Raw genomic sequence first — 57,671 nt, 5'->3', positions numbered from 1 at the left:
CGATTTTATGTGAGCGGACAATATGCCGATGCAATGTTAGACCTGGATGGCAAGGGAATCGCGGTGAAGACCTTGGGCGGTGACATTGGGCGGGCCTCGGGAATCAAGATGTGTTATGCCGCACTGACCAAAGGAACCAGTACCCTTCAGGTGGCACTGCTTACGGTCGCTGAGTCGCTGGGCTTGAGCGCTGAGTTACGTGCGGAATTGGCCTATAGCCAGAAAGCCGTGTTAGAAAACATGGAGTCAGGAATCCCGAGATTGCCGCCGAACGCCCATCGTTGGGTGGGTGAGATGGAAGAGATTGCAACGACATTTGCCGCCGAGGGTGTCACACCACATTTTCATCTGGGTGCAGCTTCTATCTACCGGTTGTTGGAACAGACGCCCTATGCGGCAGAAAGCCCTGAAGATATCGATCCCAATCGAACTATGGCCCAGACAATTACCGTTACTGCGGCGCAGTTGTCTAAGGGGAGGGCGGAAGATACCGACTCCGAACCGGAGTCGAAAGGCCCTGATTGACGTTTTGGTGGAACGGCCTCCGACTCGGTGGCGGGTGCTTGCGGAACTGTTGTCGCAGGCCAACCTTGTCTCCGTCGGCAGTACAGACAGCCGGCCGCTTTGGGTTCTGTTTTGCTGACCGACACGGTGCATCGTTATGACGCTACACAGATTTAGAAGGGGAGGATGAAACATGCAAATTGAAGCAAATGGTATTTCGATTCACTATTCGATTGCCGGGCCGGAGAATGGGCCCGTTGTGGTCTTGAGTCACTCTTTGGCTGCAAACCTTGCCATGTGGGACTGGCAGATGCCAGTGCTGGGTGATTATCGGGTTATACGCTATGACACCAGGGGTCATGGTGGGACGGACGCACCTGCTGGTGAATATACATTGGAGACGCTGGCAGACGATCTGCTTGCTCTGTTTGACGCTTTAAACCTGGATGCGGTTCACTATATCGGTTTGTCCTTGGGCGGTATGATTGGTCAGACCGCCGCGCTCAAAAACCAGGGTCGCTTTCTGTCTCTCAGCTTGTGCGATACCTCCAGTGTGATCCCGCTGGCGGGTAAAGACGCCTGGGCAGAGCGTATCGGTGTGGCGAGAACCGACGGTATGGAAGCGATAATGCCTTCAACCATCGATCGGTGGTTTTCTCCGGAGTACCGACAGGATGAAAGCGCTGAAGTCGACAAGGTACGCGAAATGATCCGATCCACACCGGTAGATGGGTTCTGCGGGTGTTGCCATGCCATCATGGGCCTGAACCTGACGGATAGATTGCATGCAATTTCGGTACCCACCCTTTTGGTGGTTGGAGAAGATGATCCCGGCACACCTGTGGCAGCGCACGAAGTGATCCAACAGAAAATCGCCGGATCGAAGCTCGTGGTGATACCGGGTGCCCGGCATTTCTCTAATGTGGAGCAGCACGGTGCATTCAATGTAGCGATCACGGCATTTTTGGCGGAACAGGTGTGAAGAATTTCGTAGGAGACAGGGTATGAATAATTTCGACCTCTCTGGACGGGTGGCTGTCGTAACTGGAGGTAATGGCGGAATTGGTTTGGCTATGGCTGAGGGTTTGGCTGATGCTGGTGCTGACATTGTGGTGGCCGCGCGCAATACAGAAAAAGGAGCCACAGCGGTAACCAAAATACAAGCATCCGGTGTGCGCTCAACATTCATTCAGGTCGATGTCAGGGACCCCGAGTCCATCAGCCATCTGGTTGAATCTGTAGTGGAACAATTTGGTGGGTTGGATATTCTCGTTAACAATGCGGGAACTAATGAGCGCAAGCAGCCGGAAGAATATTCGCTCGACGAGTGGCAGAGAATCATTGACACCAACCTGACCAGTGCGTTCATTGCCAGCCAGAAGGCCTACCCCCACATGAGTCGTGTAGGCGGCGGCAAGATCATCAATATTGGGTCGATGATGTCGATTTTCGGTGCTTCATTCACGGTGCCTTATGCGTCGAGTAAAGGGGGCATCGTGCAGATGACCAAGGGAATGGCATGTGCATGGGCAAAGGACAACGTGCAGGTAAATGCTGTTCTGCCCGGCTGGATCGACACGACGCTGACTCGTGAAGCAAGGCAGCAGGTTGAGGGTTTGCATGATCGCGTGGAAGCGAGAACGCCTGCTGGTCGATGGGGTCTTCCGCAGGATCTTTCCGGAATCGCGGTGTTCCTCGCATCTTCGGCATCCGATTTTGTTACCGGCACGGCAATCCCGGTAGACGGCGGATACTCCGTACAGGGTTAATAGATTATGGTAAACGTAAGCATTCAGTTCACGCGGTTTTCTGCATTTTATTCGCCGCTGATCGCGACAGTATCAGGCGGTTTTCTCGAACAAGAAGGCCTTGCCGGTGATCTGACCGTGGCTGAGTACGGTGTATCTGCGCTTCAGGCTCTACTCCGTGGTGAGGTAGATCTGGTCCAGTCTGCACCCAGCCAGGCCTTTGCAGCAGCCCAGAAAGGTGATATGCCCTCGGCGCTTCATTTTGCACAGATTAACAATACTGATGGTTTCTTTCTTGTGGGGCGCACGCCCGAACCTGATTTCGAAATCAACAAACTCAGGGGTCATCGTGTACTTGTTGACCACGGCGGACAACCATTGCACATGTTTAATTATGCTTGTCACAAGGCTGGATTGCAGTTGGTAAATTTCGAGGCAATCGATGCTGGTTCTGCCGACGAAATGGCGGCTGCGTTTAAGCGCGGTGAAGGAGACTATGTCCACCTGCAGGGCCCAGCACCTCAGCAGCTTGAAGCTGAGGGGAGCGGTGTAGTTGTCGGTCGACTGGGAGACTGGGTGGGTCGTTGTGCATTTTCAAGTCTCGCGTCGCGATCTGATTGGCTCGAGTCGGATACGGCGCGGGGGTTTATGCGCGCGTTCAGGCGAGCCCGGCAGTGGGTAAATGAAGTACCGGCAGCGGAGGTTGCTGCTTCGGAGAAATCCTACTTCCCAGATGTATCAGTGGAGGTTCTCGCCGAGACAATCGGTGCCTACCAGGCACTCGGTTGCTGGTCGGGGCAGGTCGAGATTACTCCGGAACAGATCGCTGTCAGTGTGGATGTTTTTCGCCTGGCCGGTGTGGTTACAGGCGATATCGACCCAGCCCTCGTCGCTGTATCCCCACCCGGATAGACCTGGCACAAGTTTTGGCTGCACTTGATCCATTCGATCTGGCCCGGCAAGACTTTGCCCCCAATGCGGCGGCGCCACTCGACGGGGTTCGTATACTCGACTTATCCCGTCTGGTTGCCGGCAATGCGCTCACCCATATACTGGCCGATTTCGGCGCTGAAGTCGTCAAGGTTGAGCGGCCAGGTCAGGGAGATGACCTGCGCAACTGGCGTGTGGAAGGAGTCAGCATTCACTGGAAGGTTTACGCTCGGAACAAGAAAAGTATAACCGTCAATATGCGTTCTGACCGAGGACGCGCTATCTTGTTGGATCTGGTCAAGACAGCCCAAATGCTGGTTGAAAATTTCCTGCCTGGTACTCTGGAACAGTGGGAACTGGGCCCCGAAGTGCTTCATGCGGTAAATCCCAAGCTGGTTATTGTCCGTATATCCGGTTGGGGGCAGAGTGGCCCGGATCGGTCGGTGCCGGGCTTTGGCAGCCTGGTTGAAGCCCGTTCCGGGTTTGCAGCGATGAACGGTTTTGCCGACCGGCCGCCAGTACTGCCACCGCTTGCGCTCGCGGACATGGTGGCTGGACTCTACGGTGCAGTCGCTGCACTGGTGGCGCTGCGGCACTGTGAAGTTGATCAGGGAAAAGGACAGGTTGTGGATCTGCCGTTATTTGATCCCCTGTTGTCAATTCTGGGCCCACAGGCCGCGCTTTATGAATTAACCGGTCAACTGCCGGAGCGGCAGGGAAGCCGCTCAAATCTAACCGCACCTCGAAATACCTATCGCTGTGGTGATGGACAGTTTGTGGCGCTGTCAGCTTCCATGCAATCAATGTATGAGCGGCTGATGCGCACTATCGGTCGACCCGAGTTGATAGAAGACAAGCGGTTTCTGACCAATTCGGATCGGGTACAGAACAACGACCAGTTGGACCGGGTTATTGCCCAGTTCATTGAAAACCATGATCAGTGCGATGTTTTGCAGATTTTTCGCGATGGCGGTGTCACGGTAGGGCCGGTGCACGATACGTTGGGTATGCTGAGTGATCCGCTGGTAAAGGAAAACAAGGTGATGGTTCGACTTCCGGATGAGGATATCGACAGTGTCGTGATGCACAACGTTGCCGCTCGACTGTCTGAAACACCTGGCATGATTCGCTCTCCCGCACCCACGCTGGGTGAACACAACATCGAGATACTGGGCGATATCGGTATCGATGAAACTGAACTGTCTACCCTAGTGGAGCAAGGAGTCATCTGATGGATACTGAACTGCCGTACTGGCGGTCACTGTTATTTGTGCCGGCCAATCGGGATCGATTTATCGATGGTGCTGTCAAACGAGGTGCTGATGCCTATGTACTGGATCTGGAAGACAGTGTGCCGGCAGCTGAGAAATCTTCAACCCGGGATGGTCTACAGGATGCTGTCCGGCGCCTCAGCGGCTCCGGTGTCGATGTGCTGGTGCGAATCAACCGGCCCTGGCGACTGGCGATCCGTGACATTGAAGCGTCGGTTGCTCATGGTGTTACCGCATTGGCGCTGCCTAAGGTGCCGGATCCGGGGTACGTGTGCGCAGTTGCTGAAATACTGGAAGAATTGGAGGCCGAACGAGGGCTTGAGTCGGGCCACACCCGGCTGATCGTGATGATTGAGACACCGCAGGCGTACTTTCAGGCCAGAGAGATTGCATCGGCACATGCGCGCGTGGTGGCCATGACGCTGGGTCAGGAAGACTTCGCACTGGAAACGGGTATGTTGCCAGAGTCGGAAGGACTTTTTGCACCTACACTGCAGACCATGCTGGCGGCGCGCGCTGCCGGAATACTGCCCTTGGGGTTTGTCGGGTCCATTGCGGAGTATCGTGATGAAGAAAAGTTTCGGGCGACGATTCGACAGGCGAGACGTTTGGGGTTTGTCGGCTCTTTCTGTATTCACCCGATTCAAGTCAGGGTGTTGAACGAGGAAATGACGCCAACAGCCGAAGAACTCACCCGGGCACGTGCCATTGTCGCCGCTTACGATGAGGCCAGAGCCAAGGGGCAGGGATCTGTAGAGTTTGAGGGTAAGATGCTGGATGAGCCCATCGTGAGGCGTTCAGCACAACTGCTCATGCTCGCCGAACGCTTACACCGTGTCTGACGTGTAGCTATCTGTTGGCCTTAATTTTCGTCGGTCAGGCTGTCGCGCCAGGCAATGGCTGCACGCAACCCTTGATCTCGTACAATCTGTAGAAATCGGGCTTTAGTCGGCATGCCTTTACCTTCAATTTGGATGTCGATCTCGAGGGCCGCTTCGAGTGCCTGTTCCATGCCCATGATGGCATAAGCTTGGTTAATGGCTTGCTTGGTCTGAGCCATCAGTGGTTGGTCGATCCTTGAGAGTCTGCTGGCGATCGACAATGCCGTTTCAAGATCTTTGCCTTTCGGTACCACTCGGTTGACCAACCCGATCTGTGCAGCCTCTTGAGCGGAGATATTGTCCAGACCGAGAAGGATGATCTCTTTTGCACGCTTGGGTCCGACCATCCAGGGCAACAACATGACGACGATACCGGCGCCAAAGCGCAGCTCCGGCTCGCCAAAAACGGCGGTCTCGTCCGCGACAGTGATGTCACAGGCCATGGCCAGTTCACAGGCACCAGCGAGCGCCGGGCCGTGGACCGCTGCTACGGTTGGCTTTGCAAGATGCCAAAACGTCATACAGGCATCAAAGTTTCGCCTCAGAATCGGTCGCCATTCGTCGATACCCCGAGGGGTATGTTCAGCCTGAGCTTTAAGGTCAAAGCCGCTGGAGAATGCATTGCCGGATCCGGTCAGAACCACTGCACGGATGTGGTCATCTTGTTCTGCACGTTGGGCAGCCTGGTTCAACGCCTCCAACATCGACTGATCCATCGCATTCAAGCGCTCAGGACGGTTAAGTGTAATTACCGCGACGGTGTCGTTGCGTTCATAAAGTACGAGTTCAGACATAGGTTCAGTCTGGCGGCAATGTAACGCCGTTTTGCTGAGTGATGAGGGTATAGTGCTCGATACGACGATGCCGGCCGAAATCAAAAGTGGTTTGTTTGCCAAATATCGTTGCATCGAGATCGCAGTCTGCGAACACCAGTTCGTCGTCTAGAGTCAAACACTGAGCAACCAGTTCACCGCTGGGCGCAATGATTGCGCTCCCACCCATCAGTTCATGCCCATCTTCATTGCCGGCTTTCGCAACTCCAACCACCCAGGTACTGTTCTGATAAGCACCAGCCTGCATGGACAACAAATTGTGGAAAGCACGGACGTGGGGTGCTTCATTAGACTGGGAATTTGTAGTCGGTGTGTTATAGCCGAGAATGACCATTTCTACTCCTTGAAGACCCATTACGCGATAGGTTTCGGGCCAGCGACGGTCGTTGCAGATGCACATCCCAAAGATTCCACCCAGAAAGCGCCAGACTGGAAATCCTAGATCGCCAACTTCAAAGTAACGTTTCTCAAGATGTTGAAAATCCCTGTCCGGATCGAATTCATCATGACCAGGCAGGTGAATTTTTCGGTACTTGGAAGAAATTTCGCCTTTTTTGTTAACCAGGATAGCAGTGTTGTACCGGTGGGTATGATCGGATTCTACCGACAACTCGGCATAACCCAGGTGAAAGGCCATATTCGCCTGTCGCGCCATGTCGAACAACGGTTGAGTGTCCGGGCCCGGCATTTCAGATTCGAACCACTGATCAATCTCTCTCTGATCAGTCATATACCATCGAGGGAAAAAAGTAGTGAGGGCAAGCTCCGGAAACACCACCAGGTCACACCCTTTCTGTTTGGCAGCGTTCATCAAAGATTCCATGCGCTTGACGACACTCGCTCTGTTTTCGGATTTTTGAATTGGGCCCAACTGTGCTGCGCCTACTGTTAACACTCTAGCCATGGCGATACTCCACGGAATTTAGTTACTGTAAAATTTTAAGAGACGTTATATCAGACACTCACTTTTTCGGCTATACGTAGATTTCAAGGTCCTACAGTTGTACGGATTTTAGGACTACTTGATGACTAGACGGCGATATAATTGTCGTTGGGATATTGACTTGATGTATGTGTGGATAACATTTGTCCGGCAAAGGAGAGTAGTCGTTCATGGGAAAATCGAAGCCCACTGGGCGAATCACTATTATCAATCCAAATTCATCTGAAGCGGTCACCAAGAGTATAGATGAAGCGGTCGATCCATTGCGGTGGTCTGAGGGCCCGGTGATTGACTGCCTGACGCTAAAAGAAGGACCGCCCGGCATTGAGACGCAATGTCATGTTGATGGGGTAGTGGCACCGTTGTCTGATCTGATACGAAAAGAGGATGCCACTACTGATGCATTCGTTATCGCCTGTTTTAGTGATCCAGGACTCCACTCTGCTCGAGAAATCACATCCAGTTCGGTGTTTGGGATCGCGGAAAGTGCTTATTCAATGGCTTTGAATTTGGGGGAGAAGTTTGGAGTGATTGCGATTCTTCGAGCATCAGTGATCCGACAACAAAGATACGTTCGCCAACTGGGATTATCGGAGCGTTATGCCGCCAGTCTGCCGTTGGATACGGGCGTCAGTGGTCTTGAAAGTGACACGGCGGGTGAACACTTACTTGCGGTTGGGCAGGAACTCATCGACAGTCATGGAGCCGACGTGCTGATTCTAGGATGTGCCGGTATGGCTCGATTTCGGCGGCGTATCGCCGCTGATCTGAATGTGCCAGTTATTGATCCCTGTCAGGCGGCAACAATACAAGCGGTCGCTTCAGTCCGTCTGGCGACGGCGGCTTAACGACGCTGGCCTAGGATTGACCGGATCTTTCGCGGCGATTGTGCACTTGGTCGAGTGACTGACGGTGAGTTCTCCTAGACATGCTGCTTATCAGCTGGAACGGGTTTATTACAGGGTCTTGTTGTATTCAGGATAGCAGATGCCGGCGGAATAGCTGTTTTCGCTCGACGGCGTCGAAGTTGCGCCCATAAGTTCGCGGAGGGTCGTCGTTCACCCGCAACAGCACAAACCGCGGTGCACCGTCCTCGCGCAGCAGAGCGGTCGCGGCCGCATACTGCGCCTCGGAATGCACTGTCAGCGTGCTGGCGATGCCGCAACCCTGGGCGATTATTTCAAGGTCGGCGTTGCGTGCAGTGTGCGTCAGCTGATTACCGGTCTCGCCGTAGGTACCGTTGTCTACGCACAGCATTGAGAGGTTCTTCGGTTGCATGAAGCCCACCGTCGACAGGCTGCCGACGTTCATCAGACACTCGCCGTCACCGAACACCGCCAGCACGGCCCGTTCAGGTTGAGCCAGGGCCAGACCCAGCGCCATTGTTATGGCACCGCCCATACCTCCGCCCATCAGGAAGGCGTTGGGGGCCTCGCCGGTCAATTTGCCAACATCCTTGGCTGACCAGGAGAGTCCTGCGATGATCAGAAAATAACTGGGGTCACCGACCACTGCCGGTACGGCCTCGCCCCGGTCCAGGGTGAAACTGGTCTGTGCACTTACTGCCTGTTGGGATGCTGCCATGACCTGTGTGTATCCTTGGGTTGGGGTGGGTTCGTTTCCAGTTTTGCGTATTTAGAATGGCTTGGCGCCGATCAGTCTTTGCGAAAGCAACAGGGCAACGGACTGATCCGAGCGGTAGGCCATGTTGACCGCTGCTTCGATTGTCGGCACTACATCGTCTGGAGTTTCGACCCGCAGGCAAATTGTACCCATGGCCTCCAGGCACGGTTGGGTGCCCTGGCCCATCGGAAACTGCCAAGGATTCTGTTCGCCGTAATCACCGCGCATGCTGACGATGGACAGCAGCGGAAACCGTCCGATATTGGTCAGAGACAGCATGTTGATGCAGTTACCCACGCCGCTGCTCTGCAACAACAGCACGCCACGACTGCCGCCCAGGTGCGCGCCGGCAAGAAGCGACACGCCTTCTTCCTCAGTGGCGAGTGGCACCGAGGTCACATCGGGATCCGCCAGTGCACGGTTGATCATGGCGCTGTGACCGGCGTCGGGTACATAGGTAAACAGGCTGATGTCCATCGAGCGTAGCTTGTCGTAGAGATTGTCGGCCCAGTTGTCCTGGCTGCTAAAGCTTTTGTTCACGGAGGCTTCCTCGGGATATCAATGTCGGTAGGAATCGTCAATCCGATCGATCTTTCGCAGTAGAGCGGCGAATTCGAGCTCGCCGTAGTCGCTGGCCGATTCCATAAATCGGTTGACGTCGCGGCCAGACTTTCGTGCCACGCTCTCGTCCAGCAGTTGGAGTTCACCAGCCGCCGCCGCATCAAGTTGTGTTTGGCAGGCACGTTCGAGTCGGTAAAGCCGCAGGAACGCCTCGGCAACGGTTGCTCCGACCGTGACCAGGCCGTGGTTTTTGAGGATGAGGGCCTTCTTGTCGCCCAATGAGGCTTGCAACCGCTCGCGCTCGTCCAGGTACAGGCTGGGACCTTCGTATTCGTGGTAGGCCAGGTCTTCGAAGAAGATGGTTGCACCCATGCTGATTGGCAGCAGTCCGGCCTTCAAGGCGGCGACCGCCGTCCCGGATCGGCTGTGCGTGTGCATCACCACGCGGTTCTGGGTCTTCGGCTGCATGTGGATCGCTGAATGAATGATGAAGCCCGCTTCATTGACCCGGTGGTCAGTCGGTTCCACCACCTTGCCCTCCAGGTCGATTTTCACTAGGTTCGACGCGGTGACTTCGTCATAGTTCAGCCCGTATGGGTTGATCAGAAAGTGCGGCTCGGGTCCGGGCACGTGGGCTGTCAGGTGACCATAAATTAGCTCGCACCAGCCAAAGTAGTCGACCAGCCGGTAAGCGCCGGCGAGTTCTATACGCAGCACCTGTTCGGCTTTGACAAGTTGGTCAGGTGACAACTCAGTGCTGTCCAGTGCTTTGTTCATGCTCGGTCTCCTTGGGTTCTGCCGACCAATTTTATCCCGGGTTTGGAGTTGATACACAGATTGGAGTCGACAGGCTTACAGCATCTGGCCACCGTCTACAGCAATGGTCTGACCTGTCACCCAGCAACCACGCTCCGAGGCCAGAAACACGGCTACGGCAGCGACTTCCTCGGGCGTACCGTAACGTCCGCTGGGAATGCTTGCAAGAATATTCGCATAGAGTTCCGGGTTGGCGGTTTGAGCTTGATCCCACAGGCCACCGTCGAAATAAATCGATCCCGGGGCGATCGCGTTGACTCGAATTGATCTTGGTGCGAGTTCCAGGGCTTGTGTCTTCGTGTACTGATTGAGGGCGGCTTTTACTGCGCCGTAAGGGGGAGTCCGTTGACTTTGGGTCAATCCCGATATCGATGAAATATGAATGATTGCACCACCGCCAGATTTTTCGATCAAAGGGACTGCAGACCAGCAGCCCCGTACCGAGGCCATCAGGTCGATGTCGATTGATATTTTCCAACCCGCTTCATCGTCGGTACGTCCGAACCCAGAAGGGTTATTGACCAGCACGTTCAGACCGCCGAGTGCGTGATGCGCCGCCTGGATGTAGTCATGGAGTGCCGCCGGATCTGATACGTCGCAGGATAATGAATGGACCGTGGTTCCATAGGCGTCAAGGGAGGCTTTCGCGCTCGACAGAGGGCTTTCTGATCTTGCGCAGATAGAAACGTTGGCGCCTTCTTGAGCGAATGCTTTCGCTATGGCAAGACCAATGCCACGGCTGCCCCCGGTGATAATTGCGCTTTTGCCCGTAAGTCCAAGGTCCATCGTGTCTGGCTCTCTTAACTCGTCGGCTGGATTATGTAGCCGGCATGGGGATACTGCCAGCGGGTTTTGGGACCTGATAGCCTGACTGTACAGCTGGGCGCTCGGCGATGGTTGTATACCATCGAACAATATTGGGGTAGTCGTTCATGTTAATGGTCTGCCATTCAAAACGGCTGATCCAGGGCCAGACCGCGATATCTACCATTGAATAGTCATCCACAATAAATTGGCGGTCTTGCAAATGCCGGTCGAGTACACCATAGAGCCTCTGTCCCTCCTTTAGGTAGCGCGCCTGGGCATATGGACTCTTATCCGGGTTGTACTTGGTGAAGTGATGTACTTGACCAAGCATGGGTCCCGGACCGGCCATTTGCCACATCAGCCACTGCATGGCTTGCCAGTAACGCGACTTGTCTGTTGGCATCAACTGTCCTGTCTTTTCGCTGAGATACAGCAGGATCGCGCCAGATTCCATCATTGAGTACTGATTGTCATGATCCACAATGGCCGGGATCTTCGCATTGGGTGAAACAGTCAGAAAATCAGGTTTGTGCTGTTCCCCTTGGGTGATATCGATCGGATGGGCGGTGTACTCCAGTCCAAGTTCTTCCAGGGCAATGGATACCTTGCGGCCATTCGGTGTCGTCCAAGTGTAGAGATCAATCATCTTCTTGTTTCCAGCTGTGTGTAATTGGTTATCACGGTAGCATAGAGTGAACCGTATCTGATTGGCGACGGGCCGCGTCAGAGAGAAAAGAAATATCGTTGCCGGCCAGAATCAGTCGAGCACCCAGACTGATATAAGTCTGCATCAGATCAGGATTGTAGACACCGCCCATGCCGGGATACTTGTTGTGTTTTGCACAGGCAGCAACAACACGCTCGTACGCGGCTACGATCTTTTTGTGGCCGAGTTCGCCAGGTATGCCCATTTCCAGGGTCAGGTCGTTGGTGCCGATTAGCAGGGCGTCGATGCCCGGTACTGCGGCGATTTCCTCGGTATTGTCAATTGCAGTCGGTGTTTCCAGCATCACCACAATCAATGTTTCTCGGTTTATGGCTTCTGTTGCCTCCTTTAAGGGATAGCTTTGGAAGCTGAGTTGTGGCAGTGCCCCGGTAATGGAGCGATGCCCGATCGGTGGATAGCGACAGTTCGAGGCTATCTGGGCAGCTGTTTCGGCATCGTCAACGTGAGGAACAACGATGCCCTGGGCACCCCCGTCAAGAGCACGTGTGGCATGGTAGTGTTCATAACCTGGAACCCGGACAATCGGTGTAATCCCAGTTTCCTGTGCCGCGACGCTGATTTGCACGGCTATGTCCATGTCCATGGAGTTGTGTTCCATATCGATGAAGAGCCAGTCAAAGCCTGCGGTATACATGATCTTGGCCACGTCGACCGTTCTGGCCTGACGCAGACCGACACCGATAGATAGCTCACCGGCTCTAAGTTTATCCAGGGCAGCGTTCTTAAGTTCAATCATGACAGCATCTCCGATAGTGTTGGGTCTGTTACGGGCGCAGTATGAGTTGCGCGGCTTTTTTGACCAGCATCAGTCGCAGTATTGGGGTTGGCCGAAACCAGGGTCGGTATCACGGAAGTGTCGACAGTACAGATCGCAGGGGCTCCTTTTAGTCTGACTTGCGGTCGACTACAACCACACTATCTGTGCCGGTCCTGCAGGTCCAGGCAGGATGGTAGACCGTACTGCCGCTGTTAGCCTTATAGGTTAACAGATCGCTGACCTGCTGGTAGTCGATGCCAGTGCAGCCGGTCGATCAAAGGCACAGTTTATTTCGCAAGGCTCGTGGGTGCGTGGGATTCACGGTACAGCACATATAGCCCGGCCACAATGATCACAATACTGCCCAACAAGGTATTTACCGTGGGCGTGTCGTCAAACAGCAAATAACCCAGGATGCTCACCCAGAGAAGCTTGGTGTAGTTGAATGGTGCAATCAGTGAAGCTTCGGCCAGGCGGAAGGCATTCACCAGGCACAGATGGGCGGCGGCACCCAAAACACCTGTGCCGAAGAAAACACCCCAGTGAGTCAGTTGCGGTGTTCGCCAGAAGAATATAACGGCGATTGAACTCCAGACGGCACCGGTAAGTGCCGTGTAAAACAAAATTGAATGCGTCTTTTCGGTCGCGGTCAGCATCCGTGTTGTGATCTGGTAAAGGGCAAAGCAGACAGCACCGATCAGCGGCATCGCGGAGGCCCACTGCCAGAGACCGCTGCCAGGTCGAACAATAATACATACACCGATCAACCCCGCAATTACAGCCAGCCAGCGATGCGCGCTTATCCGTTCGCCTAATAGTGGTATCGATAGTCCAGTGATAAACAATGGCGCCATGAAACCAATCGCAGTCGCTTCTGTCAGCGGCAGAAACGTCAGTCCGACAAACAAACACATGATCGAGCCTGCCAGATAGGCACCTCGCATCCATTGGAGGATAGGACGGTTTGTCCGGACAAGACTCAACCAAGATTCCCGCCGGACAATGAAATATAAAGACAGAGTTACGAGAATCCCAATAAAGTAACCCCACACCAGTTGGACGGCATGCAGTTCATCGGTAAATGATTTGCACGTTGCGTCCACGATCGAGATGAAAGCAATGGAGATTATCATCAGCGTGATTGCGGCGCGAGGACGCGAATTGGTTGTGTTGTACACGTCAGGTTCGGGACAGAGCGGTTAGTGTTGGTGGAAGGTGGGTAGCCAATGTAACCACCTCCCCCTATCTACACCGCTTGCGTCAATCTGGCGCGGCGTTCATTCCCAGAATCGAGCCACCAGGATCTGTTGCAGTCTGACGCACGGGCCAGCGTCCGGATTTGACCTGAATCAAAAACTGGTCGACTGTGTTATTGAAGGCATCGGGCTCCTCGAGATTGATGGTGTGACCGGAATTTGCCAGCACCACCAGTGCCGAACTCCGGATTAACCGTTTCATGAATATCCCGGGAACGAGACAAGGTTCGTCTTCATCGCCTGTCAGAATCAGCGTGGGCACCTGCAGTTCACTCAGATTTTTTTCAAGGTCGAACAAAGAAGGCCGCTGAGCTTGTACACCCCGCATCGTCAACACAGACCCCTGGGCTGAATGCTCCGCCAACTGAGATCGGAATTCAGCCCAGCCGCGGGGATCTTTGCTCATGAATTGAACTCGGGTTGGGCCTTCAGAGTACCGTTTAGCAAACTCGTCACTGGAGCTTGATTCTATGAATGCGGCGCTTGCTTCGGCTTCTACTCGGAACTGACCTTGTTTGTCTTTCTCTGCACCGTAACCGCAGCCTGCCACAACCAGGGACAGTGCACGATCACAGTGCTGCAGGCCAAAATGCAGGGTCGCAAATCCACCCATGGAAAGACCGCAGATGTGTGCTTTGTCGACACCGCAGTGGTCAATAACCGACAGAATGTCGAGGCGCGCACGATCCTGGGAATAAAGGGCGGCATCATCCGGCACATCAGACGGGGGATAACCCCGGGCATTAAATACAATGCAATGGTATCGGCGACTGAAAAATCTAATCTGTGGCTCCCAACTGCGATAATCCCCCGCGAATTCGTGGACAAAAACAAGAGTGTCGCCTTCCCCTGACTGTTCGTAGTACAGCTTGATCCCATCATTCGTCGTCGCGTAGGGCATAATTTGCTTCCTTTGTGGTGTCACCCACAATCAAGTAGTAGTTAAATGGTTTACAGGTTATTTAGAACGCCGTTCAAGCGCTTCGTAGTCGATTTCGGGCCCGTGTAATACCTGGATCGCCTGGGCATTACGAGCCTTGATCAGAAGGGTCAGTGCCTCATTAAAAGGTGTGCTGACACCCAGTGCGCCACCTTCGCGGACGACAGCGCCATTTAGCGCGTCGATCTCGGTGGGCAAGCCAGCATCCATATGTTGGAGCATGGATGGCCGGTTGAAGAGGCGGTCAGTAAAACCTTCAACGGTTGCCCGAGGATCCTGGCCGATAAGTGAAACACCCCGGGCGTCCACAACCCGCAGTACTTCGTCGAGAATCCGCTGCTGAAATTCCCGCGCGGCGGGTAGAGCGCCAATCTCTCCAGTCCGAAGTCCAGTGATTGCACTGATCGGGTTAACGGCGCAGTTGAGTACGAATTTGCTCCAGATCACGCCAACGATGTCGTCGGCGATCTGGACATCAAAATCTGCATTCCCCAGCGTTTTGTGTAGCCCATTTATTCGGTCACTCGGGGACTTACTGATCTCGCCTATCCAGGTCTTACCGGCGTTGGTATGAAACGCGTGCCCTGGAGAGGGCGATGCCGCGCTGTGGTAGCTGATACCCCCGGCCACTCGGTCTGCTCCTAATTCTTCCTGCAGTTTCTCAACGTTGCCGATGCCATTTTGGAAGGTGATACACCATCCACCGCTGGCATCGAGCACGTTTTTGGCATGAACAGCCGCTGCCGAGGTATTGTTGGTATCGGTATGAACGAAAACAATATCTGCCGGTGCAAAGTCGCTGGATTGTGTCGAGGCGACCGCCGGGATCCAGTGTTCGCCATCCACGCCCGTTAAATGTAGGCCTTGGTTATTGATATTATCGACCACGGACTGGTGACTATCTACAAAAACGACTTCTTCACCGGCCATGATGAGACGAGCGCCATACAGTCCCCCCATAGCACCCGAACCCACAATGCAGATTTTCATGAGTCAGAGTTTCTCCTGCTTTTTTTTACCTGTGTATCTAAATATGCCTGTTGCATCGTCATTCGGGGACGATGTGACGAAATTGTCCCACAGTTGGACGACAGTGCGGCTGATCTCACCCGTTATTCCGGCTTCATCACAGCCGTCAAGGTAAAGAGAGATATCCTTGAGCAGTAGTGAATTGCTAAATCCGGCATTAAACCGATTGGTAACGACCTGATGAGGTATTTTGTCCAGTGTTGCGGTATTCATGCCGGTAGAGACGTTGACAACATCACACATTTTCTGCAGGTCCAGGCCCTGCGTCTGTCCAAAGTGCAGCGCTTCACAGGATGCTGCAAGGGCGGTCGCGGACAGAAAGTTGTTCAGGACCTTGAGTGTCTGGGCCTGACCGGGTTCGGGGCCGATCAGGAATTGGTTGGCACTGAAGCACTCGAGAATGGGCAATACCTCGTTGTAAAGGTTCTTCGGTCCAGCGCACATGACAGCCAGCGTGCCGGCAACGGCACCTCGAACACCACCGGAAACCGGGCTATCTAGATATTTGAGGGTAGAACAACGAAGCAATTTTTCGACAGCCTGGCTGGCTTTGGCACCAATGGTCGACGTATCCACGACGGTGAATGAATGGTTTGCAGAGGCGTTTAGCAGTTGTTCGAAGATGCCCTGGACAGCATGACCGTCCGGCAGGCTGAGCAGTAGCACGGAGGTTTGTTGGATCAAAGCCTCCAGACTATTGACGTATAGCAAATGGTCTGTAGGCTGCCACCGAGCCTGATCGATCTCATACCCCACGATATCGTAATCCGCCTTTATCAGGTTCTGTGCTATCGGATAGCCCATATTACCCAGTCCGACAATGCCAATGGTTTTGCGTGGATTCATCAATCAACTGCCCTGTTGGACATTACGGTATCTCAAGGGTTTTCCATGGGTGGGTAAGCTTTATTTCCCCGGCAGTATTCCTGGTGTATAGAGTCACTGTAAACTCATGCTTTAGATGCCCGCGTCCAGACAATGGGGTTTCGGTTAGACCGACAACAATAGCTCATCCTGGAGAAAATATCATGGCTGATCCCGAGTCTTATGAAGTATTTGCATTGTGTTATGCAGTGCGCACTAACCGAAAACACCATGAGAACTTTATCGGCAGTGCCTGGACCGACCCCATGCACGACCAGGAAGAACCGATTGCCTATTACGTGTGGGTTCTTAAAAACGCCAACAGGACTGTGGTCGTAGATACCGGCTTTGATAAAGCCGAGTGGAGTCGACGGACTGACAGCTCCGGCGGCATCTGGCAGTGTGAGTACGATCAGTCACCTGCGGAAGGGCTGGCTGGTATGGGCATTGATGCGCGACTGGTCCAGGACGTCATCGTGACACATTTGCATTATGACCATGCGGGCTCACTCAATGATTTTCCGGCCGCGCGATTTCACCTGCAGGAACTTGAGATGCAATATGCGACCGGCCCACATATGGGACATGACTATTTTGCCGGTGCCTACACGGTGGATCATGTGCTCGATATGGTGCGGAACGTGTACAAAGGGCGGGTGGTTTTTCACGCAGGAGACAGCGAGATAGTGCCCGGTATCAGCGTTCATCATGTGGGTGGACATACCATGGGCATGCAGTGTGTACGGGTGATGACAGCGCGAGGTTGGGTGGTACTGGCCAGCGATGCCAGTCATTTTTATGCCAATTTCGAAGACAAAGCGCCGTTTCCGATCGTTTATAACGTCGCGGACATGCTAAATGGATTCGACACGCTTCGGAACCTTGCCAGCACGGTCGATCACATCGTGCCGGGCCATGATCCTTTGGTAATGGTGCGCTATCCGGGCGCTAAAAATCCTGGCATAGGTCAGATCGTGCGGCTGGATCAAAGCCCCACGAATCTTTGAAGTTTTGGGTAGGACTAATTTCTATAACGTTGAGTGCTAGCTATGAATGAGGAAAATTTTCCGGAAATCTCGCAATGGTCGAGCGATTTCCAGAGCGGGAAGGTGACACCCCGTGATGCGCTTGAACTTTGTCTCACTCGAATCGATCGGTTTGACGCCAAATTGGGTGCCTTCGAGGTTGTCTATGAACACGAGGCGCGCCAGGCGGCCGACGCCGCCACAAACGCTTTTGACAGCGGTCATCGGATCGGTCCTTTCCATGGTATCCCTTTTGCGCTCAAAGACATCATTGACCTGGAAGGGCGAATCACGACTGGCGGCTCTAAAGTGTTTGAAGATCGAGTCTCGCCGGCCACGGCGACGGTCGCAAAACGTCTGATTGCAGCTGGAGGCATCCTCGTTGGTAAAACGAAAACGGTCGAGGTTGCCATGGGCGGCTGGGGCACTAATCAGCAGATGGGCACGCCTTGGAATCCCTGGGATCTCAAAACCCACCGCACACCCGGCGGCTCCTCAAGTGGTTCCGCCGTGGCGGTGGCGTCAGGAATGGTGAGCTGTGCAGTCGGAACGGATACCGGTGGTTCAGTGCGTGGACCTTCGGCCTGGTGTGGCATCGTGGGTCTTAAGACAACCGAAGGGCAGATTCCAACTGATGGAATCATACCGCTGTCGCATACTTTGGATACGGCGGGACCGATGGCACGCAGTGTGTCAGATACGGCATTGATGTACGCGGTGATGCTCGGACAGCATCCTGTGGATATTGATCGAGACAGGTCCCAGGGTCAGGGTCTATATAGCGAGATGTCACAGGGAGTCGCGGGCCTTCGTTTGGGAGTGTTGAACGATCTCGAACGAACACGGGTCGCCAGCGATATTTTGGATCTTTACGATGCAGCCTGCGATGCGCTCGCGCAGCTGGGGGTAGAACTCGTGACCTTCAACGGCCCAATGGGCTTTGATGACATGAAAGAAGCTACCGGGGTGATCATCTTTTCTGAAGGGTATTTTCACCACGGTGACATGTACGAGCGGCAAGGTGCACAGATCGATACCGACGTACGACCTAGGATCTTGTCTGGACGTACCTTTTCGGCTCGAGACTATGTTGCTGCACTGCAGCAGAGGCAGCAAGACCAGCAAAAATTCTTGCGCAGCCTGACTGGCTTATCGGCATTGTTGACCCCAACAATTGCAACACCACCTATACCGTTGGACGAGGTCGACCAAGCGTCAACACCAGCGTACTTCACCCGTGCCGGTAACTACCTCGGGTTATGCGGATTGTCGGTGCCCATGGGTCTCACTGGCGATGGCTTGCCGGGCGGACTACAGATCCTGGGGCGGGGAAGTGAAGAGGGAATGACGTTACGGATTGGTGCGGCGTTCGAGCAGAAGACGGGACCCTTCCCTCACCCGTGGCTGGACAGCTAAGTGGTTGACATTGGCTCGTTTGGTGCGGTCGCACCCTTAACTTGTGGCGAGTGCATTAATCCGATCCTGAGACACACCGACTGATAACCCTGACTGCACGAACAGCCGCCAACTTTCTTCATCTATTGGTATGCCCGACTGACGTCTCGCTTCATTGCTCGCGCGTTCCGGATCACCGGGGATCAGCACAGGTTCTTCGTCTACTAAAGGCGGTGACGCCTTGATGTGGGCGATTGTTGCGTCGGTTTCCGTGTGAATAAACTCTCTGTCGACAAGGCGCTCAGGGTCGATGATTACCGAGAACATATTGTTGAGGATCGTGTCGCTACCGTGTTCCGTTTCGGGTCGGCATGTTCCCCCACCGCTGAATACTCCAGCAAGCAACTCGTTGATCAGTGCAAGCCCATAGCCCTTGTAGGTACCGAAGGTTTGAATGGCGCCCGGTGGGGAATCGAACATGGCCTGTGGGTTGTTTGTGGGCTGCCCTTTACCGTCGAGTAAAACACCATCTGGCAGCAACTCCCCTTTATTTTTAGCAACTCGGACTTTGCCATGGGCAATTACACTGGTGGCCATATCGAGAACGACCGATGGGCTGGTTGCGGTGGCCGGAAGCGTGCAGCAGTAGGGGTTGGTGGCGAACCGTGCATCCGACCCACGATAAGGCGCAACCAACCCGGGATGGCCGACGACATTGACATGATGCATTGACAGCAGTCCTGAAGCTGCACAGCGCTCTCCCCAGGCGCCTATGCGGCCCAAGTGAAAGGACCGCCGTATGGTCATCACGCATACCCCATGCTTGCGGGCTCGATCGATGGCAATGTCCATGGACTCTGTGCCGATCACCTGCCCATAGCCGGCGCCGCCATCAATGGTAACCATCGCACCATGATCAACGACGATTGTCGCATGTTGATTAGGAATGAGTTCACCGGTTTGCACAGAGGCGACATAACGAGGGAGCATGCCAATACCGTGACTGTCGTGGCCTGCGAGATTTGCCTCGACTAGGTTGTCCGACACCAACTGAGGCTCATCTCCTATGCTGCCTGCGGCGGTCACTATTTCTTTGGTGAGTGTTCGTAAGTTCTTATGGCTGATGATCATGAACGAGGTATCCTGTGTTTCGTCATAAGATAATGAGTGGTATCGAAGCCCTACATCTACTTGGACACAAAGCCGCCATCTACTGGTAGGGCGACGCCAGTAATATAGGATGCCTCATCCGACAGCAGAAATAATGCTGCATTGGCAATTTCTTCCGGCTGGGCTTCGCGGCCCAATGGTGTCAGGGTCCTCATCATCGCAAGGTTCGCCTCTCGATCTGTTTCCTGGTCAGGGCGGGCCATAAAGACCTTCAGCATCGGTGTGTCGACCATACCGGGGCAGACACTGTTTACACGGATATTATCTGCTGCCAGTCTGCCTGCGAGCGAAGCCATCAGGCCATTTACGCCCCATTTGGCGGCAGAATAGACGGGACTGAAAGGGGATCCGATCAGACCGGCAATCGATGCAGTGAACAGTATGCTGCCCCCACCGCGCTGGCGCAGATGTGGTATCGCTCGCCCGGTGGTCATGAACACCGACCGCACGTTCAAATCCATTGCGATTTCGTAGTCATCCGGGTCAATCTCTTCGACCGCCGATGGGCCGGGATGCCCAACATGGTTCCACAACAAATCCAACCCACCAAAGGCATCAATTGTGTCATCGACAATACGATGGCATTCATCATCTTTGGTCAAGTCTGCGTTGATACCCACGGCGTCGCCGCCGGCATCAGTGACTTCTTTAACCACCGCATCCAATGCTGCCTGGTCGATATCTACCACGGCTACCTGGGCTCCTTCTGCTGCAAAACGGACCACGCCAGCGCGTCCCATACCGGACGCTGCAGCTGTTACCAGCGCAATCTTGTTTTCCAATCGCATAACAGTTTCTCCTTCAATAAGAATCGGATTATAGGGTTGCCAGAAACTTTCTTGCTTTGAGCGTACAACAATTAGGGTCATTGGGGGAAGCTAGGTTGCTGTCGCATAGATTCCGCAGCTATGCATGCGATGATCACCAGAAAACTGTTTCGGTCCATACCAAGGGAGGCGTGATTTCTAATTTTCTGGAGACCTGACAGCACTGAATTTTAGGAGAGGGCTGAGGCCGGAAAGCGATTTGATCACATCAATGGGGCAGCTATTAATTGTCGTAGTTGGAACTGGGAGGCGCCTCACCATCCAGTTCGATCGATAGAGATAAAATCAGGAAGCTCCATGATTTCCCATGACTGTCAAGATTCAGTGATTCGTTTACGCCACCGCCTAGGGCTTCATCCATGACCAGGTTGATGCCATGGAGCTGTGGCAGGACAAAGCGCTGAATCTCGCCTAGCAGTAAGTGTCCAAAATGCAATTTCACCCGCTCGGCCGTGACCTGGGTCAAAATGAGTGGGAAGTCTTCCGGCTTATAGGTAAATACCGAGACATTGGAGCGGTTTCCCTTGTCGCCAGCTCGGGCATGGGCAATCTGCCTAAGTTCGATAATACGAGTCATACAGATAGGATCTCTATTTTCGGCGTCACCTGGTCACGCTTTACAAAGGTCGAGTAAGTCAGGACGCTAGGCTCGATACGACCTCTGTAACCACCGCCTCCGGCTGGCCCACAGCACAGCAGCGCTTCGACTTCCCACAGCAGTGCCTCAGCAGCTTTACGATCGTTGCAGCGCAATGCAGCACGCAGGCGGACATCTCGGATATCCAAATCCTTACTGGGTTTGAGCTCGTGGATCGCGTTCAGTCCGACCAGATCTGTACGACAGGGTAAATGAACGTCGTGGACTTTTCTGATGCGGTCTCTGACGATATCGGCAGCCAACGTGGCGCGTTCTGCAGCGCCTGGACCAGCGTATGAGACTTCTGCTTCAGCCAGATAGCCGCCGTCGAAGGCTACGGTAACCTTCAGTTGATCCGGCCGAGCTGTGCCACTGGCGTTAGAAACCTGCACGCGATCGGCACTCACTTCAGAAACATTAACTGTGGAGAAATCAGCTGTGACATCAGGGGTCAGGTAGGCCGTTGGGTTGTGTACCTCGTACAGCATCTGTTCCTTGACAGTCTGGGTACTGACCAGCCCGCCCGTGTCTGTCAACTTGGTGATTACAGCGCTGCCGTCGGCGCAGACTTCTGCAATTGGGAAGCCCACATAAGCCAGATTAGGGACTGATTTATATCCTGGGTCGGCAAAATAGCCGCCGCTGACCTGGGCTGCACATTCCATTAAATGTCCAACCAGGGTGCCAGCGCCGAGCCGAGTCCAGTCGTTTGCTGCCCAGTTAAAATGATGCTGGATAGGCGCCAGAAACAACGATGGGTCAGCCACTCGACCAGTGATGACGACGTGCGCATCTTCTTCCAATGCTGGAATAATCGCGTCAGCGCCGAGGTAGGCATTTGCCCCAAGAATCGACCGACCGGTTTCGGCGACTGTACACGATGGTTCGTGCAACGGGCTTTCGTCGTGAATCAGTGTACGTACATCGTCGCCGGTCACCGCAGCTATGCGAAGTCCATTTAGCCCCAGCTCCTGTGCGATTCTGACAGCCAGTTGTGCCGCAGCGTCCGGATTGGCGACACCCATGTTGGTGATCAGTCGGGTGCCGTGTGCCTGGCACAGGGGGAGGAGGGCTCGGAGCCGGGTTTCAAGTAAGGCGTTGTAGCCGAGGCCAGGATCAGCCGCACGGTCGCGATGCCCGAATGCCAGGGTTCTTTCACCCACGCATTCAAATATGATCGTGTCCAGCTGGCCCCGCTTCACCAGATCAATGGCCGGATCCAGTCGGTCGGATGAAAATCCGGCGCCGGTACCGACTCGGAATGTTCTTTTCTGGGACATCGCGCAGCCTGACCTAGCTTTGTAGATTTCTCAGGTTACCTCAATTTCAGCCGGGCTGTTCGACTGCAGAAACTGGACCAGTACGAGGCCTGCAACCGCAAGCCCGGCCAGGCAAGCAAAAACTGGCTGGTAAGAGCCCACCGTGTCGAAAACATAACCTGCAATCAATGGGCTCAAAGCGCCACCAATCGTCCCATGAAACAAGACGATGGCGAAAATCACGCCATGCGACCGGGTGCCGAAAAGCTCTGCCACCGTGGGAGATATGAGTGTGAAGAATGCACCATGAGTAAATCCATATACCGGGGCAAACAAAAACAGAATCGACGGTTCGCGGATAAACAGCAGCCAGATCAGGCTCGCGCAAAGAATGACGTAGGCGATGATCAGCGCGCGCTTCCCTCCCAATCGATCAGCGGTTCCACCCAGAATGATTCGGCCGAGAATACTTCCGGCGCCGATGGTTGAGAGTACTTTTGCTGCCTGGGTTGTTTCAAACCCAAGGTCTCGGGCGTGGGGAGCCACATGAATCATCACGACCATCAAGCAGGAAAAGATCAAAAACTGCCCGACGCACAGAATCCAGAAATTGCGTGTAGTAATCGCTAGCTTGAGCGTCAGTCCAATTTCAGTTTGAGGTACTGGTGTCGAGACTTCGTCTGATTCCACTGGTGTCGATGGTGGGTTACGTGTCAAAAACTGTGCGAGAAAGGTCAAAATCAAAGTAGAAGCTGCGCCAACAACAAGGCAAGCGATGCGCCAGTCCCAGACTGCAAGCAGGGCGGTCAGTAGTATAGGAACCACGAACGTTCCCGCACCGGCCCCGGCTTTGACAATTCCGGACATCAGGCTTCTTTTGGCTGTGAACCAGCGGGCAATAGTCGACAACGTCAAAATGTCGTGTGTGCTGAATCCAACCGCTACGAGCACACCGTAAAAGAAATAGAGCTGCCAGGGCGCCTGGATGAGGGACATCAGTGCGTAGCCGGCGCCATGAATCAGCGCGCCAGCAATCATTATCCGTCGAGGGCCGAAAAGATCGTTCAGTTTCCCCATAGCTATGCCGATAATTCCGGTCGCAAGGAGGAATGCGGAGAACGCGCCAGAAATTACCGCGCGGGACCAACCGAAGGTTTCCTCGAATTCAAGAAACAATATCCCGAACATAAACAACAGTCCCACATAAACAGCCTGGACCAGAAAGCCTGTGCCGACGATTAAGAACTGTTGGTTGCGATAGCTGTTCACGAACGTAACTTGCGAGTAAGGCTCCGTTTGAGGGTAGTATTTTGATTCATATCAAAATACCGCACCGGCTTGACCCGAAGGCCAACCGAGACGAAATCTCTGTTTGAGTTGTGCCTTAGATCAGACTAAGACCCATCAGTGCGTTGCGAATGAGAGCTTGCTGGGGTTCTCCAGGCATAGACATTGGCTGACGAGGTAGCCCTGCGGGAATACCCTGAAGAATCTGTGAATACTTGGTTGTTGCCGGTAGATTGTCACCAACGATTGCATTCCACAAGGCCAGCAACTTTTCGTGCAGGTCCAGTGCTGTTGCATGGTCTCCGGCTTTGACTGCGTTCCAGAGCTGGACGCTTGGGCGAGGCGCCGCGGAAAGAATAGCTGCAATAGATCCCCGGGCACCCAAGCAGTAACTGGCATACAGCAGGCCGTCTACCGCACTAAAAATCAAGTCGTCCGGGTCGGCTGAAATCATGAGATCAGCAAAAAGCTTCATATCGCCAGCGCTTTGTTTTACGCCAATGACGCCCGGAACCTCACGCATGACCCTGCACAGCAGTTCGGGTGAAAGGTAATTCCACGGGATGACGTTATAGATAATGATCGGCATTCCCGTTTCGCTGCTCAGCGTTCTGAAATGCTCGACGGTGTCATCGTCGCCTGGCTTGAATACGTAGTGCACCGGCGTGACCTGCAATGCGGCGACGCCTGAATCCTGGATCATCTGGCCACGCCGCACAGATTCCCGCGTCGAATCAGTGATAATTCCGGCAATCACGTCGATACGCCCGTCAGCAGCTTCGAACGCGACATTAATGAGGGTCCTAAATTCGTCAGCCTCGAGGGTATGACCTTCGCCCGTACTGCCGCCAGCCGCGATCCCGCTCACGCCGCAGTCAACCAGCCAATCAACCTGTGCTTTAACCGAGGTGTACTCGATTTCTCCGTGCGCGTCGAAAGGAGTGGTCACCGGTGGAATGACGCCGCAGAGATTGATTTTAGTCATTATTATTGTCCTTTAATGTCGTTCTGTTGACTGATAGCGTTGTTACCAGCGCAGGCGAAAATCGTTTTCTCCGGTCTGATCAGTTCCTCGCATAAGGAAAAGTGTTCGTTCCTCGTGAGCCTTAAACCCCATACTTTTCGATTGTGTCACTGCGAGTCTTCGGTCAAAGACAGAAGTCAGTGGCATGTAGCGTAGTGTCATACCACGTCGTGAATTCGAAGACGTGTTCTCTTCTGAGCCGTGCACTATTCGAACATCGTGCAGTGACATTTGTCCCGCCTCCAGAATCAGGTCTACGGCCTGGGATTCATCGAAATCTGAGGACAGCAGTTCCTGGTTGAGGGTCAGATTTGGGTCTGGATTAGTTTTATGTGCAAGCAGCTGTTCTTTCTTATGAGAACCGGGGATGAGTTTCAGGCAGCCGTTTTCCGTGTTCGCATCATCAATCGCAATCCAGACTGTGCAAGTGGCCACAGGTCGTATGGGCCAGTACTCGCCATCTTGGTGCCAGGGGGTTGCCCTACCGTTGACGGCAGGTTTAGCAAAAAAGCTGGAATTCCAGAGTGCAAAATGACCACCTAGTACCTGCTCCACCATTTCCAGGATCTCCGGAATGCGAGCGTAGTTCAGGAAGGCCAGATCGTAGGCCAGCACGCTGGGACAGTAGTCTCGAAATTCGGGTAATCGGGTGATCAGACGCTCATGATGTCCTTTGATAGTATCAAGCGTTTCTTTGTCGAGGCGGAAATCAGGAATTACAAAACCTTGCGTGTGATAGTGATCAAGCTGAGTAGTACTGAGCATAGATCTTTCCGTTTAGCGCAGTGTAGGACAGTCGACCTAAGTCAGAAGAGTAGGGCGATTAAGCATGAATTACAGTATGGCACCGACCATCCAGGGAACAAATTCTTCTTCGCCCATGCCCATGATTTCGGATTTTGACCGTTCACCGGATGCGCAGGAGATGATCCTCTCAAAGATTTCCTGCCCCTTTTTCTCAACGCTCGACGTACCGTCGACGATGTCACCGCAGTTGATGTCCATGTCACTTTCCATCCGCAGATACATCGGCGTGTTGGTGGCAAGTTTCAGGCTTGGCACAGGTTTGCCCCCGAACACCGAGCCGCGACCGGTTGTGAAGCAGGTGATGTTGGCGCCACCCGCCACCATGCCGGTGATCGAAGCGGGGTCGTAACCTGGTGTATCCATAAAGACAAAACCTTTTTTGGTAATCGGTTGCGCATACTCGTAGACGTCAACCAGATTAGTCGTGCCGCCTTTGGCCACGGCGCCAAGGGATTTCTCCAGAATCGTGGTCAGACCGCCTGCTTTATTGCCAGGTGCAGGATTGTTGTTCATTTCGGCATGATTGGCCTGGGTGTAGTCTTCCCACCAACGGATCCGGTCCACCAGTTTCTGGCCGACTTCGGGGCTGACTGCCCGCTGCGTGAGCAGGTGTTCGGCACCATAGACTTCTGGCGTTTCACCCAGACAGGCCGTCCCCCCATTCAAGACCAGGAGGTCGGCTGCTGCGCCGAGTGCCGGATTTGCAGAGATGCCCGAGTAGCCGTCTGAGCCGCCACATTCCAGTGCCAGAATCAGATCGCTGACCGGTCGTGTCACCCGTTCGATCTGGTTCGCATCACTGAGCAGTTCACGGATCAGGCCCTCGCCACGCTCGGCCGCCGCAGCGCTGCCACCTGAATCCTGGATCGTAAAGGCGTGGAGTTTATCGCTGGGATTGAGCTTTTCAGCTTCCATCATGGCCCCGATCTGATTGGCCTCGCAGCCCAGGCCAATAATCACCACGGCATAAAAATTGGGGTGTCGGGAGTAACCGGAAAGTGTCCTCTGTATATAGTTCAGGCCGATACCGGCACAGCCGCCACAGCCATGATCATGTGTTAGCGCGATGACCCCATCGACATTAGGAAACTCAGCCATCACGTCTTCTTGAAACCGTTTGGTGACATGTCGAGCAACACTTGCAGAACAATTGACACTGGTCAGAACGCCAATGTAGTTGCGGGTTCCGACGCGGCCGTCAGAACGAACAATGCCCTCAAAAGTCGCCGCCTGTTCGGGTGCCACGAAGTCGAGACTTCTCACCGACTCACTGAACCGGTAGTCGCGGTCGAAATTATCCATGCGCAAGTTGTGGGTGTGAACATGCTGGCCCGGCAAGATATCGGTTTCGGCTATGCCGATGATCTGGTCGTACTTTCTTATCGTGTCACCTTTCGAGATGGCCTGGGTCGCCACTTTGTGTCCAGGATCTATCGGATCAAGCGTTGTCAGCGCTTCTTCCTCGACGCGGGTGTCCGCACGCAGTGCGGCGCGGGCAACCACAACATTGTCAGCTGGGCTCAGTCGAATTGTCCGGGTTACAGTTTGGCTCATAGGTCTCACATCCTTGGTTCTCATCTATTCACAGGATAATATATATTAAAATTCCGAATTGTTACGATCGAGCATCTCTGACCACGGGCTAAACGCGGCTGCCTGGAATTCTTCGGGCGGTTGAGCGTCGAAACCCATCAGAACACCGAGGATATGAACACATGATTGGTGAACCTGTCATTCTTACGGTCAGGAAACACTTCGATCGACCGACCAATGACCAGATCGGGGTGTTTCAAGGGATTTCGACCGGATTTGTGGTCGATGCCCAGAATGGTACCGGAGCCCTGGACTACCGAATTAAGCCGCTCGCGACCGACATGGCGTTTGCCGGTTCTGTAATTACTGTGCATGTTGAACCCAGGGACATGCTGGCTGTTCAGCCGGGCATTGCGCTGGCACAGCCTGGTGACGTGGTGTTGATTGAAACAAATGGTTACGACGACGCAGCTGTGATCGGTGACAACGTCGCCATCATGGCAAAAAATAAAGGGATCCGCGCCATTGTTACCGATGGGCTGGTTCGGGACGCAGAGGGCATACTGGCGGCGGGTATTCCGGTATTTTGTGCAGGTGTATCTCCCAACTCACCTTATTCCCTAGGTCCAGGCTCGGTCGGCTTGCCGGTAGCTATCAAAGGTGTACCCATCGAGTCGGGTGACATTTTGGTGGGAGACCGTGATGGTGTCGTCGTCGTATCACGATCGACCGTCGATGCAGTGATTGCCTCAATTGCAGTCGTTACTCAGCTAGAGGCTGAATACGAGAAGAAAGTCCACGGTGGAGCTACTGCCTCAGACTGGGTTCAGGAGTTGCTCGATTCAGATAAGACCCGTTACGTCGACTGAGAAGCGAAGCAATTTCGGTAGTGTTTCAGCTTCAGGTGGAAGGCCGGTTCATCAGCGACCGTAGGGTCAGCAAGTGCCTGCGGGACCTGTCCGTTTTTTACGGCAAATACATGCTCTAGATCCTGCGCTCCTATGCCGGCAAAGCACTGGTCCGTCCAGCACAGAGCATGCGGAGTGAGGATCACATTATCGAGCTGTAATAGCGGGTCGTCGGCCTGTGGTGGCTCTGGATCAAATACGTCCAACCCGGCGCCGGCAATTACGCCTTGTGTCAACGCCGTTACGAGGGCGGTTTGGTCGACAACGGGCCCACGTGATGTATTGATCAGGTACGCAGTAGGTTTCATCAATGTAAGCCTGGCAGCGTTCGCCAGGTGGAGGGTCTCTTCGCTTAGCGGTACGTTAAGGGTCAAAAAATCACTCTCACGGAATACGCTCTCCAGGTCTTTGAGTTCAACGTTGACGGACTGGGCGACAGTCGAATCGATATAGGGGTCGTGAGCGATGAAGTTCATACCGAGCGGCGCACAGAGTCGAAATACCTCCACACCAATGTTGCCAAGCCCGATTGAGCCCAGCGTCTTACCCACCAGCCCTGTCCCCATGTGCTGAGCTCTTTCAGCAAACGTTGATGGTCCACCTCGTACCAGAGCGTCTTTGATCATCAGTTTCCCGGATAGAGCGAGGATGTAGGTCAGTACTGATGCTGCGACTGGTCGTCTGACGCCGTTAGGTGTGATTCCGACCGCGATTCCCTTGATTTTGCAAGCTTCTACATCCACCGTATCAAAACCCACGCCAAACCGTGCAATCAGTGTCAGGCGGTTGTTCGCAGGGATGCTGTTGGCATCAAATTTCTCCAGCAGCAGTACCAGTGCATCGAAACCCTCCAGTGATTCGGCACTCATCCGACCATCAATGCCGGCGACGTATTCGAATTGAACTTCAGGGTCATCCGATAGCGGTGACAGGTCGAACATCGGGAATACGGGCGTGCCATCATTGTTTTGAAATGCCCCAGACAGAGCTACCCGAAATTGATCTTGATTTTTCATGACTTTTGCTTCGGTCTGCCGGTTTTGCACCCCTTGCGAATTTGTTCGATTCCGCTTGCCAAAGTCTGTGGGTAGAGGAGTGTGTCCATCTGGTAACAGATGACATCATATCCTTTTCGAAATCGATCAATGCCTTGTTCGGCTGAAACTACAAGAAACCCCAGTGCCTTGCCGTGTTTGTGTGCTGCCTGTCGAATTCGGCGCTCGGCGCGAAGAAATTCCGGGTGGTCGAAGTCCCCTGGGATACCCAGAGACGCACTGAGATCAAAGTGTCCCAGCCAGATACAGTCCACCCCATCGACCGCGGCGATTTCATCGACGTTCCGCACGCCTTCAACAGTTTCGATCAATGTGGCTATACCAATTCTTCGATTGGCTGATCGTAAGGCAACATCGGGTGACACAGCGCGGTAGCCATCGTGCGCAATCCCCAGGGCGATGCCCCGGTGCCCGCGTGGAGGGTAGTTGGCGTGCTGGACGATTTCACGGGCTTCGTCAGCCGAGGCCACCATAGGCAGTAGTAGTCCATCAGCACCCGCATCGAGCGCTCGAGCGATATGGTGATAGTTTTTCGACGGCGGGCGTACCAGGGCAGGAAGGTTGCCGGCTCTCAAACTGGTGACGAGTTGTTTGAGTTCGGATATTCCAAAACCTGAGTGTTCCATATCGACAAAGACAAAATCGATACCTGTTCCACCCAAAATCTGGCCGATGCCGGGTGTTGAAAACTCAAATAAGGCGTGTCCGGCTTTGAGTTTGTCATTGGCGAATAATCGTTTCAGGTTAGCTCTAGGCATCACGTTCTCCACTTGGTCGGTTCATAGGTCGAAGGAGTCAATGTCGCAGTCGATGTTCGGTTGAGACAGTCGGGGAGCTTACAGTACAGGATAACAGCCACGCCGGCCGAGCGTCATATGGTATGTTTCGTGGCTAAACTGTGCGACGGTGAGTGACATCAGTGCGTGCTTGCTGAAGTGGCGGTTTAGCAGTCACAATCAGGTTTTGGGGCAGCAAGACGTCGGTTGATCAGGTAGGGCACGCGAAGGCTGTTGCGTGATCGAACAGAGCTGGAGATTCACCATGACAGGTCAGAGTGCAATCGAGGAAACGCGGCGTTGTCTTAACAACATTGAGCGGTTTGACTCCGTCGTAAACGCTTTCATTTCTGTGCTCGCCGAGAGTGCGCTACGCGAGGCGGAATCGATAGATCGAGCGCGTGAGCAAGGCGCAGTCAGCGGTCTACTAGCGGGTGTGCCGATATCGGTAAAAGACTGTATTGACGTCGCCGGGACACCTTGTACCAACGGTTCGACCTTTTTCGCCGACTATGTTCCCGAAATCGATGCACTGGTCGTTCAGAGACTCCGACAAGCCGGAGCCGTGATTCTCGGTAAGACCAATCTGCATGAATTTGCTTATGGGTCGACGACTCAGAACCCTCATTATGGTTCAACCCGAAACCCTTGGGACCTGGACCGAATACCCAGTGGCTCCAGCGGTGGGGCGGGTGCTTCTGTGGCCGCACAGATGTGTGTTGGCGCAGTGGGGTCAGATACAGGCGGTTCAGTGCGAACACCAGCCGCCATAAATGGTGTCAGTGGTCTCCGGCCATCTATGGGATCGATACCGATGACGGGTAGTTTTACGCGGATCTGTCCGGCGATCGATACGGTCGGCCCTCTGGGAGAGTCCGTCGAGATTGTCGCCCGCATGTTCGCGGTAATGGCGGGATACGACGACGATGATCTCTATTCGGTTCGCAGAGAGCAACCGGATTTTCTCGGTAGTCTTGACAATGGTATCAAGGGGATCCGGATCGGACTGCCCCAGAAATTCTTTTTGGAGGATCTGGAGGAAGGTGTGGGCAGTGCCGTCGAAGCCAGTGCGCAGCGATTGGCTGCACTGGGAGCGGATATTGTCGAGATTGAACTCGAAGGTGCGGAGTATGCCCAGCAGTCCGTGATGCCGATGGTCTGGGCCGACGCTTATGAATATCACCGAGAGCGTGTCGAAAGCGCCCCGGAGAAATTCGGCCGCGATGTGCTGGACCGTATACTGCTGGGCCGGGATATTGCCGGGTGTGACTATGCTGCAGCCCTGCGCGCGAGGGAGCGGTGGAACCGGACCGTTGATCGAACTCTGGAGCAGGTAGACGTGATACTGACGCCGACCACGCCGATTACTGCCCCGTTGGTTGAAGAAAGTAGCGACATGTTGTCCACAACACACCATTTGACTCGATTTACTTACCTATTTTCATGGGCGGGGCTACCGGGGCTGTCGGTGCCGTGTGGATTTACCTCGGCTGGGATGCCCATCGGCATGTTGCTCAACGGACGACCGTGGGAAGAGACGCTGTTGTTTCAGATCGGTCATTCTTATCAGAACGATACTGACTGGCACAGTCGGCGTCCGCCGTTGCTGAACGCTGCGGGCTGATTTACAGGCTATTACACCTAGTTTTGTATCGGGGATACAAAAGGACAACCAATGAAAGTGGTGATTACTGGCGGGATGGGATTTATTGGTGCACGTCTCGGGCGCGCTCTGTGTGAGCGGGGTCGGCTTACCGGGGTGTCGGGACAGGAGGAGCCCATTGACGAACTGGTGTTGTTTGATTCAGTCGAGATACCGGGTCTTTTTGAGGAACGCGAGGGCGATACTAAGGTCACAATCGTTGCTGGAGATATATCCGATGGACAGACCGTAAGGAAACTCATCGACAGAGATGATATTTCGGTCTTCCACCTGGCATCAGTCGTCAGTGGGGGGGGTGAGAAGGATTTCGATCTAGCCATGCGGGTGAATCTGGATGGTGGGCGTCATGTGCTGGAAGCCTTGAGGGCTCGGGACAGTCAGGCCCGAATGGTATTCGCCAGTTCAATGGCAGTATTCGGTGGATCCAGGATGCCCAGCATCGTAGGGGATGACGTCAAGCAGACGCCTCAGACAACCTACGGAATAACCAAGACCATGGGTGAACTGATGATCAATGATTACACCCGTAAAGGTTTTATTGACGGCCGGTCAGCGCGTCTTCCGACCGTGATCATAAGACCCGGAAAACCTAATCAGGCGGCATCTAGTTTTGTCAGCGGCGTATTTCGCGAGCCGCTCAATGGAGTGGACTTTGAATTACCAGTGTCTGTTGATACCGTCATGCCACTTCTAGGTTACCGCGCCATCGTGGACAACATCATCCGTCTGCACGAGCTGGAAAAAGATCGGCTCATGGATGACCGGGCGGTGAGCCTGCCGAGCCATACCGTTTCAGTTCAGGACATGATCGATGCGCTCCACGCCGCGGCAGTTCATCGTAGTCTGGGCCAGATCACAGTTAACCCCGACCCTTTTATAGAACAGATTTGTGCAGGTTGGCCCCAGGAATGCGAGCACTCTCTGGCAACTTCTCTTGGTTTCACAAAAGAAGACGCCCTCGAGGAGATCGTTAGTTACTACATCGAAGACTATCTCTGATACTGAGTATCAGGGGACTGAATCTTAAGTTGACCGCGGTAGACGACCGTCTTGGAGGGCAGCCTGGAAATGTCGAATGGTTTTTTCAACACCGACTGTAAGCGGTGTATCGGGAATCTCGCCGAGGGTTTGTCGAAGTTCGGTGTCGACCTGCCCGTCCGGGAAGGGCAGTCCGTCGGACTCATGGCTGACTTCAGCATCCGGCAACACGGCGTGTATGGCTGCAACGACCTCTGACATGTGTGCAACCGCGCCACGAATATTGAACACGTCTGAACCTTCAATAGCGTGCCTGGCCGCCTGAATAAACAACTTAGCGATATCGTCGACAAACTGAAAGCCGTTAGAGCCTCCAAAGCTGATGTGATAGGCCTCTCCGCGGGCGGCAGCGAGCATTGCTTGGGTTGGGGTAGAGGTCATTCCCTGGTCGCGGCCGGGCCCATAGACCGTATAGGGTCGAAACCCAATGCTGGCAATGTGGTCATCGCGCCAATACACCCGGGCTGAGCCTTCATTGGCTTGCTTGTAAACACCATAGTGATTGAGTGGGTAAAGCGGTGTGTCGTGTTGGACCAGGCTCTCCGTGTACATGTCTTTGGTGCCATAGACACCGACGCTGCTGGCATAGACCAGTTGTCCTATCCCTGCAGCCTTAGCGGCTTCGAACATGTTAACTGTGCCTAAAACGTTCACCGCCGCGCCCACTGGTGGATCAGCTTTGCAGAAGGGGACCTGTAGGGCACCCAGGTGAATAATATGGGTTGCTTCGGAGTCGGTTAGTGCATCCCGGACCGTATTGGTCTGTGTGAGATCACCCTGGATAAAGGTAACACGTGCTAGCTCATCAGTCGTCATAATTAATTCTAGGCGGTGGCGATCGGTACTGAGGTCAAACACGGTTACCGATGAGTTTTCCTGGACAAGATTGCGGACGACCCAGGCACCGATGCAGCCCATTGCGCCGCTCACGAAAAAATGCTGTTGTGCCATGGGTCTATCTCCTTTCTTGGTAAATCCCTAAGCGCTGTCAGGATTGATTGTTATTCGGTTGGAGAGCGATTATCTCGGAATCAGGTACTTGCTCACTCGCGGTCTTAACCCAGCTGGCATCGCTGCTTCTTTCCCAGGCATCACGCCGCCAGCCCCCGTTGTCCTGTCGGTGCCACCACCAGTTGCGCCCTCCGAATTCGCCCAACCACACCCACAATATAAGGACAGGTCGGTCATCCATGGTAAGGGCATGAAGCCGATTTGATGGCGTCAGTGAAACCTGCCCTGGCAAAAGAGTTTCGGGCTTGCCATTGATGCCATGCTGAATCTGGACACTCCCAGATGCCGCAAAATAGATCTCAGTACTCTGGTGCTGGTGAAGCGGATAATGCAGTTCTTTCCGAAGCAGAAATAACCCGGCCAAAACCTGATCAGATTGAACTAGTCCCCGATGGGGGCCAATCAATCGTGCTGCATACATGCCTGAAGCCAGATCCCGCATCGGGCTGCTTTCCTTGCTGTCTGAAGTCTTATCATCGTTGTAGATTTGATACCAACTGGCAGCTTTGGCAGCCATCACAACAGCATCATTGAACGACCGGGTTCCATTTAGTTCGCCGAGTGCTTCATTTAACCAATCCGCTGCATCTTTCGGCAGAGTAGATCGGGTTTCCTGGGTATCGTCGGCATCACCCACGATCTCTAAGGCGTGTCGGAAACGATCAATATTGTCTTTGACGTTATCGCTTGGTTGGTTAGTGGGTGCCTCTGCATCGGCTAATGCAGCGACAAGCTCGGAAGCAAACTTTGAAGCGATCTTAGTCATATCTACGGCATCTCGGATAGATGTGGGATAGAAGCCAGAATGGCCTAAGCTTCAACTACAGTTTGGTTTTGGACGCCTAATCCGGCTACGCAAGTCTGGACCTTATCACCGGCTTTAAGAAAAACCGGTGGGCTCATCGACTGGCCAACGCCAGGCGGTGTGCCGGTAGCGATCACATCACCGGGTTGCAGACTCATGCATTGACTGAGATAGGAAACGATGGTCTTTACAGAAAAAATCATCGTCTCTGTATTTCCGTCCTGCATTCTCTGCCCATTCACATCGAGCCACAAGTCTAGTGCCTGAGGGTCAGATACCTCGTCTCGCGTCACCATCCAGGGTCCAACGGGGCCGTAGGTATCACCTGATTTTCCTTTGGTCCAGTTGCCCTGGCGTTCGAGTTGCCAGTGTCGCTCTGAGATATCATTAACCACGCAATAACCCGCGACATGATCCAACGCATCTTCTTCAGTCACGTATTTGGTGTGTGAGCCGATCACTATTCCCAATTCAACCTCCCAGTCTGTTTTTTCAGACTCTCGGATCAGCTCGATGTTGTCATTGGGTCCCGAAATTGCACTGATCGCTTTCATAAATACAATCGGCTCCGTCGGTATCGCCATACCGGATTCTTTTGCATGATCTGAGTAGTTCAGACCGATACACACAAGTTTACCGATGTTACCGACGCAAGTGCCAAGTCGTGGTTCACCTGTCACGGTCGGCAGCGATTCTGGTTCGATCCCGGACAACTGTTCAATGGATCGAGGTGAAAGTGTCTCACCATCGATATCGTTAATGACGGACGACAGGTCCCGAATGCTACCATCCTGATCGAGCAGGCCGGGTTTCTCCTTACCTGCAGAGCCGTAGCGGAGCAGTTTCATAATGATCCTCGTGTATTGTTGGTTTCACCAGGCGTGCTTATGAGTGACCTGGAATTTGTAATATATCTGAGTCAGGGGTATGCTGCACCAGGTGGGTGATCGACTTTGGGGAATTAAGTTGTTACTTCGATGATCCATGTCTGTTTCCACAACCGAAATACTTGAAGGAGGCAAAACATGTTGAGAAAAAATGTTAGGAATATTCTGAAAGTTGGTGTCTGCTCGGTCTTTGCGAGTATGGTTCTCGGTCTCAGTGTTGGACCGGCAATAGCGGAGAAAGTGCTCCGTGTTGCGCCGCATGCGGATCTCAAGAACCTAGACCCGATTTGGACCACGGCCTACATCACACGAAACCATGGCTACATGGTGTACGACACCCTGATCGCGATGGATTCTAACTTAATACCCCAGCCGCAGATGCTCGAAGGCTGGAAGGTCAGCGACGATAGTTTGACCTATACATTCACCTTGCGTGAGGGCCTGGCCTGGCATGACGGAGCGCCCGTGACATCGGCAGACTGTATCGCCAGTATTCAGCGCTGGAGCAAGCGCGACGGCATGGGGCAGAAACTGGCCAAGTTCACCGAGTCCTGGACGGCCAACAACGACAAGACCTTCACTCTCAAGCTCAACGAGCCTTATGGTCTGGTGCTCGATTCACTCGGTAAGATCTCGTCCAACGTACCGTTCATGATGCCCGAACGACTGGCCAAAACCGATGCATTCGAGGCAGTGCCAGAGGTTATCGGTTCAGGACCCTTTGTGTTCGACAAAGATGGCTATATACCGGGCGTCAAAGTTACCTACCGGAAGAACACCAACTACAAGCCGCGCTCTGAACCCGCCAGTTACGCCGCCGGCGGTAAGGTCGTCCACTTCGACACGGTCGAGTGGCTGTATATCCCTGATCCGGCGACTACCATGAACGCCCTGATTGCTGGTGAGATCGACTTCTGGGAGACCCCGTCTCCCGACCTGGTGGCGGGAATGGAAGGCAACCCCGATATCACCATCAAGGTGATCGATCCCCTGGGGACCCAAGGCTGGTTGCGGCCAAACCATCTAAATCCCCCGTTTGATAATGCAAAGGCACGCCAGGCCTTGCTGCATATGGTCAAGCAGGAGGACTACCTGCAGGCGATTATCGGCGATCAGAAGTTCTGGCGGACCTGTGCTGCGTACTTCATGTGTGATACGCCTCTGGATACGGACATTGGTTCCGGGCCCCTGATGAATCAGGACCTGGACGAGGCCCGTCGCTTGCTCAAGGAAGGCGGCTACAACGGTGAGACGCTGATCCTGATGGATCCGACCGACATCCCGGTTCTGCACGGTGCCTCACTGGTGACCGCGCAGATGCTGCGTAAGATCGGTGCCAAGGTCGAAGTGCAGGCGATGGACTGGAGTACTCTGACCTCCCGGCGAGCCGAGACCAAGAGCATCGCTGACGGGGGCTGGAACATCTTCCACACCTATAGCACTGGCGCTGATGTGGCCTCGCCAATTGCTAATATCGGTATCTCCGGTGGTTGCGTGGAAGAGGCCTGGTTTGGTTGGCCATGCGACAAGATGCTGGAAGATTTGCGTGATCAGTTCAGTCGTGAAAGTGATCCCGCGAAGCAAGTCGAGATCGGAATAGCGTTGCAGAAAAGAGCCTACGAAGTCGTACCGTACGTCAACTATGGCCAATGGTTTCAACCAACGGCCTATCGCTCATCCCTCAAGGGTGTGCTGATATCACCGGTACCTTTTTTCTGGAACATCGAGAAATAGGGCAGTCCTGACCTGAGGCCAAATCGTTATTGGTAACAGGTCGGAAATTTGGTTGTATCCGGGCCACCATCCCTTGTAGAGGGGTGGTGGCCTTTTTATGTGCCTGTAAATGACGTGGGCAGCTCAAAGACAATCGAAAATATGGATTTTATTCTGCGTTTATGCTTTATGATCGGTAGATGGTGAATTACAGGCCGGACTATGCTACCTGGACAGGCCCAGGTGTAACTTGAATGGGCAGGTTTCCCCCCAATTCAGATAGAAAAGTCCCAGTGACTATTTAATCTAACAACCCGCTGAACAGGCTAACGATTAACAATCATGCGTGATGATATTGTCGTGACCCTGGGGGGTCAAACCTATGCCGTCGAGTGCCCCTGGGGGACATTGCCCGACGGACAGACATTCGGCCCGGTCAGTCAGTTGGCGGTCGATTCGCGGGACCGAGTCTACGTCTTTCAGCGCTCCAATCCCCCGGTGCTGGTGTTTGATCCAGACGGAACGCTGGTCGACAGTTGGGGCGAGGGTGAGTTCTCTGATGCCCACGGCATTTTCATCAACCGCGATGATCTCGTTCTGTTGGTTGACCGTGATGCACACCAGATTCTGGCCTGTGAGACCTCAGGCGCGGTGCGCTTCCGCCTGGGTCAAAGGCACCGACCGCAGTTCAATGACCCTTTCAACCACCCGACTGATATCGCCCAGGCACCGAACGGCGATTACTACGTCTCGGATGGTTATGGCAATTCGCGAGTGCACTGTTTTGCGGCCGACGGAACGTTCCGGTTTTCCTGGGGTCGGCCTGGAGGGGGTCCGGGGGAGTTCACCACACCACATGCGGTTTGGGTCGACTCGGCCGAGCGAGTGCTGGTCGCGGACCGGGAGAATAACCGCGTACAGTTGTTCGATCTGGAAGGCCGATTCATCGAGGCCTGGACGGATTTTTTTCATCCGATGGACATATACGCAGACCCGGCTGGTAATGTCTTTGTGACTGATCAGATTCCAAGGCTTTCCATGCTGTCGCCGGACGGCACCCTGATCGGACGCTGTCGGCCAGTCCGCTTCGGCGCACACGGAGTGGGCGGGGACAACGCCGGAAACCTGTACCTGGCCGAGACCGCACCGTTGGACTGTATTACGCGGCTGAGGCTGTTGTAAAAGACGACGTAATCACCAACGGACAAGATATGAATGAAACACTGAACCAGTGCGACCTGCTGATCACGGGTGGGCAGGTGATCGACGGGACGGGATGTCCTGCGATAACAGCCGATGTTGCGCTACAGGGCGATCGTATAATCGCGGTCGGTGACCTTACTGTGGGAAAAGCCGAGGCAGTGATCGATGCAAGAGGCAAGGTGATCACACCAGGGTTCATCGATGTCCACACGCACGACGATCGTCTGCTGCTGGTTAATCCCGAAGTCACTCCAAAGCTGAGCCAAGGTGTGACCACTGTGGTGGTTGGCAACTGTGGTGTTAGCCTTTCACCTTGGCTCAGCGACCGAGCACCGCCGCCGCCGCTGGACTTGGTGTTTCCGGACGGAAAAAATGGTGCACACTTTTCAACATTCCATTCCTATTCGACAGAGCTCGCCCGCCGGCCGGCAGCGATCAATGCACTGCCGTTGATCGGGCATTCGACCCTGCGCTGCGGGGTCATGGATCGGCTAGACCGGCCGGCAACCCAGGCCGAGATCGAGCAGATGCGCGCTCTACTTCGTGAGAGCCTTGCTGCCGGTGCCGGCGGATTTTCTACTGGACTTTTCTACCCCCCCAACAAGGCGGCCCCGGCGTCAGAGGTTGAAGCGCTAGCCCGAGAGTTGCCTGCTTTTCAGGGGGTCTATGCTACCCACATGCGAAACGAGGGCGATCTACTGTTCGAATCACTCGACGAGACTTTCGACACGGCCCGTCGGGCGGGCTGCCCGGTGGTGGTCTCTCACCACAAGTGCCAGAGCAAGGCGGTGTGGGGTCGCAGTGCCGAGTCTTTGGCCCGCATCGAAGCCGCGGCCGCTGAACAGCCCGTCGGCTTCGACGTGTACCCCTATGTCGCCGGCTCGACTGTGCTGCTGGAGGAGTTGATAGAACCTTCTCGGCGGATAATCGTCAGCTGGTCAGCTGCGGTCCCTGAGGCGGGTGGTCGTGATTTGGCGGACATTGCTGCGGAATGGGGCTGTTCCCTGGGCGAGGCCATGACGCGTCTGCAACCGGGCGGCGGTATCTACTTTTGTATGGAAGAAGAGGACGTCGAGAGAATCCTTGCCCATCGCATGGGCATGATCGGTTCGGACGGTATCCCTCACGACAAGCACCCCCATCCGCGACTGTGGGGGACGTTCCCCCGTGTTCTTGGTCATTACAGCAGGGACCGCCAGCTGTTCCCGCTCGAAGAGGCGGTACGCAAGATGACCGGGTTGTCGGCCCGGACCTTTGGTCTTGCCGGTCGCGGCGTTCTCGAGGCGGGGGCTTTTGCCGACCTAGTTGTCTTTGATCGGTCCCGCATTGCAGATTTGGCAACATTCGAGCAGCCGACCCGCGCAGCGGCTGGTATCGGCTGCGTAATTGTGAATGGCGCCATCGCCTGGCAGGAGGGTGCTGGCACTGGGTCCCGGACGGGGCGCCTGCTCAAAAACCCCCGCATTACCTGAGAGCTATTAGCCATGAATGCCGAAGAAATTCATCGGAATGCGATCGTCGTTGACGGACTCGTGATCTCTAAGTGGAGTCGCGAGGTCTTCGAAGACATGCACAGTGGCGGCATCACCGCGGCCAACTGCACCTGCAGTGTCTGGGAAGGGTTACACGACACGCTAGTCAACGTGGCTCAATGGAAGTCATGGTTTAGCGAGCACGCAGACATCCTGCTGCCAGTACACACGACGACCGACATAGCAAAGGCCAAACGCGAAAACCGGGTTGGCATCATCCTTGGCTGGCAGAACACCAGCGGCATAGAGGATAGGTTGGAACTTATTGCTGTGTTCAAGTCGCTTGGGGTAGGGGTGATGCAGTTGACTTACAATACCCAGAATCTCGCCGGCAGCGGCTGTTATGAAAGCCATGACAGCGGCCTTTCCGATTATGGGCGCGGTCTGATCGATGAGATGAACCGAGTCGGCGTAGTGGTCGACTTGTCGCACGTGGGTGCAAAGACCAGTGAAGACGCGATCCGCTATTCAAAGGCGCCGGTGGCGTACAGCCACTGTTGCCCGGCTGCGCTGCTCGATCACCCCCGCAACAAGACCGATGCTCAGCTGAAACTGATCATTGAGCACGGTGGTTTTGTTGGCGTCACCACCTACCCTTCATTCCTGCCTCGGGGTGCTGAGTCGACCGTCGATGATTGTGTTGCGGCAATTGATTATGTGGTTGATCTGGTGGGCGAGGATCGGGTTGGAATCGGCACGGATTTTACTCAGGGTCAGGATGCTGCATTTTTTGACTGGCTCAGCCTGGACAAGGGCCACGGCCGCAGACTGATCGTCCGAGACTGGGATGTTGCGCCGCAGCCGGTCGGTCTGCAGCGGCTTTCAGAGTTTTCCAATTTGACTGCCGCCATGGTCCGCCGCGGTTGGTCCGAGACTCGAATTCGCAAGGTGCTGGGCGAGAACTGGGTATCGTTTCTGCGCGAGGTTTGGGGCGAGTAAACTCGATGTATTCCAACGGCCACCTTGGCCGTATTTCCAATGTCTCTGGTCTCTCGCCTGCACGGGCGTGCGCCCGGCTGTGTTTTGTTTTTTCACTGAGCATAAATCGCTTGATTTGTCCGGATCAAGCAGATGCATTACTGTCGATTGGTGTGGGATGACAGGGTTCTATTTAGGCATTAAGAGCCAGAGGAAATCCGGCTGGGCAAAAAAGCTCGGCTGAAATGGTTCGGTTAGAATGCGCCGCTATCGTTAGCATAAGGAGAGAGATAGGATGACGGATCAGGCGCTGGGCCGAGTGGCTCTGGTGACCGGCGGATCGCGAGGCATTGGCCGCGCGATCGCCGCGGCCTTGGGCAAGCGGGGCGTGAAGGTGGCGATCAACTGGGTAGCCAATGAATTCGCGGCGCAACAGACGCTCGAGCAGGTGCGGGCCAGCGGCGGTGACGGCGCTACATACCGAGCTGATGTCGCTAGTGAGCCAGAGGTTGGCAAGATGGTCACAGCCGTCGAGTCGGATCTTGGACCCATCGACATGCTGGTCACCAGTGCCGGCATCATGGAAGCCGGCGGTTACGAGCATCTCGACCTGGAGACTTTCCGGCAGGTGATGCGGGTCAATGTGGAGGGCACCTTCCTGCCCGTGATGGCGGTCAAGGACGGTATGATCGCTCGGGGCCGCGGCAGCATCGTTTGCATCTCGTCGATCGCCGGGTTGCGCTCGAGGCCGCGGATAATTGCTTACAGCACCTCGAAAGCCGCAGTGATAGGGTTCGTGCGCAGCTGCGCCGGGGCTTTTGGTCCCAAAGTTCGGGTCAACGGCATCGCGCCGGGCCTGATCCAGACCGACATGACCGAGAGCATGGACCCGGATGTTCTAGCCGGAATGGAGCAGGAGGCCTTCGTCAAACGGCTCGGGGTGCCGGAGGATATCTCCAGTGCGGCGTTGTTCCTGTTGTCCGACGATGCCGCCTTTGTCAGCGGCCAGACCTTCGTGGTCGATGGTGGCCGGGTCACTCTGCCTTGAGTGTAAAGATTCCGCTCGAAACTTGACTGACAGGAAGGCTAACCTTTCGGCCGGCCTGCCGCTTCAGGCTGTCCTGATCAGTATCGCCATCCATGTGTTGTGGGGCGGCAACCCGGTAGCCGTCAAGCTCGGCCTGGCAGTGTTCCCGCCTATGTGGAGTGCATTCATTCGATTTGCTATTGCAACGGTCTGTGTGGCGGTATGGGCAGGGTACCGCGGTATTCCACTGTGGCCAAAGCGAGTTTACTGGCCAGTTCTGTTGCTGGTATCGACGGTGTTCACGATTCAGATCGGAATCATGAATATCGGTTTCAGCCTGGCGAGCGGTACAGTATCGGCTGTACTGCAGTCGACCAACCCGTTGTTCGTTGCGCTGTTTGCGCACTTTCTTCTTGCTCAGGACCGTCTGGACGGGCGCAGAGCGGCCGGTCTACTGATCGCCTTTGTCGGTGCTGTGGCGGTCCTCTTGGGTGGCACAGGTACGGACGGACTGGGTGTCATCGGGGCGGGCGGCTTCGTCGTGCTGACAGGGTCTATGCTACTTGGTTTGCGCCTGGTTCTGATGGTCAAGCCACTGCGGACTATCGGTGAGATACCCGTGGTGTTCTGGATGATGGTCTTCAGCTTGTTACCGTTTGGAACATGTGGCGTGCTGTTCGAATCGGTGCGCTGGGAGAACCTCGGCTGGATACCTGTTGGCGGCCTCCTCTACCAGGGGATGGTCATCGCGGGTCTGGGTTTCATGGTGTTCTCATACCTGATGAAACGTTACTCACCCAGTGTGGTGGCCAGCTTCAATTTTGTCTCGCCGATATCCGGAGTGCTGCTCAGTGTGTGGATGTTAGGCGAGTCGGTGACTGCCAGCATCATGATTGGCGTTGCCCTGGTGGGTGCCGGACTCTATTTGGCCACAGGCGGCAGACGCGAGTGATCCGTACCTGTATTATCGACTGACAGAACAACCCCGCCAGACCATACAGGAGGCTTGCCATGGCACAACAGGCGCGTTATCTCTTCACCGCGAGCATGGATGTCAACCCGGACAAGGAAGCCTTGTTCAACGAGGTATACGACACCGAGCACGTTCCACTGTTGTCCAGGGTACCTGGCGTGATCGCCGTGCAGCGGCTGATCAGGGAACCATGTACGATCGCAATCGGCGGCGAATTGCGCGAGATCGATCCCAAGGACGAACCTCGTTACAGTGCCACCTACGAAATCGAAAGCCCTGATGTCCTGACCACCCCTGAATGGGCTGAAGCTGTTGAACAAGGGCGGTGGCCCTCTGAAGTTCGGCCGTATACTCGCAATCGGCGCCACACTCTGCATCGCATAATGTCGATCGAATAAATGGGATTGTCTGTATCGTTTCTGGCAGTACTCATTTCCATGGGAGTGCTCGTCTATGCTTCACACCTAACGGAGAGCTTATGACTACCACACTGATTCGAAAAGCCAACTGGAGTGCTGTCTGGGATGCATCTCTGAAAACGCACCGGTACGCCCGTGACTCGGACATTGTTTTTTCGGATGACAGGATCGTGTATGTAGGCCCCGACTACGATGGGCAGTGGGACCATGAGATCGATGGGCGTAGCAGTTTTGTGATGCCCGGTCTGATCAATATTCATTCACACCCGCAGCACGAGCCGGCTTACCGAGGTATCCGGGAAGAGCATGGGCGACCAGAGATGTACGACACGGGTCTTTACGAGCGTTTACAGGCATTCTCGCTGGATGATGAAGGCCGCCAGGCCGCTGCGGAACTGGCCTACGGGGAGTTATTATTGTGCGGAGTCACTACGCTGGCAGACCTGTCGTCGATGTCGCCCTGGTGGCTTGACCTGATCGCACGCAGTGGCCTGCGTGGATTCATTGCACCGGGGTTTGCGTCTTCACGCTGGTATATGGATAGTTTTCACGAATTAAAATTCAACTGGAACGAGCAAGCCGGCCGAAAAGCTTTTGACGAGGCTGCTGAGTTCATGACCCAGGCCGAAGCGCATCCCAGCAAACGCTTGCAGGGTGTAGTTTTTCCGATGCAGATCGACACTTGCAGCGAGGATCTTCTGAGGGACTGTATTGCACTGGCAGAGGAAACCAACCGCCCGATCACCACGCATGCATCCCAGTCACAGGTTGAGTTTTTGTTAATGGCAAAGCGTCATGGAGTGTCACCAATCAAATGGGCATCAAACATCGGCCTGCTGGGCCCGAGGACAACTTTAGGTCATGCAATTTTTATAGATGATCATCCGTCAATCGACTGGCGAACGAGGGAAGACCTAAATTTGCTGGTTGATTCTGGGACTTCCGTCGCACACTGTCCGTCACCGTTTGCACGCTATGGTCACGCAATGGCCGACTTTGGCCGTTATTATCGAGCAGGTGTGAATCTTGGTTTTGGTACGGATGTGACACCACACAACCTGATTGAAGAAATGCGACTCGCAATAATCCTCGCACGTGTCATGGCAAACAATATCAAGACAACGGATGCCCAGATGGTATTTCACGCAGCCACAGTGGGTGGCGCAAAATCGCTGTTACGTGATGACCTGGGCAGGTTGGAAAAAGGAGCTAAAGCCGATCTGGTGATGGTGGATATCACGCAGACAATCATGCGGCCTGTTCACGACCCGCTCAAGAGCCTGATTTACCATGCGGCCGACCGAGCCGTGAAGACAGTGTTTATTGATGGCGAGTTGGCTGTGGATAACGGAAGCGTGGTTCATCTCGATATGTCAGACGCTGCCGGTCGATTGGAGATCGCACAGCAACGTATGCTTAAGGACGTTCCTAACCATGACTTCCTGGGTCGAGAAGCGAAGGACATTACGCCTCTTTCACTAATGCTTTAAAACAGACGTAGGTTCGCGGGCAGCGGCTCATTTTGGCAGCTGTGTCTCGGCCAATCGTGCGAAAAATGTCGCGCCCAAAGGCAGTATCTGGTCGTTGAAGTCATAGCCTGGGTTATGTACTTCACAATGACCCTCCTCACCGCCGTTGCCAATATTGATGTAGGCACCCTTGCATTCATTGAGCATGTAAGAGAAGTCCTCGGACGCCATGATTCCGGGCCCGCGACGGTTGAGGTTGTCCTCAGATACGATTGATGCGGCGACATCACCGGCTATTCGTGTGGCGTCTTCATCATTAATGAGCGGCAGGAAAATTAACCGAAAATTATAGTCCGCAGTAACACCTAGGCTCTGCGCTATACCCATTGCAATTTCACCGATCCGTTTCTCCATCAGGTCGAGGGTAGCGGGCAGGAATGCACGAATGGTGCCGCCAACGGTAGCGTCGTTTGGAATCACGTTGTAAGCCTCACCACTGAGCAGTCGGGTGACGCTGAGTACTGCAGTATCTTGTGGGTCCACGTTACGAGAGACCACACTTTGGAGGGCAGATACGATTTGAGATGCCGCCACGATCGGGTCGGCGCTTGACTCCGGCCTTGCGGCATGAGCGCCACGGCCTATGAGTTTGATGTCGAAGAATCCGCCGCCGGCCATCATCGGCCCAGGCCGAATCGAAAAACGGCCTACGTCCATGCCTGGTTTATTGTGCATCCCATAGATACTGTCCATGGGGTAGCGCTCAAATAGTCCGTCATCGACCATCGCTTTAGCACCACCAAGACCTTCTTCTGCAGGTTGAAAAACGAGGTGAATACAGCCGTCGAAATTTCGCGTCTCAGCCAGATACTTGGCCGCACCGAGCAACATCGTGGTATGACCATCGTGACCGCACGCGTGCATTTTTCCATCTACGCGAGAGCGATGATCAAACTCGTTGGACTCGTGTATCGGTAGTGCATCCATATCTGCGCGCAGGCCTATTGCCCGAGAACTTTGCCCATTGCGTAGGGTTCCAACCACACCGGTGCCCCCAACAGCTCTTTCCACCTGATAACCAAAGCCCTCCAGCCGATCAGCAACCAGCTTGGCCGTACGTTCTTCTTCAAAACCGAGTTCAGGGTGAGCGTGGATGTCTCTCCGCCAGGCCGTGAGTTCTGTGTGATTGTTTTGAATCTGCGGTATGACTTTCATTACGGGTTCTCCAGATGCGATTGAGTGTCGTGTACGTATGCTTAGAATGATAATGACTGGGTTAATTGAGGTCATTTCAACGACTGATAAGGCCCAGGTCAAGAGGAACGGACACAAATACGGTGAATTGACTGCCCGTCTGTACCTGTACAGTGGTCAGGTAGCAACGTGCGAAGTCTGTGTGACCATGTTAATTTCACCAAACTGAAGGTGAAAATATAGAGGAGTCATTTAATGCGGGTCCTGATCGCAATGATGAAGCATGAGACGAATACGTTCTCACCGGTACCGACTGATCTCACTCGGTTTAAGAACTGGGCCTATTACACGGGTACCGATGTACTCGACCATTTTGGCGGTACCAATACACCCACTGGCGCGTACATCGATCATGCGCGCAAACAGGGTTGTGAGATGGTGACACCCCTTGCCACAGAGGCGATGCCCAGCGGACCGGTTCACCAGGATGTTTACGAGCATTTGGTGCAGACGATTTTGGCACCTATAGAGGCACAACCCTTCGATGTTGCGCTGCTGGATCTTCATGGTGCTATGGTGGCAGAGGATGAGGCTGATGGGGAAGGGTGCCTGCTCAGCCGTATACGTGCTGTACAGCCGGACCTGCCGATTGCGGTAACACTCGATCTGCATTGCAACCTGACCCAGCGGATGGTTGACAACTGTACGATGATGATTGGGTTCAAGACGTATCCACACGTTGATATGTATGAGGTCGGTGACCAGATTGCCCAGGTGATGTTCCGTACTCTGGAAGGAAAGATCAGCCCGGTGATGGTGTGGGATAACCGACCCGTTCTGGCTCAGACATTGTGCATGGGTACTGCCGATGCGCCGATGTCAGGATTGCAGGACATGACCCGCAAACTCGAGCGTGATGGGGTGCCCGCGGCGACATTTTTCGGCGGATTTCCGATGGCCGATATTTATGATGCTGGTATTTCTGCGGTGGTGGTGGGCGACGGTGATGAGAAGCAGGCCCGTTCGGCCTGCGATCAGCTGCTGGACGGCGCTTGGTCTGACCGAACTGGGTTTGTTTACAGCGGTTGTCCGCTGGAGATCGCGGTCAGTGATGCCAGGCAGTATACCGAGGGGCCTGTGTTGCTGCTTGATCATGCAGACAACGTCGGTTCTGGCGGCACGGCCGATGTGATGGAGGTTATCCGGGAAGTGCACAAACAGGCGCTGGTGGATGTGGCCGTCGGGGCTGTTTGGGATCCTGCGGCGGTGGAGATGATGCAAGAGACAGGTTTGGGTAATAGGGTATCGATCGAGCTGGGCGGGAAAACCGACATGCCCAGTATCGGTCGGTCAGGAGAGTCCTTTCATGTGGAAGGGCGAGTCACCTCGCTGACTGACGGCAAGTGGACAGTAGAGGGTCCAATGTATACGGGTGTCGAGGTGTCGACTGGACCGACGGCTGTGTTGGACACCGGTCGTATGCGCATTGTGGTGGTATCTTTTCACCATGAGCCCTGGGATGCCGGCATCTTCTCTAACAATGGAATCGACCCGACTCAGTGCCGTTACCTATTACTCAAGTCGAGAATTCATTATCGCGCCGGGTTCCAACCGCTTGCTCGAGCAACAATTCGTTGTGACGGTCACGGCGTGACCACGTCTCGCAACGATCAGCTGAATTATCAAGCACTCAGGCGGCCGATCTATCCGCTGGATGATAATGCTACCGCGTAAAGATGACGCTCAGGCTGATCTCGGATCAGCTACCTTTGGCCAGTAGGGGTCAGTGAATTTCTTAAAACCAATCTCGGAGAAGTTCATGTTGATCGAACCCGGCGCAGAGACGTAAAGCACTGACTCAGCTATCGGGGCGAATCCGGCGTAAAAGTGCTGGGTCGATTTCACCACGACGATTTTCTTGTCGCTGAGTTTTAGGCCAAACTGCTCAAAAGCGTCGGGGTGAAAGGTCTGGGTCCGGATGCTGTTGAGAAAGATATCAAGATTATTCGCTGCGCTCACCCAGACACCGCATCCCATGGTCTGCTTTGCCTGGCCGAAGGACTGTTCGGCATTGCTGACGATCTTGCGGACGGTGATGGGTAGGTCAACCGGTTGGCCAGAGCCTTTTCCCACTTTTCCGCCGATTCGGAGGGTAAACTCGGTGCCTTCACCGGCTTCAACACAGAAGCGTACGGCCACCGGATCCCAGTAAAATCCGCTAGCTACATTCTCAACGTTCTTGTCCAGGATGGCCTGGAGGATATAGGTCGAATCAGACGGTGCTCCGACGCCTGCGTTGTCCGCATGATCAGCCATGATGATGGGTCCCGATTCAGACGCCAGTGCTGTATCGAATGCCTCATCAATACTGAGCCCGGTCGGGTGCGTCTCGTCACGCAGCGACCAGATTGTCTCGGCCAAATCTGACGCGATTTTACGACCAGTCTCTATGTCATTGTCTGTGACAACCAGGAGTTTGGCTGAAGCATCCGGCACATCACCCCAGGGAAAACCATGTGCATGGGACACCGACAGTACTGTGTCGCGAGTTTCGAGTTCGTGCATCTCGCGAACAATCGATGCTGCCGGTTCAACCGGTGTTCGCCACATGCTGATCATCTGTAAATCATGGAGATTCATCACGGGCTTTACTTCGCCTTGTAGGGTCTGCCAACAGACATCAAACAGTTCATGGGCCCGATCGGGCGGGTCGATATGTGGGTATTCCTTAAAGGTGATGATGACGTCGGCGTGGTCGGTCAATGTTTGTGTGATACTGCAGTGCAAGTCGAGTTCAACGCCGATGACAGTATCCGGCCCAACAATTTGCCTTACTCGTTGTGTCAGATCGCCTTCACAATCGTCGTAGCCGTCTGCCACCATGGCACCGTGCAGGCAGAGCAATACCAAGTCGACCGGCATGGCTGTTGCCAGATCGGTGAGAATCTCGCTTCGGAAATCCTCATATACAGTCCGCATGGTCGGGCCGGCCGGTTGGGCAAAAGCGGCCAGGCTCTCGACGACCTCAGCACCGACAGCTTCAGCTTTTTCCCGCCAGATGATTAGCGGCATGGCGAAAAGAGCCGTACTGTCCCGGGTTGCATCGCCGTGGTACAACATGGTTTCTTGGAAATTGATCAGGCCCGTCGGCATGTTAGAGAAAGTGTTGGTCTCTGTGCCCAGGCAGGCAATAAATACTTTCACGAATACGGCCCTTGGTAGAATGTCAAGTCGAACATCAGTCTACTGGTTCCCAAGTCTGCCAGCTACTGATATATTGGCAGCAGGTCCCGGGGCCAGTGCGGGAACATCGTTGCCGTACTGAATTTTCGGGATTCGTCTTGTTGGCAACGTGCGACAGGACGACTGATGCACCACTGTTTGGATGAAACTGGGTTTATGTATGCTTACATCGTAAAAAGAATTCTGGCAACCATCCCTGTGATGGTGGTGGTCGCTGTATTTGTGTTCGGGTTGCTGCACTTGACGCCCGGTGACCCCGCGGCAATCATCGCCGGCGACTACGCCAGCCCGTCCGACATCGAAGGAATCCGTGAAAAACTCGGGCTGAATGAACCGATACCTGTCCAGTTCTATACCTGGGTGAAAAGTGTCGCTCAGGGCGACCTCGGCGTATCGATTTTTTCCAACCTGCCCGTCACGAAACTCATCGGCCAGCGGATTGAACCAACGCTGATGCTGTCGCTGTTCACCATTGTCATCGCGATCAGTGTTGCGATTCCGCTTGGTGTGCTGGCCGCCTGGAAATCTCGCACCTTTATAGACCGGTTCGCGATGATATTCGCGGTGCTGGGATTTTCCGTGCCGGTATTCGTGATTGGTTACATCTTGATGTATGTGTTTGCTATTCAACTCAAGTGGCTCCCGGTTCAAGGCTACAAGCACTTAGCAGACGGCCTTTTGCCGTGTCTTCGAAGCCTGGTGCTGCCGAGTATCGCGCTGGGGATTGTGTACATCGCCCTCATAGCACGGATTACTCGGGCCAGCGTACTGGAGGTTCTCGCCGAGGATTACATCCGGACCGCGAAGGCCAAAGGACTGAGTTCGCGGGTCGTCCTAACTCGTCACGCACTGAAGAATGCGGCGGTGCCTATCGTCACCATCATTGGCGTTGGTATCGCGCTGCTGATCGGTGGTGTGGTTGTGACAGAAAGTGTTTTCAATATTCCCGGTCTGGGTAGGTTGACCGTGGATGCCATACTGCACCGCGACTACCCGGTGATTCAGGCGATCATCATCCTATTTTCAGGGGTCTACGTGCTGGTCAATCTGCTCGTAGATCTGAGTTACGTATTTCTAGACCCCAGAATCCGATACTAATCCCTCATGGCCGCAATTGATGCCTTGGTAGCCGACCAGACGGTCGGTGCCGATAAACCTGGCCGAACGGCTGATTTTGTCCGGCGCAATCCAACCGTCATCATCAGTGCGTCCATTCTCATCGCAATGATTCTTCTCGGTATTTTTGCACCTTTTCTGGCACCAGATCCACTTGAGATCGCGCCCTGGGACCGGCTTAAGCCGCCCGGTGATTTCGGTTGGTTCGGTACCGACCATCTGGGTCGGGATGTTTTTGCGAGGACTATTTACGGTGCCCGAATTTCTCTCAGTGTAGGTCTGTTCGTGGCTCTGATCAGCACCGGGGCCGGGCTTTTTATCGGTCTCCTCGCTGGGTACGTCCGGATAGTGGATACAGTGGTCATGCGCATCATGGACGGTCTCATGGCCATCCCTGGTATTTTGTTTGCGATTGCCCTGATGGCGTTGGTCGGCTCCAGTGTGCAGAACGTTATCATTGCTATATCTGTACCAGAGATTCCACGCGTCGTGCGCTTGGTACGAGCCATTGTTCTGACCATCCGTGAGATGCCCTACGTCGAGGCTGCTGTAGCCTCAGGCACCCGATTACCCCAAATCCTCGTGCGGCACATTCTGCCGAATACTTTCGCACCGCTCATGGTCCAGGCGACCTACATCTGTGCTTCGGCCGTCATAGTCGAGGCTTATTTGAGTTTTCTTGGGGCCGGGACGCCGCCGGAAATACCCAGTTGGGGCAACATGATGGCTGAAGGCCGGGTCTATTTCCAGTTCAAGCCGTGGCTGCTGTTTTTCCCTGGGCTGTGTCTGGCCTGCATGGTGATGACGGTTAATATTCTGGGTGACGGTCTGCGTGACACGCTGGACCCGCGTATTGCCCGGGGCATGCGGTAGGTCGGGTTCGTCAGCATGGATAATTCAACGGCTGTCGCTGCCCGAACCGACTCACCGATTCTTCAGATCAAGGACCTGCGTACTTTTTTCGACACGCGGGACGGCACTGTACGTGCAGTCAACGGGGTGTCGCTGGAGCTTTACGCAGGTGAAACCCTATGCATCGTTGGTGAGTCGGGTTGCGGTAAAAGCGTTACCGCAATGACGATCCTTGGCCTGCTGCCTAAGCCGCCCGCTCGTATCGAGTCCGGCGAGATCTTTTTCCAAGGCACCGATCTGCTTAAGCTCAATGAAGAAGAGATGCGGGCTATCCGGGGAAACGAGATCTCGATGATATTCCAGGAACCGATGACCTCGCTGAATCCGGTCCTGACCATCGGCCGGCAGATTTCAGAAGTGATTTCGCTCCACCAGGGTGTGTCTGACCGGGTGGCTCGGGATCGGGCGGTCGAGATCCTCGATCGAGTTCGCGTGCCGGATGCCCACCAGAGGGTTAACGAATACCCTCACCAACTGTCCGGCGGTATGCGGCAGCGGGCGATGATCGCGATGGCGCTGTCGTGCAACCCGAAGATCCTGATTGCCGACGAGCCGTCCACGGCGCTCGATGTGACGATTCAAGCCCAGATCCTGGATCTGATGCGTGAGCTGCGAGATGATTTTGGAACATCCATCATACTCATTACCCATGATTTGGGTGTGGTGGCGGAAATGGGTGAACGGGTTTTGGTGATGTATGCCGGGGAAAAGGTTGAGGAAGCCTCTGTTGAGGAGTTATTTCATTACCCGCTACATCCTTACAGTGAAGGCCTGATGACATCAATTCCTCGATTGAACGAAAGTCTGGCGAGGGACGGTGACCGGGTCAGGCTGCAGGAGATACCGGGAATGGTACCTTCACTGATCGAGGAAATCCCAGGCTGTCTGTTTACACCTCGATGCAGTTACGCCTCCGAGCAGTGCGAGGCCGAATCTCCGCAACTGGCCGAACACCGTAAACAGCATTACGCGGCTTGCTGGGAGTCAGGCAACTTCGCCAATCGCCTGGAATCGTCTACGCCATGACCCCTGTCGCTGCAGCTGTCTCAGAAAACATCTTATCGGTGCGGGACGTCAAGAAGTATTTTGACGTGCGGAAAGGTCTGTTGGCGAAAAAAGTAGGTAACGTTTACGCGGTCGATGGGGTCAGCTTCGACATTGCCCGGGGAGAGACACTGGGCCTGGTGGGGGAAAGTGGTTGCGGTAAGTCTACGGTCGGGCGAGTGGTGCTTCGTCTGCTCGATCTCACAGCCGGTGAGATTCACCTCAAGGGTGTCGATATTTCCGGGTTGTCCAGATCAGAGATTCTGCCGCATCGGCGTGAGATGCAGATGGTGTTCCAGGATCCCTATTCCTCCCTCAACCCAAAACTGTCGGCCGGGTTCCTGGTGTCAGAGCCGCTGAGAAATTTCAAGCAAGGCAGTTCGGCGGAAATTAATCAACGGGTGCAGATGCTTTTCGAAAGGGTGGGCTTTAAACGCGAGGCGATGGAAAGATACCCGCACGAGTTTTCAGGCGGCCAGCGGCAACGCCTGGGGATCGCCCGCGCACTCGCTCTGAACCCGTCGCTGATCGTCGCTGATGAACCGGTTTCCGCTCTGGATGTTTCGGTACAGGCGCAGGTGATCAATCTGCTCATCGATCTACAAGAGGAATTCAACCTGGCACTGCTGTTTATCTCACACGATTTGGCAGTGGTTGAGCACGTTAGCCACCGAATCGCCGTAATGTACGTCGGCAAACTGGTCGAGATCACCGACACCCGAAGCCTGTTCAGGAATCCCCTGCATCCGTACACCGAAGCCCTGCTGTCGGCGGTGCCGGTGCCCGATCCCCGGGCGGTCAAGGAAAAAATTATTCTTAGGGGCGATGTTGCCAGTCCGATTAATCCGCCGTCGGGTTGTCGGTTTCATACCCGCTGCCCGTATGTGATGGACCGTTGCCGATCAGAAGAACCAGCCTTGCAGGAGATCACACTGGGGCATCGTGTTGCGTGCCACTTACGGGAACCCGACAACGCAGCTGCCGCGCTCACGACCTAGTCGCTAGAACTGATCCCTTGTATGAGGGCTCGGTGTATCGGAAGAACTCTAGCCTGGACGAGTTCAAAGGTCATTGTTTGGAATGCCACTGCCGAAATCCCAGCGGCACGCCTGTGAGACTCAATTCCTGCTAAAAAAACCCCCGGGTATAAACCCGGGGGTATCGAGTGGATTGATTTTCGGTCCTGTATGGCCGAATTCAATGGGCCTGATCGATTATTTTGGCCGGAGGTTCCAGAATAGCGGGACTGGACCCTTGAGAATCCCCTCCAGTCGATCGGACCGGTAGGCGTATTTACTCAGGTACTGGCCGATCGGTACATAGGTCACGACCTCCATGGCTCGGGCCTGTACCTGATCAGCGAGCGCTTTCTGCTTTGCTGGATCGGTTTCCCGGGCAAAATCCTGCCGCAGTTGTTCGACCTTCGCATCGGTTGGCCAGCCAAACCAGGCCTTTTCGATACCACCGCCCGATACGCCGATGTTTGCGACCGGATTCAGCAGGTCGGGTGCGATCCAGGAAGTGTGGAAGATGTTCCAGCCACCGTCGGCAATGCTTTTCTTCTCAGCACGCCGAGAAGTCAAGGTGCTCCAGTCCATGGCCTGAACCTCCAGGTTGATACCGGCTTTGCGCAGCAGGCTGGCGGTGACTTGGGTCGCGTGACTGAGCGCCGGAATATCGGTCGGATGCATCAGGACGATCTTTTCGCCGTTGTAGCCCGCTTCCTTAAGCAGGGCCTTGGCTTGCTCGATGTCCTGAGTCATAACCCGTTCCGAGCCAACAAAGGTCTCAAACGGCGTGTCACAGAGGAACATCGCACCACACGTCCGGTACAAATCGGGCGTACCAACGATTGCCTGCAGGTAAGTCTCCTGGTCGACCAGCAACTGGACCGCGTGACGCGCCTTGACGTTGTCAAACGGCGCATTCAGGTGGTTGATGCGGAGCCAACCCTGGCTACCGTAGTTGTCCCGCTGTCCTGTCGTGACGTTGTCGGCTGCGTCAAGTAGATCATACAAATCAGACTGTGGCGCCTCGAAATAGTCCACCTCGCCGTTGATCAACGCATTCATGGCGCTGTTCTGGTCCGGTATGTAAAGCCACTCGACGCGGTCAAAATAAGCGATTTTGCCACCCGATGCGGCACTGGCCGGTTCACTACGCGGCACGTAGTCCGCAAATTTCTCGTATACCACTTTGGCGCCAGGCACCCATTCTGCTTCGACGAATTTGTAGGGGCCTGAACCGATCAGTGGCATTGGGACCTGCAGAAACGGATCGGTGTAGGCCTTTTCCGCCGGCATCATGAAGGGCACGTTGGAGCTCATCTTACCCAGAGCGGTCGTTAGCAGACCCCAAGGTTCTGTGAGAGTGATCTCAAAAGTCTTATTGTCGACGGTAAACATGGTGTCGACGACGGCCAGCAACTGCTGGCCCATGCCATCGCGTTTGCCCCATCGATTAATCGAGGCAATGCAGTCCGCGGACGTAACGGGGCTGCCATCATGCCACTTGAGTCCATCTCGGAGAGTGATGGTGTGTACCAGTCCATCATCACTGACCGAATGAGCGCCTGCCATCTGAAGATGAACGTTGAAAGTCTCATCCATCGCGAACAACGTGTCATAGATCATGTAGCCGTTGTTTCGGGTGATATACGCAGTCGTCCAGATCGGATCGGTGTTCTTGAGATCGGCATGTGGCACGATCTTCAAAACAGAACCTGCCTGAGCAGTGCCGATCGATAACGCAGCTGCTGCGAGCAGTCCTAACAGATATTTTGTGGGTTTCGTCATCAGTTACAGCCTCCTTTAGTGTGTTAACACAGCGACAGTATAACCATTAAAAGTTCTGGCCAACAAGGTGGTTCCAAGCCATTGAGCTGTTTGGCAAGTTGGCGACTTTCCACTGTCTGTAGATGTTGTAATAAAGAGTGTCTCTAGAATTCTGTTGACACCCTGACAATCGCCTTACCGGTATTACGGCCACTGAGCAGGCCCTGGAAGGCTGCGACCGCATTTTCAAGACCTTCGGTGATGTCTTCACGATAACGAATCTCCCCTCGTTTCAGCCAGCCCGACATATCCGACATAAAGGCGTCCAGTCGGTTACCGTGATCGGTCACGATGTAGCCCTGGACCAGCAGTCTTCGAGTCAGGACCGCACGCATCAAGCGGGGCAGGGTATCAGGCCCGTTGGGAAGTCCTGTGTCGTTGTAGCGTGAAATCATGCCGCAGACCGGAATTCGGCCGCCATCATTCATTAGGTTGGACGCCGCATCGAAAACCTTGCCGCCGACATTTTCAAAGTAGATATCGATACCGTCTGGACAGGCGCGCTTCAATTGGGAATTGAAGTCGTCATCGTTATAGTTTAAGCAAGTCTCAAACCCGAATTCTTCAACCGTGTACCGGCATTTCTCCGCAGTACCTGCGATACCGACTGTATGACAACCGTGTAATTTAGCAATTTGTCCTACAACGGAACCTACAGCGCCAGCTGCTGAAGAAACCACTACAGTTTCTCCAGATACCGGTTGGCCAATATCGAGCAGGCCAACATAGGCCGTAAGGCCTGGCATACCCATCACACCCAACGCCGTGCTGATCGGGTTGGGGCCATGAACCGGGTCCAGCTTGTGCAGTCCCTGCCCGTTGCTGAGCTCGTAGTCCTGCCAGCCGGAGTAACTCAGCACCCGATCGCCGAATTTGAATTTGGGGTGGTGGGAAGCCACTACCGAGCTGACGGTGCTGCCTACCATGGTCTGTCCGATCTCTACACTGGCCGTATAGGAGTGGGCTTCACTAATACGACCGCGCATGTAAGGGTCAAGCGACAGGTAGAGTGTCTGTAACAACAACTCGCCCTCAGCGGGTTCGGATACGAATGCGGAGTCTTCCACCAGTTCAAAATCAGAATCTTTGGGAAAGCCTACGGGGCGAGCAGCAAGCGTAATACGCCTGTTCATGACATCTGTCATTTCAGTCTACTCGGTAAGGTATTGAGCTCAGGGATTGTACGGGTATTTACAGTCAGACAGCACTGGCACCACCGTCCAGTGGCAGGATCATCCCGGTCATTTGCCGGGATTCGTCCGACGCGAGATAAAGCGCTAATGGTGCAACATCTTCAGGTTCGCTAGGACCTAAGGGTGTTTTAACCCTGATCGGGTCGTCGTCTCGAAGCATGGTGCGCACCCGGTCGGTGAGGATGACGCCGGGCGCAATTGCATTGACGCGTATACCGGCCTGAGCCCATTGCAGGGCCAGGGCACGAGTCAATGTGACGACCCCCCCTTTGGCTGAGGTATAGGCATCTGCACCTTCAGTGCCGATCATGGCGCGTATCGAGGTGGTATTGATGATGGAGCCGCCGCCTGCTTGGACGAGATGGGGAATGGCAAAACGGCAGCCCAGTACGGTCCCAAACAGATCGACCCGAATGGTGCGCCAGAACTCATCAAGTTCAATTTCTGTTACTGACCCATCTTTGCCGGTTGCACCACCGGCGTTGTTGTAGAGTACATCCAGGCCGCCATAAGTGGCGACGGCGGTGTTGACAGCATTTTGCATATCATCGGGTTCGCCCACGTCTGTCTGTATAGCCTGTGCGTGACCGCCGGTCGCATCGATTTCATGGGCAAGATCTTTGTTTTGCAAATGGTCACGATCACACAGCGTGAGTCGCGCACCTTCAGCGGCAAACAGTCGTGCTGCCGCGCGGCCGATGCCACTGGCGGAGCCGGTGATCAATACCCGCTTATCCTTGAGTCGTCCCATGATCTGAGTGCTGAGGGGTTTTCTTGTAAGCTTCAGTCTGTTCGATCAATACACCGTTGGTAGGTGTCGTGCCAGGGCCGCAGGCGCTCATATGCCGCACTGGCTGTTAAAACATCCGAGTCAGCGTACCGTCGTCCGATAATTTGCATGCCGATGGGTAATCCACTGACGCTGAGCCCGGCAGGAATAGACGCGGCCGGGTGACCGGTAAAGTTAATGAGGTAGGTCAGGCACCAGCCAATCAGCGGATCGACGGCCTCACCATTGATCTCCGTCGGTCCGACCGTGTTGCCGTCATCGGCGTTATCCACCGCCAGGCAGGCGAGAGTGGGGGTCACCAGCAAGTCATATTCCGAGAAGACCCCTTGTATGCAGTCATAAATTTCGGTTCTGATCTCCTGATCCTTATAGAAGTCTACGGCGCTCAATTTGTAGCCAGCCTCAATCCAGTGTAGGTACTCCGGTGGGAAATCGTCTCGATGTTCACCCAGCAGATCAGGACCCTTTGCACTGGCTGCTTCTAAGGTTGCAAT

The 57,671-nt window shown here is 54.5% G+C and carries 56 protein-coding genes (1 of these 56 running past the window's edge); 25 read left to right on the top strand and 31 right to left on the bottom strand.

What is annotated here, in order from left to right; all coding sequences use genetic code 11:
• From MK323_00280 to MK323_00255, 6 genes are all read left to right on the top strand, one after another.
• Positions 1–525: the 3' portion of a DUF1932 domain-containing protein gene (locus MK323_00280; protein ID MCH2480603.1), read on the top strand. Its footprint begins 402 nt before the window's first position; the window shows 525 of its 927 coding nt (coding positions 403–927); the start codon falls outside the window, past its left edge; the stop codon is at positions 523–525.
• Between the two features lie 172 nt (positions 526–697).
• Positions 698–1,486 (top strand): 3-oxoadipate enol-lactonase, encoded by a 789-nt coding sequence (gene pcaD, locus MK323_00275; protein MCH2480602.1) that lies wholly within the window; start codon positions 698–700, stop codon positions 1,484–1,486.
• A gap of 22 nt (positions 1,487–1,508) precedes the next feature.
• Complete coding sequence (locus MK323_00270) at positions 1,509–2,273, top strand: glucose 1-dehydrogenase (protein MCH2480601.1); 765 nt, start codon at positions 1,509–1,511, stop codon at positions 2,271–2,273.
• A gap of 6 nt (positions 2,274–2,279) precedes the next feature.
• Positions 2,280–3,164 (top strand): ABC transporter substrate-binding protein, encoded by an 885-nt coding sequence (locus MK323_00265; protein MCH2480600.1) that lies wholly within the window; start codon positions 2,280–2,282, stop codon positions 3,162–3,164.
• A gap of 14 nt (positions 3,165–3,178) precedes the next feature.
• Positions 3,179–4,414 carry a CoA transferase gene (locus MK323_00260; GenBank protein ID MCH2480599.1) on the top strand — a complete coding sequence of 412 codons (1,236 nt, stop codon included), beginning with the start codon at positions 3,179–3,181 and terminating at the stop codon, positions 4,412–4,414.
• Complete coding sequence (locus MK323_00255; GenBank protein MCH2480598.1) at positions 4,414–5,295, top strand: CoA ester lyase; 882 nt, start codon at positions 4,414–4,416, stop codon at positions 5,293–5,295. Before MK323_00260 ends, MK323_00255 begins: the two co-directional genes overlap by 1 nt.
• 20 nt (positions 5,296–5,315) lie before the next feature.
• Here the strand turns inward: MK323_00255 and MK323_00250 are convergent, their stop codons facing one another.
• Both MK323_00250 and MK323_00245 read right to left on the bottom strand, forming a co-directional pair.
• Positions 5,316–6,128, bottom strand: coding sequence for an enoyl-CoA hydratase/isomerase family protein (locus tag MK323_00250; GenBank protein ID MCH2480597.1), 813 nt, complete (start codon positions 6,126–6,128; stop codon positions 5,316–5,318).
• Positions 6,129–6,132: 4 nt separating this feature from the next.
• Positions 6,133–7,071 carry an N-carbamoyl-D-amino-acid hydrolase gene (locus MK323_00245; GenBank protein ID MCH2480596.1) on the bottom strand — a complete coding sequence of 313 codons (939 nt, stop codon included), beginning with the start codon at positions 7,069–7,071 and terminating at the stop codon, positions 6,133–6,135.
• 209 nt (positions 7,072–7,280) lie between these two features.
• Between MK323_00245 and MK323_00240 the strand changes: the two genes are divergently transcribed.
• Positions 7,281–7,958 (top strand): aspartate/glutamate racemase family protein, encoded by a 678-nt coding sequence (locus MK323_00240; GenBank protein ID MCH2480595.1) that lies wholly within the window; start codon positions 7,281–7,283, stop codon positions 7,956–7,958.
• Between the two features lie 127 nt (positions 7,959–8,085).
• On the opposite strand, the gene MK323_00235 is transcribed toward MK323_00240, so the two are convergent.
• From MK323_00235 to MK323_00190, 10 genes are all read right to left on the bottom strand, one after another.
• Positions 8,086–8,694, bottom strand: coding sequence for a thiamine pyrophosphate-dependent enzyme (locus tag MK323_00235; GenBank protein MCH2480594.1), 609 nt, complete (start codon positions 8,692–8,694; stop codon positions 8,086–8,088).
• 51 nt (positions 8,695–8,745) lie between these two features.
• On the bottom strand, positions 8,746–9,210 hold the full coding sequence (locus MK323_00230; protein ID MCH2480593.1) for a phosphonopyruvate decarboxylase: 465 nt from the start codon (positions 9,208–9,210) through the stop codon (positions 8,746–8,748).
• Positions 9,211–9,291: 81 nt separating this feature from the next.
• Positions 9,292–10,071 (bottom strand): class II aldolase/adducin family protein, encoded by a 780-nt coding sequence (locus MK323_00225; GenBank protein ID MCH2480592.1) that lies wholly within the window; start codon positions 10,069–10,071, stop codon positions 9,292–9,294.
• A 75-nt stretch (positions 10,072–10,146) separates the two neighbouring features.
• On the bottom strand, positions 10,147–10,896 hold the full coding sequence (locus MK323_00220; GenBank protein MCH2480591.1) for an SDR family oxidoreductase: 750 nt from the start codon (positions 10,894–10,896) through the stop codon (positions 10,147–10,149).
• A gap of 31 nt (positions 10,897–10,927) precedes the next feature.
• The gene (locus tag MK323_00215; GenBank protein ID MCH2480590.1) at positions 10,928–11,563 is read right to left on the bottom strand and encodes a glutathione S-transferase N-terminal domain-containing protein; all 636 of its coding nucleotides are present in this window, start codon (positions 11,561–11,563) and stop codon (positions 10,928–10,930) included.
• Positions 11,564–11,594: 31 nt separating this feature from the next.
• Positions 11,595–12,380, bottom strand: a complete 786-nt coding sequence (locus MK323_00210) for an aldolase/citrate lyase family protein (GenBank protein MCH2480589.1) — start codon at positions 12,378–12,380, stop codon at positions 11,595–11,597.
• 308 nt (positions 12,381–12,688) lie between these two features.
• Positions 12,689–13,534, bottom strand: coding sequence for a DMT family transporter (locus MK323_00205; GenBank protein MCH2480588.1), 846 nt, complete (start codon positions 13,532–13,534; stop codon positions 12,689–12,691).
• A gap of 127 nt (positions 13,535–13,661) precedes the next feature.
• Positions 13,662–14,558 carry an alpha/beta hydrolase gene (locus MK323_00200; protein ID MCH2480587.1) on the bottom strand — a complete coding sequence of 299 codons (897 nt, stop codon included), beginning with the start codon at positions 14,556–14,558 and terminating at the stop codon, positions 13,662–13,664.
• A 57-nt stretch (positions 14,559–14,615) separates the two neighbouring features.
• Positions 14,616–15,587: a 2-dehydropantoate 2-reductase gene (locus MK323_00195; protein ID MCH2480586.1), complete on the bottom strand. Its 972-nt coding sequence runs from the start codon at positions 15,585–15,587 to the stop codon at positions 14,616–14,618.
• A gap of 3 nt (positions 15,588–15,590) precedes the next feature.
• Positions 15,591–16,472 (bottom strand): NAD(P)-dependent oxidoreductase, encoded by an 882-nt coding sequence (locus MK323_00190; GenBank protein MCH2480585.1) that lies wholly within the window; start codon positions 16,470–16,472, stop codon positions 15,591–15,593.
• 182 nt (positions 16,473–16,654) lie between these two features.
• On the opposite strand from MK323_00190, the gene MK323_00185 reads away from it, so the two are divergent.
• Both MK323_00185 and MK323_00180 read left to right on the top strand, forming a co-directional pair.
• The gene (locus MK323_00185; protein ID MCH2480584.1) at positions 16,655–17,497 is read left to right on the top strand and encodes an N-acyl homoserine lactonase family protein; all 843 of its coding nucleotides are present in this window, start codon (positions 16,655–16,657) and stop codon (positions 17,495–17,497) included.
• A 42-nt stretch (positions 17,498–17,539) separates the two neighbouring features.
• Entirely contained in the window at positions 17,540–18,931 is a 1,392-nt protein-coding gene (locus MK323_00180; protein ID MCH2480583.1) for an amidase, read from the top strand.
• A gap of 36 nt (positions 18,932–18,967) precedes the next feature.
• Here MK323_00180 and MK323_00175 read toward each other — a convergent pair whose 3' ends face one another.
• From MK323_00175 to MK323_00140, 8 genes are all read right to left on the bottom strand, one after another.
• A complete protein-coding gene (locus MK323_00175) occupies positions 18,968–20,041 on the bottom strand; it encodes a malate/lactate/ureidoglycolate dehydrogenase (protein ID MCH2480582.1) in 1,074 nt (357 codons plus the stop codon).
• A 56-nt stretch (positions 20,042–20,097) separates the two neighbouring features.
• Entirely contained in the window at positions 20,098–20,868 is a 771-nt protein-coding gene (locus MK323_00170; GenBank protein MCH2480581.1) for an SDR family oxidoreductase, read from the bottom strand.
• A gap of 262 nt (positions 20,869–21,130) precedes the next feature.
• A complete protein-coding gene (locus tag MK323_00165) occupies positions 21,131–21,484 on the bottom strand; it encodes a hypothetical protein (protein ID MCH2480580.1) in 354 nt (117 codons plus the stop codon).
• Complete coding sequence (locus MK323_00160) at positions 21,481–22,824, bottom strand: DUF1446 domain-containing protein (GenBank protein MCH2480579.1); 1,344 nt, start codon at positions 22,822–22,824, stop codon at positions 21,481–21,483. Before MK323_00160 ends, MK323_00165 begins: the two co-directional genes overlap by 4 nt.
• Before the next feature lie 30 nt (positions 22,825–22,854).
• Entirely contained in the window at positions 22,855–24,072 is a 1,218-nt protein-coding gene (locus MK323_00155) for an MFS transporter (GenBank protein ID MCH2480578.1), read from the bottom strand.
• A gap of 115 nt (positions 24,073–24,187) precedes the next feature.
• On the bottom strand, positions 24,188–25,075 hold the full coding sequence (locus MK323_00150; GenBank protein MCH2480577.1) for a dihydrodipicolinate synthase family protein: 888 nt from the start codon (positions 25,073–25,075) through the stop codon (positions 24,188–24,190).
• Positions 25,076–25,117: 42 nt separating this feature from the next.
• Positions 25,118–25,879, bottom strand: a complete 762-nt coding sequence (locus tag MK323_00145) for a phytanoyl-CoA dioxygenase family protein (protein MCH2480576.1) — start codon at positions 25,877–25,879, stop codon at positions 25,118–25,120.
• Positions 25,880–25,948: 69 nt separating this feature from the next.
• On the bottom strand, positions 25,949–27,475 hold the full coding sequence (locus tag MK323_00140) for an altronate dehydratase family protein (protein MCH2480575.1): 1,527 nt from the start codon (positions 27,473–27,475) through the stop codon (positions 25,949–25,951).
• A gap of 161 nt (positions 27,476–27,636) precedes the next feature.
• Here MK323_00140 and MK323_00135 point away from each other — a divergent pair, with 161 nt between their 5' ends.
• A complete protein-coding gene (locus MK323_00135) occupies positions 27,637–28,323 on the top strand; it encodes an RraA family protein (protein ID MCH2480574.1) in 687 nt (228 codons plus the stop codon).
• Here the strand turns inward: MK323_00135 and MK323_00130 are convergent.
• The gene (locus MK323_00130; GenBank protein ID MCH2480573.1) at positions 28,311–29,378 is read right to left on the bottom strand and encodes a dehydrogenase; all 1,068 of its coding nucleotides are present in this window, start codon (positions 29,376–29,378) and stop codon (positions 28,311–28,313) included. The two genes, MK323_00135 and MK323_00130, sit on opposite strands and share 13 nt — an antisense overlap.
• The gene (locus MK323_00125) at positions 29,375–30,175 is read right to left on the bottom strand and encodes an aldolase/citrate lyase family protein (GenBank protein ID MCH2480572.1); all 801 of its coding nucleotides are present in this window, start codon (positions 30,173–30,175) and stop codon (positions 29,375–29,377) included. The genes MK323_00130 and MK323_00125 overlap by 4 nt, the downstream gene beginning before the upstream one ends.
• Before the next feature lie 283 nt (positions 30,176–30,458).
• On the opposite strand from MK323_00125, the gene MK323_00120 reads away from it, so the two are divergent.
• Both MK323_00120 and MK323_00115 read left to right on the top strand, forming a co-directional pair.
• On the top strand, positions 30,459–31,817 hold the full coding sequence (locus MK323_00120) for an amidase (protein ID MCH2480571.1): 1,359 nt from the start codon (positions 30,459–30,461) through the stop codon (positions 31,815–31,817).
• A 51-nt stretch (positions 31,818–31,868) separates the two neighbouring features.
• Positions 31,869–32,855, top strand: a complete 987-nt coding sequence (locus MK323_00115; GenBank protein MCH2480570.1) for an NAD-dependent epimerase/dehydratase family protein — start codon at positions 31,869–31,871, stop codon at positions 32,853–32,855.
• Between the two features lie 24 nt (positions 32,856–32,879).
• Here the strand turns inward: MK323_00115 and MK323_00110 are convergent, their stop codons facing one another.
• Genes MK323_00110 through MK323_00100 form a run of 3 tightly spaced genes read right to left on the bottom strand, consistent with a single transcriptional unit; the run spans position 32,880 to position 35,558 of the window.
• On the bottom strand, positions 32,880–33,845 hold the full coding sequence (locus tag MK323_00110; protein ID MCH2480569.1) for an NAD-dependent epimerase/dehydratase family protein: 966 nt from the start codon (positions 33,843–33,845) through the stop codon (positions 32,880–32,882).
• Between the two features lie 37 nt (positions 33,846–33,882).
• Positions 33,883–34,671, bottom strand: coding sequence for a dimethylsulfonioproprionate lyase family protein (locus MK323_00105; protein MCH2480568.1), 789 nt, complete (start codon positions 34,669–34,671; stop codon positions 33,883–33,885).
• 44 nt (positions 34,672–34,715) lie between these two features.
• The gene (locus tag MK323_00100) at positions 34,716–35,558 is read right to left on the bottom strand and encodes a fumarylacetoacetate hydrolase family protein (GenBank protein MCH2480567.1); all 843 of its coding nucleotides are present in this window, start codon (positions 35,556–35,558) and stop codon (positions 34,716–34,718) included.
• Between the two features lie 177 nt (positions 35,559–35,735).
• Here MK323_00100 and MK323_00095 point away from each other — a divergent pair, with 177 nt between their 5' ends.
• From MK323_00095 to MK323_00060, 8 genes are all read left to right on the top strand, one after another.
• Complete coding sequence (locus tag MK323_00095) at positions 35,736–37,331, top strand: ABC transporter substrate-binding protein (GenBank protein MCH2480566.1); 1,596 nt, start codon at positions 35,736–35,738, stop codon at positions 37,329–37,331.
• A gap of 321 nt (positions 37,332–37,652) precedes the next feature.
• Positions 37,653–38,492, top strand: coding sequence for a peptidyl-alpha-hydroxyglycine alpha-amidating lyase family protein (locus MK323_00090; GenBank protein ID MCH2480565.1), 840 nt, complete (start codon positions 37,653–37,655; stop codon positions 38,490–38,492).
• 29 nt (positions 38,493–38,521) lie between these two features.
• Complete coding sequence (locus tag MK323_00085; protein ID MCH2480564.1) at positions 38,522–39,985, top strand: D-aminoacylase; 1,464 nt, start codon at positions 38,522–38,524, stop codon at positions 39,983–39,985.
• A 12-nt stretch (positions 39,986–39,997) separates the two neighbouring features.
• On the top strand, positions 39,998–40,984 hold the full coding sequence (locus MK323_00080) for a dipeptidase (protein MCH2480563.1): 987 nt from the start codon (positions 39,998–40,000) through the stop codon (positions 40,982–40,984).
• 274 nt (positions 40,985–41,258) lie between these two features.
• Positions 41,259–42,011, top strand: a complete 753-nt coding sequence (locus MK323_00075) for an SDR family oxidoreductase (GenBank protein MCH2480562.1) — start codon at positions 41,259–41,261, stop codon at positions 42,009–42,011.
• Positions 42,012–42,033: 22 nt separating this feature from the next.
• Positions 42,034–42,942, top strand: a complete 909-nt coding sequence (locus MK323_00070; protein ID MCH2480561.1) for a DMT family transporter — start codon at positions 42,034–42,036, stop codon at positions 42,940–42,942.
• 59 nt (positions 42,943–43,001) lie between these two features.
• Positions 43,002–43,361 carry a hypothetical protein gene (locus tag MK323_00065; GenBank protein MCH2480560.1) on the top strand — a complete coding sequence of 120 codons (360 nt, stop codon included), beginning with the start codon at positions 43,002–43,004 and terminating at the stop codon, positions 43,359–43,361.
• An 80-nt stretch (positions 43,362–43,441) separates the two neighbouring features.
• The gene (locus MK323_00060; protein ID MCH2480559.1) at positions 43,442–44,872 is read left to right on the top strand and encodes an amidohydrolase family protein; all 1,431 of its coding nucleotides are present in this window, start codon (positions 43,442–43,444) and stop codon (positions 44,870–44,872) included.
• A 27-nt stretch (positions 44,873–44,899) separates the two neighbouring features.
• Here the strand turns inward: MK323_00060 and MK323_00055 are convergent, their stop codons facing one another.
• Positions 44,900–46,066: a M20 family metallopeptidase gene (locus MK323_00055; GenBank protein ID MCH2480558.1), complete on the bottom strand. Its 1,167-nt coding sequence runs from the start codon at positions 46,064–46,066 to the stop codon at positions 44,900–44,902.
• Between the two features lie 234 nt (positions 46,067–46,300).
• Here MK323_00055 and MK323_00050 point away from each other — a divergent pair, with 234 nt between their 5' ends.
• Positions 46,301–47,779, top strand: coding sequence for a M81 family metallopeptidase (locus tag MK323_00050; GenBank protein MCH2480557.1), 1,479 nt, complete (start codon positions 46,301–46,303; stop codon positions 47,777–47,779).
• Between the two features lie 9 nt (positions 47,780–47,788).
• Here the strand turns inward: MK323_00050 and MK323_00045 are convergent, their stop codons facing one another.
• On the bottom strand, positions 47,789–49,249 hold the full coding sequence (locus tag MK323_00045; protein MCH2480556.1) for a M81 family metallopeptidase: 1,461 nt from the start codon (positions 49,247–49,249) through the stop codon (positions 47,789–47,791).
• A 195-nt stretch (positions 49,250–49,444) separates the two neighbouring features.
• Here MK323_00045 and MK323_00040 point away from each other — a divergent pair, with 195 nt between their 5' ends.
• Genes MK323_00040 through MK323_00025 form a run of 4 tightly spaced genes read left to right on the top strand, consistent with a single transcriptional unit; the run spans position 49,445 to position 53,358 of the window.
• Positions 49,445–50,386 carry an ABC transporter permease gene (locus MK323_00040; protein MCH2480555.1) on the top strand — a complete coding sequence of 314 codons (942 nt, stop codon included), beginning with the start codon at positions 49,445–49,447 and terminating at the stop codon, positions 50,384–50,386.
• A gap of 6 nt (positions 50,387–50,392) precedes the next feature.
• Entirely contained in the window at positions 50,393–51,277 is an 885-nt protein-coding gene (locus tag MK323_00035) for an ABC transporter permease (protein MCH2480554.1), read from the top strand.
• A 15-nt stretch (positions 51,278–51,292) separates the two neighbouring features.
• The gene (locus MK323_00030; GenBank protein MCH2480553.1) at positions 51,293–52,342 is read left to right on the top strand and encodes an ABC transporter ATP-binding protein; all 1,050 of its coding nucleotides are present in this window, start codon (positions 51,293–51,295) and stop codon (positions 52,340–52,342) included.
• On the top strand, positions 52,339–53,358 hold the full coding sequence (locus tag MK323_00025; GenBank protein MCH2480552.1) for an ATP-binding cassette domain-containing protein: 1,020 nt from the start codon (positions 52,339–52,341) through the stop codon (positions 53,356–53,358). The genes MK323_00030 and MK323_00025 overlap by 4 nt, the downstream gene beginning before the upstream one ends.
• Before the next feature lie 216 nt (positions 53,359–53,574).
• On the opposite strand, the gene MK323_00020 is transcribed toward MK323_00025, so the two are convergent.
• The 4 genes from MK323_00020 to MK323_00005 all read right to left on the bottom strand — a co-directional run.
• Positions 53,575–55,155, bottom strand: a complete 1,581-nt coding sequence (locus MK323_00020; protein MCH2480551.1) for an ABC transporter substrate-binding protein — start codon at positions 55,153–55,155, stop codon at positions 53,575–53,577.
• Between the two features lie 143 nt (positions 55,156–55,298).
• On the bottom strand, positions 55,299–56,327 hold the full coding sequence (locus MK323_00015; protein MCH2480550.1) for an NADP-dependent oxidoreductase: 1,029 nt from the start codon (positions 56,325–56,327) through the stop codon (positions 55,299–55,301).
• A gap of 64 nt (positions 56,328–56,391) precedes the next feature.
• On the bottom strand, positions 56,392–57,138 hold the full coding sequence (locus MK323_00010; protein ID MCH2480549.1) for an SDR family oxidoreductase: 747 nt from the start codon (positions 57,136–57,138) through the stop codon (positions 56,392–56,394).
• Between the two features lie 32 nt (positions 57,139–57,170).
• A partial coding sequence (locus tag MK323_00005) for an amidase family protein (protein ID MCH2480548.1) occupies positions 57,171–57,671 on the bottom strand: 501 nt, incomplete at its 5' end.

The sequence above is a fragment of the Gammaproteobacteria bacterium genome, assembly GCA_022450155.1.
In the GTDB taxonomy this organism is placed as follows: domain Bacteria; phylum Pseudomonadota; class Gammaproteobacteria; order Arenicellales; family UBA868; genus REDSEA-S09-B13.
This window is presented reverse-complemented; position numbering and strand designations above follow the sequence as displayed.

Coding starts and splice junctions, on each gene's coding strand:
- pcaD (MCH2480602.1), top strand. CDS start 698: ATGCAAATTGAAGCAAATGGTATTTCGATTCACTATTCGATTGCCGGG.
- MK323_00270 (MCH2480601.1), top strand. CDS start 1,509: ATGAATAATTTCGACCTCTCTGGACGGGTGGCTGTCGTAACTGGAGGT.
- MK323_00265 (MCH2480600.1), top strand. CDS start 2,280: ATGGTAAACGTAAGCATTCAGTTCACGCGGTTTTCTGCATTTTATTCG.
- MK323_00255 (MCH2480598.1), top strand. CDS start 4,414: ATGGATACTGAACTGCCGTACTGGCGGTCACTGTTATTTGTGCCGGCC.
- MK323_00250 (MCH2480597.1), bottom strand. CDS start 6,128: ATGTCTGAACTCGTACTTTATGAACGCAACGACACCGTCGCGGTAATT.
- MK323_00245 (MCH2480596.1), bottom strand. CDS start 7,071: ATGGCTAGAGTGTTAACAGTAGGCGCAGCACAGTTGGGCCCAATTCAA.
- MK323_00240 (MCH2480595.1), top strand. CDS start 7,281: ATGGGAAAATCGAAGCCCACTGGGCGAATCACTATTATCAATCCAAAT.
- MK323_00235 (MCH2480594.1), bottom strand. CDS start 8,694: ATGGCAGCATCCCAACAGGCAGTAAGTGCACAGACCAGTTTCACCCTG.
- MK323_00230 (MCH2480593.1), bottom strand. CDS start 9,210: ATGGACATCAGCCTGTTTACCTATGTACCCGACGCCGGTCACAGCGCC.
- MK323_00225 (MCH2480592.1), bottom strand. CDS start 10,071: ATGAACAAAGCACTGGACAGCACTGAGTTGTCACCTGACCAACTTGTC.
- MK323_00220 (MCH2480591.1), bottom strand. CDS start 10,896: ATGGACCTTGGACTTACGGGCAAAAGCGCAATTATCACCGGGGGCAGC.
- MK323_00215 (MCH2480590.1), bottom strand. CDS start 11,563: ATGATTGATCTCTACACTTGGACGACACCGAATGGCCGCAAGGTATCC.
- MK323_00210 (MCH2480589.1), bottom strand. CDS start 12,380: ATGATTGAACTTAAGAACGCTGCCCTGGATAAACTTAGAGCCGGTGAG.
- MK323_00205 (MCH2480588.1), bottom strand. CDS start 13,534: ATGATAATCTCCATTGCTTTCATCTCGATCGTGGACGCAACGTGCAAA.
- MK323_00200 (MCH2480587.1), bottom strand. CDS start 14,558: ATGCCCTACGCGACGACGAATGATGGGATCAAGCTGTACTACGAACAG.
- MK323_00195 (MCH2480586.1), bottom strand. CDS start 15,587: ATGAAAATCTGCATTGTGGGTTCGGGTGCTATGGGGGGACTGTATGGC.
- MK323_00190 (MCH2480585.1), bottom strand. CDS start 16,472: ATGAATCCACGCAAAACCATTGGCATTGTCGGACTGGGTAATATGGGC.
- MK323_00185 (MCH2480584.1), top strand. CDS start 16,655: ATGGCTGATCCCGAGTCTTATGAAGTATTTGCATTGTGTTATGCAGTG.
- MK323_00180 (MCH2480583.1), top strand. CDS start 17,540: ATGAATGAGGAAAATTTTCCGGAAATCTCGCAATGGTCGAGCGATTTC.
- MK323_00175 (MCH2480582.1), bottom strand. CDS start 20,041: ATGATCATCAGCCATAAGAACTTACGAACACTCACCAAAGAAATAGTG.
- MK323_00170 (MCH2480581.1), bottom strand. CDS start 20,868: ATGCGATTGGAAAACAAGATTGCGCTGGTAACAGCTGCAGCGTCCGGT.
- MK323_00165 (MCH2480580.1), bottom strand. CDS start 21,484: ATGACTCGTATTATCGAACTTAGGCAGATTGCCCATGCCCGAGCTGGC.
- MK323_00160 (MCH2480579.1), bottom strand. CDS start 22,824: ATGTCCCAGAAAAGAACATTCCGAGTCGGTACCGGCGCCGGATTTTCA.
- MK323_00150 (MCH2480577.1), bottom strand. CDS start 25,075: ATGACTAAAATCAATCTCTGCGGCGTCATTCCACCGGTGACCACTCCT.
- MK323_00145 (MCH2480576.1), bottom strand. CDS start 25,879: ATGCTCAGTACTACTCAGCTTGATCACTATCACACGCAAGGTTTTGTA.
- MK323_00140 (MCH2480575.1), bottom strand. CDS start 27,475: ATGAGCCAAACTGTAACCCGGACAATTCGACTGAGCCCAGCTGACAAT.
- MK323_00135 (MCH2480574.1), top strand. CDS start 27,637: ATGATTGGTGAACCTGTCATTCTTACGGTCAGGAAACACTTCGATCGA.
- MK323_00130 (MCH2480573.1), bottom strand. CDS start 29,378: ATGAAAAATCAAGATCAATTTCGGGTAGCTCTGTCTGGGGCATTTCAA.
- MK323_00125 (MCH2480572.1), bottom strand. CDS start 30,175: ATGCCTAGAGCTAACCTGAAACGATTATTCGCCAATGACAAACTCAAA.
- MK323_00120 (MCH2480571.1), top strand. CDS start 30,459: ATGACAGGTCAGAGTGCAATCGAGGAAACGCGGCGTTGTCTTAACAAC.
- MK323_00115 (MCH2480570.1), top strand. CDS start 31,869: ATGAAAGTGGTGATTACTGGCGGGATGGGATTTATTGGTGCACGTCTC.
- MK323_00110 (MCH2480569.1), bottom strand. CDS start 33,845: ATGGCACAACAGCATTTTTTCGTGAGCGGCGCAATGGGCTGCATCGGT.
- MK323_00105 (MCH2480568.1), bottom strand. CDS start 34,671: ATGACTAAGATCGCTTCAAAGTTTGCTTCCGAGCTTGTCGCTGCATTA.
- MK323_00100 (MCH2480567.1), bottom strand. CDS start 35,558: ATGAAACTGCTCCGCTACGGCTCTGCAGGTAAGGAGAAACCCGGCCTG.
- MK323_00095 (MCH2480566.1), top strand. CDS start 35,736: ATGTTGAGAAAAAATGTTAGGAATATTCTGAAAGTTGGTGTCTGCTCG.
- MK323_00090 (MCH2480565.1), top strand. CDS start 37,653: ATGCGTGATGATATTGTCGTGACCCTGGGGGGTCAAACCTATGCCGTC.
- MK323_00085 (MCH2480564.1), top strand. CDS start 38,522: ATGAATGAAACACTGAACCAGTGCGACCTGCTGATCACGGGTGGGCAG.
- MK323_00080 (MCH2480563.1), top strand. CDS start 39,998: ATGAATGCCGAAGAAATTCATCGGAATGCGATCGTCGTTGACGGACTC.
- MK323_00075 (MCH2480562.1), top strand. CDS start 41,259: ATGACGGATCAGGCGCTGGGCCGAGTGGCTCTGGTGACCGGCGGATCG.
- MK323_00065 (MCH2480560.1), top strand. CDS start 43,002: ATGGCACAACAGGCGCGTTATCTCTTCACCGCGAGCATGGATGTCAAC.
- MK323_00060 (MCH2480559.1), top strand. CDS start 43,442: ATGACTACCACACTGATTCGAAAAGCCAACTGGAGTGCTGTCTGGGAT.
- MK323_00055 (MCH2480558.1), bottom strand. CDS start 46,066: ATGAAAGTCATACCGCAGATTCAAAACAATCACACAGAACTCACGGCC.
- MK323_00050 (MCH2480557.1), top strand. CDS start 46,301: ATGCGGGTCCTGATCGCAATGATGAAGCATGAGACGAATACGTTCTCA.
- MK323_00040 (MCH2480555.1), top strand. CDS start 49,445: ATGTATGCTTACATCGTAAAAAGAATTCTGGCAACCATCCCTGTGATG.
- MK323_00035 (MCH2480554.1), top strand. CDS start 50,393: ATGGCCGCAATTGATGCCTTGGTAGCCGACCAGACGGTCGGTGCCGAT.
- MK323_00030 (MCH2480553.1), top strand. CDS start 51,293: ATGGATAATTCAACGGCTGTCGCTGCCCGAACCGACTCACCGATTCTT.
- MK323_00025 (MCH2480552.1), top strand. CDS start 52,339: ATGACCCCTGTCGCTGCAGCTGTCTCAGAAAACATCTTATCGGTGCGG.
- MK323_00020 (MCH2480551.1), bottom strand. CDS start 55,155: ATGACGAAACCCACAAAATATCTGTTAGGACTGCTCGCAGCAGCTGCG.
- MK323_00015 (MCH2480550.1), bottom strand. CDS start 56,327: ATGAACAGGCGTATTACGCTTGCTGCTCGCCCCGTAGGCTTTCCCAAA.
- MK323_00010 (MCH2480549.1), bottom strand. CDS start 57,138: ATGGGACGACTCAAGGATAAGCGGGTATTGATCACCGGCTCCGCCAGT.